This window comes from Photorhabdus sp. S10-54 (genome assembly GCF_963878145.1).
GTDB lineage: Bacteria > Pseudomonadota > Gammaproteobacteria > Enterobacterales > Enterobacteriaceae > Photorhabdus > Photorhabdus kayaii.
Map to the genome: position 1 here is coordinate 1 of NZ_CAWNXG010000030.1, position 57,671 is coordinate 57,671.

Genomic DNA, 57,671 nt, shown 5'->3' on the forward strand with positions numbered 1-57,671 from the left:
ATCGACGCAGCAGTAAAGTTCTTCTAAATTAAACATGCCTGAGGATCTCCACGATTTTGTTTTCTTTGACAAAAACTTTGATCGTGCCTCAGGCACTTAGTTCCCTTCTTAAGCAAACCTCAGGTTATCTATGCTCCCGGGGATTCATTCCCTTGCCGCCGCGATGCATCTTGAAATCCATAGGGTATAGAGTGATTAATTTGATGAAGCTTGGACAAATCAGAGTCATTAAGACAACGAATCAAACCAATGCCCCATAAATCGTCAGTAAAGCAACGACAACAATGATAGAAAAAGTCACCTTTTTCGCCAATATCACCGCTGCAACAGGCGTTTGAATTGAATCAAGATGAGGCCCGCGACTTAATGAAAACTGAGCAAGCTGACAAAGCACTTTATATTGTGAAGTTCTTAAATCACTAAGAGAAGCAACCCACGCCGGTAAAGCCCGTTCACCATGCCCTAATAAAGCATAGGCAACGCCAGCCAGACGAGCAGGAACCCAATCCAACCAATGCAACAAGCTGTCAACACCAGATTGCGCTCGCTGAACCGAAGTACCATATAGCGCTAACCATCCCTGATAAGCTCTCAAAAAGCCATATCCCATCAAAATAACCGGACCTAATTTACCCGCTATAATCAACCAAAAAATCGGCGCCAGATAATAGCGAAAATTTATCCATAGCAACGCATTTTGTATCTCTCGCAACATATTCTCTTTGCTAGCATCAGAGGGTAAACCATGAATAATTGCGAGACGCGTAAGATATTCCCTTTGTTGTTCCCTATCATCCTGATGAACAGTACGAAAATATTCACGATAATCATGCCGTAAGCGCCCCGCTCCGATGCACAGCAAACAAATAAACACCCATAACACCAGTTCAAAAATGCCGAACATAAAATCATTTAATATTTCAATCAATACCCATGTAATTAGCATGACTACTAACGTCATTAAAAGGCTTTTCCATAACGAAAAGGATTTCATACCGGTAAATAATGGCTCAAGACGGTGCTCCAATTGCCAATGGTCACCCATTTTAAAAACTCGTTCCCACGCCAACACTAACAACAGTATAAAGAGAGTCATTCTTTCTGCTCCTGTAACAATTGCTGGTAATGTATCCAATCGAAATAAAGTCCCAGATCAATTTTTCTTCCCAGAACAACATTATTATAGCTAGTGATATGCTCTTTTATATCCAGCCCTTCCTATATACCCGTTATCTTTCAAGTTGCCTCTTTGTTGGCTGCACTCACTCACCCCAGTCACATAGTTCCCGGGGATTCGCTCCCTTGCCGTCGCGATGCATCTTGAAATCCATAGGGTATAAATCATTATGTCAGTACAACAAAATTTTCCTGGAGATAAACTATTTTCCTGGAGACAAACTAATACGATGAATAACCAATAAAACGGTTGCTCACCCTGTGGGCACAAATCGTGTGAAAGAAATTTTCTAACTCAATTCATCATGCAACCACATTTTTTCCTTTCCTTAATCTAGATGATAAAACCAAGATAGTAGTTGTTCACTACACAACAGGATAGCATGTTAAGATCATTAATATTGTTATCACCTCTGGAGCTTTTTAATGACAAAACAAAATTACAATGTAGATCAGCGCCGTGCAGTTCTTATGGAACACTTGCAGAATGACATTCCTGCCAGTGTAACCCTCGCACTAAAAGAAGATCTGGGCGGAAATACAAATTTCACCTCTGATATTACCGGCCAATTAATTCCCGCAGATAAACAAGCCACCGCTGTCATTATCACTCGGGAAGATGGCATTTTCTGTGGACAACAATGGTTGAATGAAGTTTTTACTCAATTAGGCGACCAAATCTCCATTGAATGGTTAGTCAAAGATAGTGATACGATTACAGCTAATCAAAAACTTTGCATATTACGAGGCCCAGCACAGATATTACTGACCGGTGAACGCACCGCCCTTAACTTTATTCAAACTCTCTCTGGCGTTGCAACGGAAGTCAGTCATTATGTTCACCGTCTTACCGGTTTAAAAACTCAATTACTTGATACACGCAAAACGCTACCAGGACTACGCACAGCCTTAAAATATGCCGTACTTTGCGGAGGTGGTAATAATCACCGCCTCGGATTATTCGATGCTTTCCTTATTAAAGAAAACCATATTATTGCCAATGGCTCTATTAAACAGGCAGTAGATAAAGCTCGTTATTCTCACCCTGATGTCCCTGTTGAAGTCGAAGTAGAAACGCTAGATGAACTCATTCTGGCACTCAAGGCTAATGTTGATATTATTATGCTAGATAATTTTACTATCCCAATGATGAAAGAAGCCGTCGCTATCACATCAGGAAAAGTCGCTTTAGAAGTATCCGGTAATATCACCCTGGATACTCTGCACAGCTATGCTGAAACAGGTATCGATTTTATCTCTGTTGGAGCACTCACCAAACATATTAGAGCATTAGATCTCTCAATGCGCTTTCAGTAATTATACCCGTTATCTTTCAAGTTGCCTCTTTGTTGGCTGCACTCACTCACCCCGGTCACATCGTTATCTATGCTCCCGGGGATTCGCTCCCTTGCCGTCGCGATCCATCTTGAAATCCATTGGGTATAGCAATAATGATATTGATGGTGGTGCAAATCAGCAATTAGTTACTCACAAATTTGCGAACACCACCGTAAATATTTTTGCAAACCTTGCAATTCAGAAATTCTTTTTCGAGTCAATTCTATAACCTTTATACATCCTGTTTCATTTTTTCCTCTTTCCTTCATTCTCTATATCGCAATACCACAACACGGAGAAAGAATATGAAACAACAAGGATTTACTTTAATGGAGATCATGGTTGCTATTGCTATCATTTCCATCTTAAGTGCCATTGGTATTCCTAGTTATCAGGGATATATTCAGAAAGCCGCTTTAACAGATATGCTACAAACTATTGTGCCTTACAAATCAGGTATAGAGCTTTGCAGTTTTGAAGCTGAAGATTTCATAGGTTGCAATACAGGAATACCATCAATTCCCAAAGGTCATAACAGCAGATATATCGGGAGTATTTCAGTTAAAAATGGAGAAGTGATCATTAACGGGCAACAGAGTCTTAAAAATCTCAGCGTTACATTAAAGCCGATACAAAATACACAAACAGGTACAATTAAATGGAATAATAAATGTGAATCAACAAATAGTTCATTAAAGAGCCGTTGTCAGGAAATATTTGAATTTTAATTCATTACCCTTATCAATACATATTTACACAGGAAGCAATCAATAATGAACTCACTTTCAACGGCAGAAAACACATTGATGGAAAGAGAAATTCATGATATTTGTCAACGCCACCAATCTGTTGTAATAAAAAAAGATGATAATACGATAACAATTGCCAGCAGCGAATTACCCAATGATGATTTATTATCAGCATTACGTTTTATTTCCGGATGTATTGTTAATGTAGAAATTTGGCCACTGGCAAGGATCGAATCAGTATTACATCAAAATATTTCACTGAATCATGTACCAGAGGAAAAATCCTCTCTATTACCACTTAAAGCTGATATCAATACAGATGAAAATGATGCCCCCGTCATTCAACTTATTAATCAAACTTTATTAACTGCAATTCAGCGGCGTGCATCCGATATTCATTTTGAACCCTTCCAACAGGGTTATCGTATCCGTATCCGGGTTGATGGCGCATTACACCTCTTGTCTTCGCCATCTCATCAAATGAATGCAAGCATTGCCGCACGCCTTAAAATAATGGCGAAATTGAATATTGCTGAAAAACGGTTACCTCAAGATGGACAATTTGATTGGTCTGACACCCGACACAACTATGCTATCCGTATGGCGACTTTGCCAACCATACACGGAGAAAAAGTTGTGCTTAGAATATTAAATACAATGCAGCAATTATCGTTAGATCAATTAGGTATTCCTGACCCATTATTGAATCAGCTCCGACAAAAACTCGCATTACCACAAGGAATGATTTTAGTGACTGGTCCAACGGGTAGTGGAAAAACCGTAACTTTATATAGCTGCTTACAATATCTGGATCAGAATAAAAAGAATATTTGTAGTGTAGAAGATCCCGTCGAGATCCCACTGAATGGCATTAATCAGACACAAACTAATAGCAAAATCGAGCTCAATTTTGCCAAAGTATTACGGGCACTATTACGCCAAGATCCTGATGTCATTATGGTAGGAGAAATACGTGATGGCGAAACAGCCGAAATTTCAGTAAAAGCGGCACAAACAGGTCATTTGGTTCTTTCTACATTACATACTAATTCAACCATAGATACATTATCGCGCCTACAAAATCTGGGTATTTCAGGTTATATGGCTGCTTCTTGTATCAAATTAATTATCGCCCAACGACTTGTCAGAAAATTATGTCTTCATTGCCGCAAGCAACAAACAGAAGAAACCATTATTAATATTGAAAATAATTCTCTATTTATTAAGCAATGGTTAGCAGTTGGTTGTGAGCATTGTTTCTCCGGTTATTATGGCCGAACGGCTATTTATGAATTCTTAGAAATAACTTATGATATTCAACAAATATTATCAGAACAGAATCCTAAAAATGTGCAAAAAACCATTATGGCTCAAAGAAAAGACACTTTACTTTCATCAGGTGTTTTATTAGTGGAACAAGGTATCACGACATTAGAAGAAATTTATCAAGTCACAGGTCAGGAATAATAATGAAAATTCATTATCTTTATAATTGGCAAGCAGTGAACAACAAAGGCGAAATATCAAAAGGGAAATCACTATGTGATAACAGGAAAGTTTTATATCATCAGCTTATTCATTCTGGATTGCAACCTTATAATATAAAATGTGAAAAATTGATATTTTATCATCAACAACAAATTGCCTACCGTTTGAATTTCATTCGTCAATTGGCAACACTATTATCATCAGGAATGCCATTACTGAATTGCCTCAACATTCTTATTCGAGAATGTGCTCATCCATTATGGCACTGTGTATTATTAGATATTAGCAAGAAAATTACCCGTGGAGAATCATTTTCATCCTCATTAAAAAATTATCCATTTCTATTCCCACCTTTATTTTGTCAACTTATTTCTGTTGGTGAATTAACCGGGCAATTAGAAGTCTGCTGTCAATTATTGGTTAAACAACAGGAGCAACAAGATAAGTTACAGAAGAAAATAGCAAAAGCACTACGTTATCCTCTGATTATTACCATTGTTGCCAGCATCATTATTTTATTGATGCTTATTTTTGTTTTACCTGAATTTGAACATATTTATCATTCATTTGATGCACAACTTCCTCTGCTCACCCGCAGTTTATTAATCACTTCCAACTGGCTGATTCAATACGGTGGCTATGGTGTTACTGGATTAATTATACTGTTCCTATTTTATCTACAATTACGTCAACGCCATACAATATGGATTACTCGTGAAAAAAATCTAATGTTACGTTTACCCGTTATTGCAAAATTAATTAGTTGTCAGCAATTAGGACAACTTTTCCATATTCTGTTTATGACACAAAAAGCCGGCCTAACACTCACCGCAGGGTTAGACAGTGCTATTGCATCAATAAATCATCCGGTATTTCTGCAAGCGACTAAATTCTTACGATCTCAAATTAATCAAGGGGTACCAATGAGCGAAACACTGAAACAACAATCTTGTTTTCCTGCTCTGTGTCAGCAGTTTGTCAGTGTTGGTGAAGAATCTGGCAATCTGGAGCTATTATTAGGCAATCTCGCTAATTGGTACCAACAACAAGCATTGGAGATTTCTGATAATATGACCCAGTTACTAGAACCAATACTTATAGTCATAATAGCAATTATTGTCGGTACGCTATTGCTCGCAATGTATTTACCCATTTTTCAACTGGGTACAATACTCACCTAAAGCAAAAATGATTCTGTCGCTTTGTCTCTAGGTCATCTGCCCCCTTTCGGTTACAATCCCGAAATAGTATCAAGTAATATTAAGGGATAGGATGACTTATATTATTGCACTCACAGGTGGGATTGGCAGCGGTAAAACCACCATCGCCAATGCTTTTGCAGCGCTTGGTGTTCCTCTTGTTGACGCAGATATTATTGCCAGAGAAGTCGTTGCTCCTGGAACGCCTGCCTTACAAACCATTTCAGAACACTTTGGTCATGACATATTGACACCCGATGGTAACCTTAACAGAGCACTGTTACGCCAGAAAATATTCACAAACAATCAAGAAAAACAGTGGGTTAATCAACTTCTTCACCCTCTAATACATCAAGAAACCCGACGGCAATTAGAACAGATAACGGCACCTTATGTTATTTGGGTTATTCCATTATTAGTCGAAAATAATTTAAGGCATTTGGCAGATCGGATTTTAGTCGTTGACGTTTCACCTGAATTACAAATCAGCCGGGTAGCCACTCGTGATGGTATTAGCAACCAACAGGTTGAAAATATTTTGGCTGCCCAGGCATCCCGTAGCGAGAGGCTGGCTTATGCCGATGACATTATCTCAAATCATGATAACGTACAGGCAATTGCTCCTCGTGTTGCCGAACTACATCAACAATATTTAAAGTTAGCTGGATCAGCCAGGCAGGATAATCATGATGAGTGACACAACTTCTACAATCATTTTTGAACACCCACTGAATGAAAAAATGCGGGCATGGTTGAGAATTGAATCTTCTCTGCAACAACTCACCAGTCAACGCCATCTAGACTCACTAGCAAGCAGCCTCGCCTTCTTCCGCACTGTGACTGAGCTACTTGAAGTGCTAGAACGAGGGGAAGTACGTTCTGAATTGCTAAAAGAGTTAGAACGCCAACAGGCAAAATTAAAACAATGGGCTGAAATACCCGATGTTGATATTAATATCGTCAATAGTTTCAGATTAAAATTGAAAGAGCGAGCTATCGCATTAAGTAAAGCTCCACGGCTGGGGCAATTCCTCAAAGAAGATAAAATTATCAGCCTGGTGCGCCAGCGTCTCAGTATTCCCAGTGGCTGTTGTGGTTTTGATCTACCCACCTTACATCTATGGCTTCACTTACCACAATCACAAAGAGATAAAATGGTCGCATTCTGGATTGATAGTTTGCTACCTCTCCAACAAGCCCTGGAAAGTATTTTAGAACTCATCCGCCAATCTGCTATTTTTCGTTCAGAAATCAGTAAAAACGGTTTCCATCAGAATACAGCAGAAGGCGCAGATTTACTAAGATTACGTTTGCCATTAACACCTTTATTGTTTCCCCAAATTTCCGGTCATAAGACCCGCTTTGCTATTCGTTTTTTACCATTAGATAGTGAAAAAGGCTCCGTGCCAGCTCATTTACCATTTGAATTGGCATGCTGTTAATATTACGAACTAATTATCAGGAAAATTATTATGTCTGAATTACTCACGATTGAATGTCCAACATGCGGTAAGACTGTGGTTTGGGGAGAAATAAGCCCATATCGCCCATTTTGCAGTAAACGCTGTCAATTAATTGACTTAGGCCAGTGGGCAAATGAAGAGAAACGGATACCAAGCCAAAGTGAAAACTCCGATAGTGATGATTGGAGTGGACAACCTGAGCAATAATAAATAGCCGCGTTATTAATAATGCGGCTATTGACAACTCAAGCAGTAAGTAATGCAACAATGCTGCGATTAGCAGGCGGGAATTCATCAGCAATTAAATCTTTCTGTAATACCCACCGAGAAAGTTGCTCTTCTTTACCGAAAGGTTCATTTTCCCATTCATCCACCAAGAAGAAATACAGAGTAATCAACCTGTCAGGAAAATCATGTTCAACCGTTTTTACCAGCTCATAATGAGTAACTGTAATACCAATTTCTTCCTGTAACTCACGTATTAAAGCCTGTTCAGGCGTTTCTTCTTTCTCAACTTTCCCACCAGGGAATTCCCAGAAACCACCCATATGGGCATCAGCATGACGCTGAGTAATAAAAATTTCATGTTGCGTATTTCTGATAATCCCAGCGGCTATATGCAGGCGTTTCTTTTCCATATTACCCTTACTTCTTCATCTATTTTTTTGATTGCTCAACAACTAAATGCTATATCCAACGTTGCTCACTTAAAACTAACAGTAAAAAGGCGGTTTCCCGCCTTTTCATTGTTACTGCAAGCGCCCGTGGCAATGTTTATATTTTCTACCCGATCCACAAGGACAAGGATCATTACGGCCTACTTTACGAGCTCCACTGGCAATCTGAGCTTCTGTTGTAGACATCAATGCGCCTTTTTCAACCTCATGGCTTAATTGCTGTTGCCTTGCCAAGCGTTCAGCTTCCGCCCGGCGCTGTTGCTCCAATGCCTCTACTTCCTCCGGCAATCTCACTTGAACTTTGCTCAATGTACTAATCACTTCATATTTCAGCGATTCCAGCATGTTTGCAAACATAGCGAAAGATTCACGTTTATATTCCTGTTTTGGATCTTTCTGAGCATAACCACGGAGATGGATCCCCTGACGTAGGTAATCCATTGCTGCCAGATGCTCTTTCCACAACATATCCAGAGTCTGCAACATGATACCTTTTTCGAAATTACGCATCATTTCAATGCCAACAATCTCTTCTTTACGTTTATAGACTTCAACAGCCTGTTCAAGGATACGCTCACGCAACGTCTCTTCGTGTAACTCAGGCTCTTTATCCAACCACTCTTTGATCGGCAACTCTAAATCGAAATCAGTCACTAAACGTTGCTGCAAACCTTCCACATCCCACATCTCTTCCAGAGATTGAGGGGGAATATAAGCATCGATGGTTGCTTTAAATACATCTTCACGAATGCTACCAATGGTTTCACTAACATCACTCACATCCAGCAAGTCGTTACGCTGAGCATAAATAGCACGGCGCTGATCGTTAGCAACATCATCGTATTCTAACAATTGTTTACGTATATCGAAGTTACGGCTCTCCACTTTACGTTGAGCATTAGCAATGGCTTTGGTTACCCACGGATGTTCAATCGCCTCACCCGGTTTCATACCCAGTTTACGCATCATGCCAGTGACACGATCAGAGGCAAAAATACGCATCAGTGAGTCTTCCATTGATAAATAGAAACGGGATGATCCCGCATCCCCTTGACGCCCGGAACGCCCGCGTAACTGATTATCAATACGACGAGACTCATGACGCTCCGTACCGATAATATGCAAACCACCCGCAGCCAGAACCATGTCATGACGCTCCTGCCATGCGGTTTTAATCTCTTCAATCTGAGCTTCTGTGGGCTCTGTCAATTTAGCAATTTCTGCCTGCCAACTGCCACCCAGCACAATATCTGTACCACGACCAGCCATGTTAGTCGCAATAGTTACCGCACTCGCCTGACCCGCCTGAGCAATAATATCCGCTTCCATTGCATGAAATTTGGCGTTAAGTACGTTGTGCTCGATACCCGCGTTAGTCAGTTCACGGGAAACCAGTTCAGATTTTTCAATAGAAATAGTTCCCACCAATACAGGTTGCCCCTTGCTGGTACGTTCTCGGATATCTTCAATGATAGCTTCAATTTTTTCAGCTTCGGTCATATAAACCAGATCTGGCAAATCATTACGGATCATTGGACGGTTTGTCGGAACCACAATGGTATCAAGCTTATAAATAGAGCTAAACTCAAACGCTTCTGTATCTGCCGTACCGGTCATACCCGCCAGTTTTTTATACAACCGGAAGTAGTTTTGGAAGGTAATTGAAGCTAACGTTTGGTTTTCATTCTGAATTTCTACACCCTCTTTAGCTTCAACAGCCTGATGCAATCCATCAGACCAGCGACGCCCCTGCATAGTACGGCCCGTATGCTCATCAACAATAATGACTTCACCCTCTTTCACGATATAGTCAACATCACGGGTAAACAGCGCATGGGCACGTAGTGCGGCTGTAACATGGTGCATTAACATGATGTTAGTGGGTGAATACAGAGATTCACCTTCTTCCATCAATTTCACTTCCACTAACAATTGCTCAACCAGAACCAGACCGCGTTCTGTCAAGTTAACCTGACGGGATTTCTCATCAACAGAAAAGTGGCCTTCTCCCTGGAAAGTCTCTGAATCTTCTTTTTCCTGGCGAATCAGTTTAGGGATCAGCTTATTGACCTTGATATAAAGTTCAGAGCTGTCTTCCGCCGGGCCGGAAATAATCAATGGGGTACGCGCTTCGTCAATCAGAATGGAGTCAACCTCATCCACCAGCGCATAATGCAATTTACGCTGAACACGCTCTTCCGGACTAAATGCCATGTTGTCACGAAGATAGTCAAAGCCATATTCGTTGTTAGTACCATAGGTAATATCCGCCGCATATGCCTGGCGTTTAACGGGTGCCGGCATACCTGGCAGGTTAATACCAACACTCAATCCCAGAAATTCAAACAATGGGCGGTTATTTTCGGCATCACGCTGCGCCAGATAATCATTCACAGTGACTACGTGAACACCATGCCCAGTTAATGCATTCAAATAAGCAGGCAAAGTCGCTGTCAGTGTTTTACCTTCACCAGTGCGCATCTCCGCAATACAACGTTCATTCAGAACCATACCACCCAGTAACTGAACGTCGAAATGACGCATAGCAAACACGCGCTTACTTGCTTCACGTACTGTTGCAAACGCTTCAGGTAACAGATTTTCCAGCGATTCGCCTTTTTCCAAACGGGAACGGAATTCGGCTGTTTTACCCTTCAATTCATCATCAGACAATTTTTCAAACTCTGGCTCCATGCGGTTGATGACATCAACAACTTTACGCATACGGCGCAGTGTACGGTCATTACGACTACCAAAAACCTTTGTTAATAATTTAATCAGCATAGTTAATTACATCTCAGATAAGGCCGTTATCTCGCAGCCAGCAAATAGTTATTTATTTCGAAAATTTGTAAAAAAACGAAGATTCAGAGGTAAGCAGTAGGACCTGCACGGATACCTTGGGCTTTAGCAATCCAAAACGTCGGAGTATAAGAAGATTGTGATGCAACATTCAGGAACAGTATATCTAAGACTGGTTCAGGTGGCTTAGGTTCCCGAACTAATAGTGTATTCAGGGTTTCCAGAACAAGCTGCTGAATACTGCAAGAACTTAACCGGATACTTTGTTTTGCTGTTTCATCGCTCATAGGTTGCGAAACAGAAAAAGCAAAAGAAAGCTGTCTTATCACGTTACGTACAGCATGTTGTTGCCAGTAATTAACGCCATTGGCTGGCTGGTGTTGAACATTCTGCAATGAGAATAGATTATCAAAAGCCGATAAAGCCTGATTTTGCCAACTCTGGCTAGGCGAGGTATTAGCTTGTGAAATATTATCGGTAACACCCGCTAAAATGGTAGGAACGCCAATACTTGCCGCAACCACCCCTAATAACAGATGTGACCAGAAATAACGTCTGCCAAATTGTCGCCAAAGATTTAGAATACCCATTAATCCTTCATCATACCGGAGCTACTTTCATTATGCGCGATAGCCGCCCACAATCATTAGATGTTCTTTTTGAAGACGCCGCCGCCGTTGAGAAAAGCCCGCTTCATGTTATCCAGCAACGTGCCGTCGCTTTGTTAAAACTTAACCGTGCCGTTGTCAGCTTGCTTCCCGCACAATTACATCCGTGGTGCCGGGTCGCTAATTATCGCAAACAAATTCTGGTACTGGAAGCAGGAAACGCCAGTTGGATGACCAGATTACGTTACGAGCTGCCAACGCTGCTTTCTACACTAAGAAGCGAAATTCTACCATCATTGTCATCTATCGACATCAGGATTAACCCATCACTCATGATTAAGCATGGCAATAGTGCGCAGAGCTTCGCAAAAACGATGAGCGATGATCATAAAACTTTACCGACACGTCAGTTAAGTCAAGAGAGTGCGAAAGAATTAATAATGCTAGCGAACCGTAGTCCAAAAAAGCTGAAGGAAAGATTAGAACGACTAGCTGCACTGGCCGGAGAGAGTGCCAGTACAGCTAAAACGACTAAGCGATAACGCTAAATAAATTTAAGTGCTAACGCTGATAAGTGCTAACGCTGAATAGTGTTAACGCCGAGTAAAAAACATCAGCGAGAACAAAATCACTGATAACATAACCCACTGATATATCATTGAATTATTATCAGCATACTAGAGAGTTATGCCATTGCAGTTGATGGAGCACGAAAAGCCAATGGCATTTCAGCTTCATCTTCGAAAGTAATCAGCTCCCATGCACTTTCTTGCGCCAGAACTGCCTGCAATAGTTTATTGTTCAACGCATGACCAGATTTGAACGCAGTAAATGCGCCAATGATGTTATAGCCACACATAAACAGATCACCAATTGCATCCAGCATTTTATGGCGGACAAATTCGTCTTCAAAACGCAAGCCATCTTCATTAAGCACACGATAGTCATCAACAACAATCGCACAATCAAAGCTGCCACCTAAACACAACCCTTTAGATTGTAAGTACTCAATATCACGCATAAAGCCAAATGTACGTGCACGACTGATTTGACGAACAAACGCTTCTGCCGAGAAATCCAGACAGTAACGTTGAGTGCTTGAATCAATCGCAGGGTGATTGAAATCAATAGTGAAATCCAGGCTGAAACCATTATAAGGTGCCATCTCTGCCCACTTATCCCCCTCCTCCACACGCACGGTTTCCTTAATACGCAGGAATTTTTTAGATGTGTTCAGCTCTTCAATACCCGCATCCAACAGCAGGAAAACAAACGGGCTGGCACTACCATCCATAATGGGAATTTCTGGCGCATCAACTTCGATAATAATATTATCGATACCTAACCCCGCAAGCGCTGCATTCAGGTGCTCAACCGTTGAGATTCGCACGTCATGCTCATTTACCAAGCAAGTACAGAGCATAGTATCACGCACGGATTTTGCATCTGCCGGAAAATCAACCGGTGGATTCAAGTCAGTGCGGCGATAGATGACCCCGGTGTTAGCCGGTGCTGGGCGCATTGTTAGCGTGACTTTTTTGCCGGTATGTAGACCGACACCAGTCGCCTGAACAATACGTTTAAGTGTCCTTTGTTTGATCATCGTTTTATCTCGCAATGTTATCCATCCTGCCAACCACTATACACTATGATTGGCGGGCAAGTTTAGCACAAAAAGCGGAGAATCCAATTTTTTAGCTATTAATCGGCCTGTTTACGCAAAAATGCAGGAATATCCAAATAATCGGGCTCCTTGCTAGTTTGTACGCTTTGGTCATTCACCACTTTTGCTGCTGGTTTATTTTCTTCAGACAATGAAGACATACCGCCAGGCATTTGCTGATGACGGTGTTCCATTACACTTGACTGAGAAGACTTATTGGTAACCAACGTAATTTCAGGACGTTTATCCATACCAATACCCGTGGCAACCACAGTCACACGCAACTCATCATTCATGTCTGGATCCAGAGAGGTACCGATCACGACAGTTGCATTATCAGATGCAAATGCTCGGATCGTGTTACCCACTGTTTCGAACTCATCCAAACGCAGATCAAAGCCAGCAGTAATGTTAACCAGAACACCACGAGCGCCTGACAAGTCGATATCTTCCAGCAATGGGCTGGATATCGCCATCTCAGCAGCTTCTTCCGCACGATCTTCACCCTGCGCAATACCGGAACCCATCATAGCGTAGCCCATTTCGGACATCACGGTACGCACATCAGCAAAGTCAACATTCATTAGACCTGGACGCGTGATCAGTTCAGCGATACCCTGAACCGCACCTTTCAAAACATCATTAGCTGCGCCGAAAGCATCCAGGAGTGAAATGCCGCGGCCAAGTACTTTTAACAGTTTGTCGTTAGGGATAGTAATCAATGAATCTACATGCTTGGACAATTCAGTGATCCCTTGTTCGGCAAATGCCATACGTTTCTTACCTTCGAAATTGAAAGGCTTAGTCACCACAGCAACTGTCAAAATTCCCAGCTCTTTTGCAATCTCAGCCACCACAGGCGCGGCGCCAGTACCGGTACCACCGCCCATACCGGCAGCGATAAATACCATATCCGCACCATCAAGCGCAGTACGCAATGCATCCCGATCTTCTTGAGCAGCAGTACGACCAACTTCCGGGTTTGCACCCGCCCCCAAACCTTTAGTAATACCATTACCAATCTGGATAGTCTGGCCGACAGCAGTTTTACGCAATGCCTGAGCATCCGTATTTACTGCAAAGAATTCAACACCTTCGATGCGTTCACGCACCATGTGCTCAACAGCGTTACCGCCGCCGCCGCCGACGCCGATGACCTTAATCACCGCGTCATTGGTTAATTCTATTGGTTCAAACATAGTTTCTCTCCGCTTTATGCCTTTATATCGAGACTAAAAATAGATGTAGTCTCTGTATAAAATTAAAACTCTTTTTTCAGCCAGCTACTGACTCTCTTAAACCAACGGCTCACTGAAACATGTTTTTCAATATCCGCATCACCATTAAGATGAGAGGCTTTTCCGTAATGCAGCAACCCTACCGCTGTTGAATAATAGGGTTGCTGCGCATAGTCCGTCAGACCAGTAATATTAAGAGGTTGACCGATACGCACCTGAGCATGAAACACACGCTGAGCGCATTCAGCCAAACCATCAATCTGAGCACCACCGCCAGTCAAGACAATACCCGCCGCCAGATGGTGTTTAACCCCCTGCTGGCGTAACTGTTCCTGCAATCGCAAGATTTCATCATTCACTAAATTCAGTAATTCGATGTAACGCGGCTCAATGACTTCAGCCAACGTCTGACGCTGTAAGCTACGTGGTGGGCGTCCACCGACACTAGGTACCTCCACACTTTCATCTTTGCTGACCAACGAACCTAGTGCACAACCGTGGCGTACTTTTATCGTTTCTGCATCGCTTGGTGGCGTACCAAAGGCATAAGCAATATCACTGGTGACAACGTTACCGGCATAAGGAATAACTTTGGTATGACGCAGCGCTCCGCCGGTATACACCGCAATATCCATCGTCCCTCCGCCAATATCTACCACGCAAACGCCCAATTCACGCTCGTCTTCGGTCAAAACAGCATAGCTGGCAGCCAACCCGGAAAAAATAAGCTGATCGACTTTCAAGCCACAGCGTTCAACGGCTTTTGCAATATTCTTCGCCATATCATTATGACAGGTAATCAAGTGAACTTTCGCCTGCATACGTACACCGGAAAGCCCCACCGGATTTTTAATGCCTTCCTGATAATCGATAGCATATTCTTGCGGAATAACATGCAGTATTCGGTATTCATCACGTACACGAACTGATTTGGCAGTATGAACAACATTGTCCACATCTTCCTGAGTAACTTCCTCTTCGGAAATAGGAACCATCCCGATTTCATTCTGACAACTGATATGTTTTCCAGATAACGCCAGATAAACAGAGGAAATTTGACAATCTGCCATCAATTCAGCCTGATCGATAGCCCGCTGTACACATTTAACAACCGACTCTAGGTCGTTTACACCGCCTTTATCCATACCGCGGGATGGACAGCTTCCCACCCCGATAATATTAACCATACCATCGGGCAGAATTTCACCAACAAGGGCAGATACCTTTGCTGTGCCAATCTCTAGGCCAACTACTAATTTTCTGTCCGTCGATTTGATCATCGTTGTTCTGCCTGCCTCATATAATTATTGCCAGTAATTGTTTATTGCCCTTTGACCGGAGCATTAGGATCACCAATTGGTAAAGATGCCCAACCTACCGCGGCACCACTGTCATAACGCAAATCCACATAATCTACCCTTTTCTCTGTGTTCTGCTGTAACAGCGGATAAAGCTCGATAAAACGTTTAATACGGCCTGTTGTATCCATTCTTCCCAGCTTTAGCTGGATACCATTATCCAGAGTCAGTTGCCAGGAACGACGCGCAGTCATTGCCGTCGCTTTTAATTTCAGTTTATTGGCAGCGAGAAGTTTAGCCATGGCTCGGTAACCATCAAGTACTTCTTTTTCACTGCTTTGTGGGCCATAAAGCATCGGGAAATACCCTTTAGTTCCCCATTCAGCCGGAATGCTGAATACCTGACCTTCGGTATCCAGCATCTGTGTGTCATTCCAGCGCACATAAGGGATATATTCTACCAGATGAATTCTCAGTTCATCAGGCCACTGTTTACGGACAGTGACTTGCCTTATCCACGGCATCCGTTCAATTTGTTGCTGAATGATATTCACATCCTGCGTCATGAAAGTTCCCGGTTGCCCTAGTGACAAAATTGCCTGCCGGATATCATCGTTGGTAGTGTAGTGACGCTCACCCGTTACCACCAGTTTTGAAATAGGCAATCTGTTAGCATCTTTCATCCAGTTAAGGACGGCCAAACCTCCCCAAATAATGGTCCCAAGTACCATCAGGAAGAAGATAAGCCCTGCCAGGTAAGAGCCGTTACTAGGACGGGAACTGCTATTTTCATTATCCCGTCCCCTCACTTTCAGGGCCGCTTGAGACATATCAATCAGCCAACTCCAAAATCTTTACCACCAACTGTGAAAAACTTAATCCCGCCTGACGCGCAGCCATCGGCACCAAGCTGTGACTGGTCATCCCCGGAGAGGTATTCACTTCCAACAGATAGAAATCACCATCAGTATCCATCATGACATCAACTCGCCCCCAACCACTGCACCCAACTGACTGATAAGCTTTAAGCGCCAGTTCTGTCAATTGCTGCTCTTTTTCATCACTTAAGCCACTTGGACAAAAATATTGTGTTTCTTCAGACCAATATTTTGCATCATAGTCATAAAAAACAGCAGCGGGTTGAATACGAATAGAAGGCAAAGCCGTATCACCAAGGATGGCTACTGTGTATTCCGGGCCGTTCAACCATTTTTCTACCAGCAAGTCAACGTCATAACGAAACGCTGCCTCTAATGCGCCACGCAACTCTGAAATCTCATCAACCTTAGTCATACCAACACTGGAACCTTCCAGACTTGGCTTAACAATTAATGGCAAACCTAAACCTGCTACATATTCTTGGAGTTGAGAATCAGTCAATCGTTCAAATTGCTGAGAATTAATTGAAACATATGGCGAAACAGTCAACCCAATTCCCTGCCATAACTGTTTTGTCCGCAATTTATCCATTGACAGTGCAGAGGCCATCACGCCACTACCGGTATAGGGTAACTGCAAAAATTCCAATACACCTTGCAAAGTACCGTCTTCCCCACCACGCCCATGAAGCGCGATAAAGACTTTCTCAAATCCAGCTTCTTTAAGTTGAGTCACAGGAAAATCTTTTGTATCAACTGGATGTGCATCAATACCCGCTTCTCTCAATCCAGCCAACACGGCTTGTCCCGATAACAGCGAAACTTCACGCTCAGCGGAAGTTCCTCCCAACAGTACCGCGACTTTCTCAGCCATTGTGTTTTTCCTCATTCAAAGATGGCTGTAATTTCGTTTCAGCCAGATTACGCGCTATTTTGCCTATATTGCCGGCCCCTTGAACCAGAATTAAATCATTACCATCCAGCACCTGTGCCAATGCAGCGGTCACCTTTGCCGGATCAGAGACCAAAATCGGATCTAACTTACCGCGGCTACGGATAGTACGGCACAACGAACGACTATCTGCCCCCGGAATAACCACTTCACCCGCAGAGTAAACATCCAACATCAGCAATACATCTACCTGATTCAATACATTGGCAAAGTCATCGTACAAATCACGAGTTCGGGTATAACGATGAGGTTGAAATATCATCACAATCCGTTTATCCGGCCAGCCAGCACGAGCGGCTTTAATGGTTGCATCCACTTCCGTTGGATGATGACCATAATCATCAACCAACATCGCACTGCCACCTTTGCCGTTAACATGTTCCAGAGGAAAATTCCCCAAAAAATCAAAACGGCGCCCGGTTCCCTGAAAACCTGCCAACGCAGCCAAAATATCACTGCCAGAAATCCCCTCCTCAGTCGCAACAGCCACTGCCGCCGCCGCATTCAGCGCATTATGGCGACCCGGTGCATTCAATACGACTTTCAGATCCGCCATATCTTGACGACTAACAGTAAAATATCCCTGAGCACCTTTTTGCTGATAATGGGTGATACGTACGTCCGCTTCTTCACTAAAACCATACGTCGTGATATAGCGCCCAACACGAGGAATTAACTCTTTGGCAACCGGATCATCAATGCACATGACTGCACGTCCGTAAAAAGGTAGGTTGTGCAAGAAGTTGATAAACGTCTGTTTCAAGTTTTCGAAGTCACCATGATAGGTATCCATATGGTCTGCTTCGATATTCGTAATGACCGCCACCATCGGCTGCAAATGCAAGAAAGAAGCATCACTTTCGTCAGCTTCCGCAATTAAATAACGGCTACTGCCAAGACGAGCATGCGTTCCTGCTGCTTTAACTAAACCACCATTAACAAAAGTGGGATCTAAACCAGCCTGTGCATAGATGCTAGAAATCATCGCTGTTGTTGTCGTTTTACCGTGAGTCCCGGCAATAGCAATACCATGACGGTAGCGCATCAGTTCTGCCAACATCTCTGCTCTGCGAATAACCGGAATTCGGGCCTCACGAGCAGCAACAATTTCCGGGTTATCCGCCAAGATTGCGCTTGAAGCCACAACAACACTGGCATCCAGTATATTTTCAGGACGATGATTAAAATAAATCTGAGCGCCCAACTTAGTCAGTTGCCGAGTTACCGGGTTTGGGGCCAAATCAGATCCACTGATCTGATAACCTTCATTAGCCAACACTTCGGCGATCCCCCCCATGCCAGCACCACCAATGCCAACAAAGTGGATGTGCCTGACTTTTCTCATCTCAGGCACGAAAACTCTTAATTTCGCCAGTTGTTGTGTATTCACGTTTTCTTCTTCACTATATATGTTTGCTTCACCGCCCCTTTTAAGGCGGTCTAAATCATTTTTTTGCCGCATCGATTAATGCCGCCGATACTCGCTCAGTTGCATCAATAATTGCTGCTGAACGGGCTTTTTCCGCCATTTCCAGCAATTGCGGCCGTTGCCACTGAGTTAATAATTCGATTACTGCATCAACCGTAAATTGGGGTTGCTCCAATATTTTTGCTGCGCCAACCTTTTCTAGAGGTAACGCATTCCAGTATTGCTGACGATCTTTATGCTGAAATGGCACAAAAATCCCAGGTAATCCCGCCGCTGACACTTCACTAACCGTCAACGCGCCAGAACGACAAATCACCACATCAGCCCAAGCATAAGCTTGTGCCATATCGTCAATAAATTCAGTAATCTTATGTTCGCATTTAACTAAATTGTCATAGGCATTCTGAACACTTTCTTTAGCCCCTTTGCCTGTCTGATGCCAAAGAGTAATTTTATCACCCATACGGGCAGCAATTTCAGGCATTGCCTGGTTAAGAATTCTCGCCCCCTGACTGCCACCAACAACCAGAACTCGAATCGGACCTTCACGCCCTGTCAAACGTTGTTCAGGTATAGGCAGTGTCAACACATCTTCGCGAACAGGATTGCCAACAACGGGCGCTTTTGGAAATGCGCCGGGAAATGCTTGTAAAACAGTCGTAGCGATTTTAGCCAGCCACCGGTTTGTCAGCCCGGCAATACCATTCTGTTCATGCAATACAACCGGAACACCGCACATCCACGCAGCAATGCCGCCGGGACCAGAAACATATCCCCCCATGCCAAGCACGACATCTGGCTGATAGCGACGCATAATCGCCTTTGCCTGACGAATTGCTTTGAAAATCCGGACCGGGGCAGCCAACAATGCTTTGATCCCTTTACCTCGCAGACCAGAAATCTGAATAAATTCAATATCAATGCCATGTTTTGGCACTAAATCGGCTTCCATACGATCCGCTGTTCCCAACCAGAGAACGTCCCAGCCCTGGTCTTTTAAATGATGAGCTACAGCCAGACCAGGGAAGACATGTCCTCCAGTTCCACCTGCCATCACCATCAAACGCCGGGTTTTGCCACTCATCGGGGGCTCCTTACAAACGCTTGAGCTTTTGCCAAGCGTGTTTCAAAATCAATTCTTAATAGCAATACGATAGCTGTCGACATAATCAGCAAACTTGAACCACCGTAACTAATCAAAGGTAAAGTCAAACCTTTAGTCGGTAACATACCTGCGGCGGCCCCAACGTTAACCAGAGCTTGGAAACTAAACCAAATACCCACCGAACAAGCCAGAAAACCCGAAAAACGCTGATCCATCTGTAATGCGCGACGACCTATCGTCATTGCGCGAAAAGCGACGAAGAATATCATTAACAACACCAAAACCACACCTACGTAACCTAATTCTTCTGCCAAAACAGAGAAAATAAAGTCAGTATGTGCTTCCGGCAGGTATTCCAGTTTCTGTACTGAATTTCCTAGTCCTTGCCCTAAAAATTCCCCTCGACCAAAAGCCATCAAAGATTGCGTTAATTGATAACCTTTGCCGTATGGATCTTCCCAAGGATCCAGAAAGGAAGTTACACGGCGTATACGGTAAGGTTCAGCAATGATTAACAAAACCACCGCGAATACCCCTGAACCAATAATTGCTAGAAACTGCCATAATTTTGCCCCGGCCAGAAATAGCATTGCCAACGTTGTTACAAACAGTACAACCACTGTTCCCAAGTCAGGTTGAGCCAGAAGTAACACCGCTAACACGACCATCACGCCCATTGGCTTACAGAATCCCCAAAAGTTATTCCGCACTTCTTCTACTTTGCGCACCAAATAACTGGCGAGATAGCAAAATAGAGAAAGTTTCGATAACTCAGCAGGTTGAATTCTCAAAGGCCCAATGGCAATCCAACGCGATGCACCATTTACTGAATTTCCCACCACCAGGACAACCAGCAACAAAATAACGGAAATAAGCAGCATCAGATTGCTATAGCGTTGCCAGAAATCCATTGAGATACGCAATGTAATCAATGACAACCCGAAAGCCAGCAAGAGATAAATCGCATCACGCTTAGCAAACAGAAACGGATCTTCTGCAAGACGCTGCCCAACCGGCATCGATGCTGATGTCACCATAACAAAGCCGATAATTCCTAATCCGAGTGTCAGCCAAACCAGTGTGCGATCATACAACACCATATTGGCGGCATCAGTTTCACGGCCACCAATAACCCAGTCTTTTAATCTACTGAATCCCGGAATAGACATCAGCCCAACTCCTCTGCCAAGCGGGTAAACTCATGACCACGCTGTTCAAAATTACGGAACTGATCAAGGCTTGCACAAGCAGGAGATAACAGCACCATGTCACCAGCCACCAGACGCGGAGCAATATCACGTATCGCCTGTTCCATAGTTTCAGTCAATGTCGCTATTTCCGGGCGTAGTTGAGCCAACTGTTTTCCATCCCGACCAAAGCAGTAAAGCTGAACTTTATTCCCGCTCAGGAAAGGTTTAAGCGGAGAAAAATCTGCCGACTTGCCATCACCACCTAACAGCAAATAAAGCGAACCCTCCAGGTTCAGACCATCAAGCGCCGCCACTGTACTACCAACATTGGTCGCCTTAGAATCGTTAATCCAACGCACCCCGTTGTTCAGGCGAACAAGCTGGAAACGGTGGTCAAGTCCCGGATAAACCGTCAATGTTGCCAAACTGGCTTCACGAGGAATACCAACCGCATCAGCTAAAGCCAATGCAACCAACCCATTGACGTAGTTATGTCGTCCAGTCAGCTTAATTTCATTTGTCGCCAGCAGTGATTGGTTGTGAGCTTTCAAAAAAGCATTTTCACTATCAAGCTGGTAGTCACCACAATCGACACCAAAGCTGACACAACGGCTATCCATACCCGTTTCAGGCAGTGTCAAGGGATCTTGAGCATTCACAATGCATCTTTTCGCCTGACGATAAATCCTCAGTTTAGCTGCCCGGTACTGAGATACCCCCTGAGGATAACGATCCATATGGTCCTCAGTCACATTAAGCACAGTGGCGGCTGTTGCGTTCAGACTATATGTAGTTTCCAACTGGAAACTGGAGAGCTCTAAGACATAAAGCTGACAAGATTTCTTCAACAATTCTAATGCAGGTAGGCCAATATTACCGCCAACACCCACCTGCCAATTAGCCGCTTTCGCCATTTCACCGACAAGACTGGTAACGGTACTTTTACCATTAGAGCCGGTAATGGCGACTATCGGGGCTGTTGTTTCACGGCAAAACAACTCGATATCACCAACAATTTCAATACCTGCATTAGCCGCAGCCTGCAATTCCGCCGTTGCCAAGGCAACGCCTGGGCTTACAACAATCAAGTCAGCATCCATCAACCAGCCAACATTCAGGCTTCCACTGTGACACTCAACACCATCGGGCAGTTTATCCTTGCCGGGTGGTACCGCACGAGTATCTATCACATGAGGGATCACACCTCGTGCCATAAAAAAGTCAACACAGGAGAGACCCGTTAGCCCCAACCCGATAATGACGACTTTTTTACCCAAATAATCTGCCATGATTAACGTACCTTCAATGTTGCCAAGCCAATCAGCACTAGCATCAGAGAAATAATCCAAAAACGCACAATAACACGCGGTTCTGGCCAGCCTTTCAATTCATAATGATGGTGAATAGGCGCCATACGGAAAATACGCTGCCCGCGCAGTTTAAAAGAACCCACCTGTAAAATAACTGACAGGGTTTCCACCACAAATACACCGCCCATAATCACCAGTAGAAACTCTTGGCGTAGCAACACAGCAATCGTCCCCAGTGCACCACCTAATGCCAAAGAGCCCACATCCCCCATGAAAACCTGAGCCGGATAAGTGTTGAACCACAAGAAACCTAGTCCTGCGCCAACAATCGCAGTACAGACGATAACCAGCTCGCCAGCATGGCTCAGATAAGGGATATGCAGATAGTTAGCAAAATTGACATTACCTGTCGCCCATGCCACCAAAGCAAAACCCGCGGCAACAAAAACGGTTGGCATAATTGCCAAACCATCCAATCCGTCAGTCAAATTCACTGCATTACTGGTTCCGACAATCACAAAGTAAGTCAACAGAATATAAAGCACACCCAGTTGCGGCATCACATCTTTAAAGAATGGCACGACCAATTGTGTTGCCGGAGTATCTTTACCGAAACTGTACATTGCAAACGCCACCCCCAACGCCAGGACGGACTGCCAGAAATACTTCCAACGGGCAATCAACCCTTTAGTATCTTTGCGCACAACTTTACGGTAATCATCCACGAAACCAACAATGCCGTAACCAATCAGCACAATCAGCACGCACCAAACATAGGGGTTATTCAAGCGCACCCACAACAGTGTAGAAATCGTAATTGAAAGTAAAATCAGCAAACCACCCATCGTCGGCGTACCACGTTTGCTAAAGTGAGATTCCGGCCCATCATTGCGAACAACCTGCCCAATTTGTAATTTTTGCAGAAAGGCGATCATACGCGGCCCCATCCACAATGCGATAGCCAAAGCAGTCAGCAGGCTGACGATAGCCCTAAACGTCAAGTAAGAAAAGACGTTAAAGCCGGAGTGATATTTGACCAAATATTCGGCCAGCCAAACTAACATGTAAAGCTCTCCTGTAATGCGTGGACAACATCTTCCATTGTGGTATTACGCGAACCTTTAACTAACACTGAAAAGACTTTGTGTTGTTGTAATAGTGGAACCAATGTTGCGATCAATGCAGCTTTATCCGCAAAATGCTGACCACAACCGCTCGCTTCACTAACATGAATACTTAATTCGCCCACACTGAACACACTATCGATACCGCGAGAAGCTGCGGTTTCACCAATCTGACGATGGTAATCTGCTGACTGTTCACCCAATGCCCCTATATCGCCAACAACCAGCACTCGGTAACCCGGCATCTGTGATAACACCTGAACTGCAACGGTCATTGAACCGACATTGGCGTTATAAGTATCATCAAGCAGCAATTTTCCTTCTGCCAGATTGATTGGAAACAACCGCCCTGGTACCGCTTTCAGCTCAGACAAGCCCAAACGGATATCTCGCAGGGTTGCGCCAACAGAAATTGCTAACGCACTGGCCGCTAACGCATTGGCGATATTGTGTTTTCCAGGCAACGGCAAATTGATTTCTGTGCTACCAATAGGCGTATGCAGACAAAAATCCGTAGTCAGTTGTTTAACCTGAACATCTGTAGCGTAAAAATCAGCACCTGATGCTTGTTGCATGGAAAAACGCTGTACTGTTTTGTCGCCAATAACCTGCTGCCAGTGAGTCCAATCATTGCTTTCCATATTGATAATGGCCGTACCTTTCTCTGAAAGACCGGTAAAAATCTCGCCCTTAGCTTTTGCAATACTCGCCAGAGAGCCAAAATCCGCTAAGTGCGCAGCAAACAGGTTATTGACTAATGCCGTTTCCGGCCGAACCATTTCTACGGTATAGGCAATTTCACCAACATGGCTTGCACCTAATTCAACCACAGCAAACTCATGTTGTTCTGTCAGCCTGAACAATGTCAGCGGCACACCGATATCATTATTCAGGTTACCTGCGGTATAGAGCGTATTGCCACATTGGCGCAAAATCGCTGCGGTCATCTCTTTTACCGATGTTTTGCCGGACGACCCCGTCAACGCAACAACACGGGCATTACTCTGCTGGCGAACCCAACTCGCTAATTTACCCATTGCTAAACGAGTATCTTTAACCACGACCTGTGGAAAGTTAATATCCAATACGCGGCTGACGAGCAAAGCACTGGCACCGGCTTTTACAGCATCAGCAAAAAAGTCATGAGCATCAAAACGCTCACCTTTCAAAGCAATAAACAGACTGCCATTTCCAACCTGACGGCTGTTTGTAGTCACATCACTGATACAAATATTTGCAGCCTGCTGTTCAGTCACCTGATTTAATACGCCATCCGTTACTTGCGCCAGTTGTTGCAAAGTGAGGGAAATCATGCAATCACCCCCAATAACCGAGCAACAGTCAACCGGTCTGAGTAATCTAAGCGGCGATGGCCAACCAATTGATAATCTTCATGGCCTTTACCCGCTATTAATACAACATCATCTGCTTTTGCCTGCATAATAGCGCTGGTTACCGCTTCAACACGGCCATGAATCGCTATCGCACTCCCCGGATCAAGAAAACCCGTCAAAATATCAGCAACAATTACCTGTGGTTCTTCATTACGCGGATTATCATCAGTAACAATCACATAATCGGCCCACTGCTCTGCAACGCCCCCCATCAATGGGCGTTTACCTTTATCACGATCACCACCACAACCAAAAACACACCAAAGCTTACCTTGACAATGCAAACGTGCAGCCATCAAAGCTTTTTCCAGCGCATCAGGTGTGTGAGCATAATCAACAACGACAACTGGTTTGCCCGGTGCAGTGAATACTTCCATTCGTCCACAGACAGGTTCCAGGCAGGAAGCTGTTGCAAGCAGTTTTTCCAGCGGATAATCCAAAGCTAATAAGGTGGAAAGCGCCAACAACAGGTTGCTGACATTAAATGCTCCCATCAGGGCGCTATCAATTGTACCGCCTCCCCAACTGGACTCGAAGGTAATGGATACCCCTTTATCGTGATACTTTATTTCATGCGCCGCTAACCAACGCCCCTGCCAATTTTCCGGCAGACAGTTTTCCATCGTCACAGCAACCGCTTGCGGTAAACGGGACAACCATTTCAATCCAGTCTCATCATCAGCATTAATGATTTGTTGCTTCACATTATGAGTAGAAAATAACAGCCATTTAGCGGCTTCGTAGTGTTCCATATCACCGTGATAATCGAGATGATCACGGCTCAAATTAGTAAACACTGCCGCTTCAAACGGCAACGCAGCTACACGCCCCTGAACCAGTCCATGAGAAGAGACTTCCATTGCCGCAAAAGTCGCCCCTTGCCGAACAAGTTGTTGCAAATCCAGTTGAATATCAACAGCCGAGCCTGTGGTATTTTCAGTTGGCGCCACATGCCCCAGTAAACCATTACCGACAGTTCCCATCACGGCACTGGTTTCCCCCAATCCGTGACTCCACTGAGCAAGTAATTGGGTAGTGGTTGTTTTACCATTGGTTCCAGTTACACCAATCAAGTGCAATTTATCACCAGGGTGACAATAAAACTCACCAGTTAACTGTGACAACTTATTATTCAAATCGTTCACATAAACAACCGGAACACCGTGCATAATCTGTACGGTTCCGCTATTGGCCTCGCCCCGGGCTTCTGCAATAACCGCCGCAACCCCTTGTGCGATGGCTTGAGGAATGTAGTCTCGACCATCTGCCTGGTGCCCTTTAATGGCAACAAACAGATCTCCGGCAGCCGATTTACGGCTGTCCAATGTCATTTCGCGTAACGCACGCACTGGGGCGTCAATACCCAATGGCGCAAGTAAATCGCGTAGATTACGATCTGCCACCTGTATCCTCTTTCTTATTAATCACAAATTCGTTTTTATCACCTGCCGCCAAAGCATCTGGCTCCACATTCATGATGCGTAGAACACCCCCCATGATGGTGCCAAATACCGGCGCAGAAACCGCACCACCGTAATACTTACCTGCCTGTGGCTCATTAATAATCACAACCAGTGCAAATCTTGGATTACTTGCAGGGGCAACACCTGCGGCGTAAGAGATATATCGACTAGCATATTTGCCATCCGGCCCAACTTTCTTAGCTGTACCCGTCTTGATTGCAATCCGATAACCTTTTATCGCAGCTCGCACTCCGCCGCCGCCGGGCAGAGCCACACTTTCCATCATATGAACGACTGTGCGCATAATTGGTTCAGGAAATACTCTTGTGCCTGGCACAGGTGGATCAACTTTGGTAATTGACAGAGGACGATAAATACCCAAACTACCAATCGTTGCATAGACCCGCGCTAACTGTAATGGTGTTACCATCAGCCCATAACCGTAAGAAAAGGTCGCTCTATCAAGATCTGACCACCGTTGTTTTCCTGTTGGATATAAGCCACTGCTTTCTCCAACCAACCCCAGATTGGTCGCCTTTCCTAACCCAAAACGTGAATAAACATCCACCAATTCTGTCGCGGGCATCGCCAACGCTAGCTTAGAAACACCGACGTTACTCGATTTTTGTAAAATACCAGTGATAGATAATTCCGGATAACGGGATACGTCTCTGATTTCCTTACCGCTTATCCTATAAGGTACTGTATTAATAACGGTATTTTCTTTGATGATACCATCATTCAGCGCAGCCATTACCACCATCGGCTTAACAGTGGAACCTGGCTCGAAAATATCGGTGATAGCCCGGTTACGCATTACTTCTTTTGGCGTATTGATGCGATTATTTGGGTTATAAGATGGGCTGTTTGCCATTGCCAGCACTTCTCCGGTATTAACATCCACCAACACCGCTGTACCGGATTCTGCTTTATTAAAGGCCACCGCATTGGTTAATTCGCGATAAACCAGCGCCTGTAAACGTTCATCAATACTCAATACCAGATTGTGTGCCGCCAGACTATCCACAGATGAAATATCTTCGATAACACGGCCAAAGCGATCTTTGCGTACAGTCCGCTCACCCGGTTGCCCCGTCAACCAACGATCAAAACTTTTTTCTACGCCTTCAATACCCTGACCATCAACGTTGGTCACGCCAATAATATGTGCCGTTACCTGACCTGACGGATAATAACGCCGGGATTCCTGACGCAAATAAATTCCCGGTAATTTCAGTTTATGAATATAATCGCCAACTGATGGGTTAACCTGACGCGCTAAATAAACAAAACGGCCTTTTGGATTAACGCTAACTTTGTCAATAAGCTGCTCAAGAGGCAAATTAATGGCATCAGATAAAGCTTTCCAGCGGGTATCACCCGTAATTCCCCCTTGTTCAAATACCTCTTTCGGATCTGCCCAAACAGCATTGACTGGAACGCTAACAGCCAGAGGTCGGCCCATTCGGTCACTGATCATACCGCGAGCGGTAGGGACTGATTGCACGCGCAGGGAACGTAAATCACCTTCTTTAACCAGTTGATCAGGATTGATGACCTGCAAATAAGTCACTCTCAACAATAAGGCAATTAAAGCTACAGCAATCCCCCCGCATAACAAAGCAAAACGCCAGCTAACAAAACTGGCTTTTTTATCTTCTTGCCTTTTTAACTTCACGGGGCGTGCTGCTTTCATCTCTTACCTTTTTAATAATTAAATTAACTCACCGTGAAACAACAATGTTTTCCTGAGCAGGGTTAACATGCTGCATATGCATTTTTTCAACAGCTATCCGCTCAACCCGGCTGTGATCACCCAAAGCATTTTCTTCGAGGATCAAATTGCGCCACTCGATATCTAATGCATCACGTTCCACCACCAGATGCTCTCTTTCAGCCGTCAACAAACGGGTTTCATGTGCAGTAGTTACAACAACTATGGCCGAAACCAGTACAACGACTAGAAGAATTAACGGTATCTTGGCATTCTTGAGCAAATCGCTGCCGATAATACCGGTTAATCCGTGACGTTCACCTGCCATTATTCACTAACTTTTTCAGCAAAACGCAAAACAGAACTACGAGCCCGTGGGTTATTAGCCACTTCTTCCTCTGGAGGTTTCATCTTGCCAATCGATTTCAAGCTACGCCCACCTTGTGCTTTCAGTTGCTCTTCTGTGAGTGGCAATCCTGCCGGTACTTGTGGCCCTCGACTATTCTGACGAATAAATCGTTTAACAATCCGATCTTCCAGCGAATGGAAACTAATCACTGAAAGTCTCCCCTGCGGTGCAAGCACTTGTAATGCTCCCTCCAGCGCCTGCTCAATCTCTTCCAGCTCACTGTTGATATAGATCCTAATAGCCTGGAAGCTCCTGGTTGCTGGATGCTTATGTTTTTCTTTTACCGGGCTGGCCTGAGCAATCAAATCGGCTAGCGCTTTTGTTCGGATAATTGGCTCTTCCTGATTGCGTGCCACAATTGCTCTGGCAATGCGTTTGGCGAAACGCTCTTCACCAAATGTTTTCAATACCCAGGCAATATCATCTGCTGTTGCGTTCATCAGCCATTCTGCTGCTGACTGCCCGCGAGTCGGGTCCATCCGCATATCTAGCGGCCCATCACGCATAAAAGAAAAACCGCGTTCCGGATCATCCAACTGAGGCGAAGAAACACCTAAATCCAGTAATACACCATCAATTTTGCCGATTAGCCCGGCTTTTTCTGTATAGTGAGCCAATTTAGAAAATGGCCCATGTACAATTGAAAAACGTGGATCTGTAATTGCTTTCGCCACTTCAATCGCCTGAGGATCTCGATCAATGGCAATTAAGCGACCTGCCGTCCCCAATTGCGACAAAATCAGACGTGAATGCCCTCCACGGCCAAATGTGCCATCAATATAGATGCCATTTTCACGAATATTCAGCCCGTTGACTGCTTCATCCAACAATACGCTGGTATGTTTAAAATGACTATTTGCCATATTTATAGTGATAATTCCTGTAGCCGTACTGATAAAGGTTCCTGTGTGGATTGCTCAGCCGCAATATCATCTTTAACCTGTTGATACCAAGCCTGTTCATCCCACAGTTCAAATTTGTTGAACTGACCAACCAGCATGACCTCTTTGACTAGCCCTGCATGCTGACGCAATGTATTAGCTAATAAAAGACGTCCTGCACTATCCATCTGGCATTCACTGGCATGACCTAAAAGTAAACGTTGCACCCGACGCTCCGCCGGATTCATGCTGGATAAGCGAGAAAGTTTTTCTTCAATAATTTCCCATTCAGATAATGTATAAAGCAACAAGCACGGTTGATGAAGGTCAATGGTACAAACCATTTGCCCTTGTGATTCCTCATTTAGCATAGCCCGGTATCGGGTAGGTACGGTGAGCCGCCCCTTGCTATCGAGATTTATCTGCGTTGCTCCACGAAACATCCTCAGGTCGCCCCTGGTGATCAAAAATTACCACTTTATCCCACTAATCCCCACAATAAGGAGTTTACGGATGGGACGAAAACCTTGTCAAGCCAGAGCCGATGCGCTTTAGCTATATTTGATGGCAGGATTTTGGCTGTTGGGAGGCATAATTATTAAATTTAGCAATATCAATAATAATTAACACCATGATAATTCTGAATAATTTTACAAGCACAGGGAGAATAAATGTTTACGGCAAAATAATGAAAAAATAGTTGTGTGATTAATTTATTTACATAATTTACATTTCATTACTATTTAACCACCGTGCAGCAATGTTTATCATTCTATTTGATGCATTCAACACTCAAACTAACTAGCAGCAAAAAACCACAAAATAAATATTATTAAAATCAATTTAATATATAAAAGACGGTAAAAAAACGGGGATAAATAGACAAATCCCAAACTCAAATAAGCGCTGTTCCATGCGCTTCTTTCTACTGAATAATTTATGTATGAACGAAATTGCTATTTGCTCGCGCTGAAACACTTCTTTTAAGACAGATCTGACAACCAAAACCCCCCATCAGAAAATTAATGAGGGGTTTTTATTATATTTTCCGACTCAGGCTTCCTCGACGACATAAGTCACGATGTATCCGTGTGATACCTGGCCCTGGCTTCTGCTTTTCATCCAGACTTGTTAACACCAGTTCCAATACCCGTTCAGCAATTTCACGATGACGCTGCGCTACAGAAAGCACTGGACATTCAAGGAAATCCAATAATTCATGATCACCAAAAGTCGCAATAACCAATTGATTTGGTAAACGACCGCTGTGTTTTAGCGTAACATCCATGACTCCCTGTAACAGGGCAAAAGAGGTGGTGAACAACGCTTGTGGCATTGGATGAGTTTCTAACCATGTGGTGAACACTTCAGCAGCCGCATCACGCTCATAGCTGTTTGAGTAAAGATACATCACTTTACGAGGGTCATCTTTCCATGCTTCACGGAACCCCTGTTCACGCAGAAAACTGACTGATAATTCAGGTAATGCACCGAGATAAAGCACAGATTCAGCAGGGAATTGGCGAAATTCTTGTGCCAACATCTTTGCATCTTCAAAATCATCACCCACTACGCTGATAAAGTGTTCATTTTCGAGTGCCCGATCGAGAGCAATAATAGGCAAAGAACGATTTGCCCAGCGTTGATAAAAAGGATGCTCCGGCGGTAATGCGGTAGAAACAATAATTGCATCCACCTGGCGTTGTAGCAGGTGTTCAACACAGCGCATTTCATTATCAGGTTGGTCTTCCGAACAGGCTATCAATAACTGATAGCCACGCTGACGAGCCTGACGTTCCAAATAATTAGCAATACGGGTATAGCTGGTATTTTCTAAATCTGGAATAACCAAACCAATAGAACGGGTACGTCCTGCACGGAGACCGGCTGCCACAGCATTAGGATGGTAATTATGCTCTCTGACCACTGCCATCACTTTTTCTACCGTTTTATCACTGACACGGTATTGCTTGGCTTTACCATTAATTACATAACTGGCCGTTGTGCGTGAAACACCTGCAAGGCGGGCGATTTCATCCAGTTTCACATTAACTCCTTCATAGACCCCAAAAAGGCCCTACTTTATCGCAGAGCCTGATAAATGTATGCACATAGCCCCGCAGTTTGCGATTTTTCATCGCATAATTTTATCCCCACGAGAGACACCGACAATACCCGAACGAGCAACTTCAACAATTTCAGCAACATCCCGAACAGCATCGAGAAAGGCATCCAATTTATCGCTGGTTCCCACCAACTGTACGGTATATAAGGTCGAAGTCACATCAACGATCTGCCCACGGAAGATGTCAGTACTGCGTTTGATCTCTTCACGTCCATATCCACTGGCCTGCAATTTGACTAGCATAATCTCACGCTCTACATGAGAACCCGGCGCCAACTCGCTGACTCGTAACACATCTACCAACTTGTGCAACTGTTTTTCAATCTGTTCAAGTACCCTTGCATCGCCCTTAGTCTGAATTGTCATCCTCGATAATGTCGGATCATCAGTTGGAGCAACAGTTAAACTTTCAATGTTGTAGCCACGTTGGGAAAACAGACCAACAACCCGGGACAAAGCCCCTGATTCGTTTTCAAGTAATACAGATAAAATCCGGCGCATAATCAGGTTCTCTCCGTTTTGCTTAACCACATCTCATCCATTGCTCCTCCACGGATCTGCATAGGATATACATGTTCAGTTTCATCCACAGTGATATCAACAAATACCAGCCGCTGATTTTCAATCACCTCTTTCAAGGCTTCGGCCAATTTACTTTCCAATTCATCATAACGTTGAATAGAAATACCAACATGACCGTAAGCTTCAGCCAATTTGACAAAATCAGGCAAGGATTCCATATAAGATTGAGAGTGACGACCGGCATAAATCATATCTTGCCATTGTCTTATCATCCCCAAGAAACGATTATTCAAGTTCAGAACCAGTACCGGCAACCCATATTGCAACGCGGTAGACAACTCCTGAATATTCATCTGAATACTACCATCCCCCGTAACACAGACTACCGTCGCTTCCGGTTTCACCAGTTTAACGCCCAAAGCAGCCGGTAAACCAAATCCCATCGTTCCCAAACCACCGGAACTGATCCAACGCCTTGGTTTATCAAATGGGTAATGCAATGCAACAAACATCTGATGCTGCCCAACATCTGAAGTGACATAAGCTTCCCCTTTCGTCAGACGATAGAGAACCTCGATAGCCGCTTGTGGTTTAATTTTTTCACCGCTGCGATCAAAACTGAGACATTTACGGCTACGCCATTGCTGAATAGATAACCACCAATCTTTTAGCGCATCTGGATCTTGCGTGTCTTCCATTGTCTCCAGCAACGCCAGCATCTGTCCAAGCACCTGTTTAGCATCACCAACAATAGGTACATCTGCGGAAACCGTTTTCGAAATTGATGTTGGATCAATATCAATATGTAATACCGTTGCTTCCGGGCAATATTTTTCCAGATTATTGGTGGTGCGATCATCAAAACGTACACCGACAGCAAAAATCACATCTGAATTATGGATTGCTTTGTTAGCTTCGAATGTACCATGCATACCGAGCATGCCCAGGCTTTGCGGATGAGTTGCAGGGAAACTGCCTAATCCCATCAGGGAGCTCACAACAGGGATATTGAACTTTTCTGCCAATACCAGTAATTCTGCTGAACAATCTGCGTTAATCACCCCCCCGCCTACATATATGACTGGTTTTTTCGCATTCAATAGTTTTCTTAATGCCCGCTTAATCTGCCCTTTGTGTCCTTGAATCGTTGGATTATAAGAACGCATACTTATCTGATCAGGATAAATATAGGGTAATTTTACTGCCGGATTTACCGTGTCTTTCGGTAAATCAATAACGACGGGTCCCGGACGACCACTGGAAGCTAGATAGAAGGCTTTTTTCAGTACCTTCGGAATATCCTCTGCTTTTTTCACTAAAAAACTGTGTTTTACGATCGGGCGGGATATCCCTACCATGTCACATTCCTGGAATGCATCATTACCAATCAACGAACTGGCGACTTGACCGGACAATACAACCATTGGAATTGAATCCATATAAGCTGTGGCAATACCGGTAATGGCATTAGTTGCTCCTGGACCGGAGGTGATCAATACCACACCAACCTTCCCGGTAGAACGAGCATAACCATCAGCCATATGAACTGCCCCCTGCTCATGACGTACCAGGATATGCTCAATGCCCCCAACCGTATGCAGGGCATCATAAATATCCAGTACTGCCCCCCCCGGATAACCGAATATATGCTTAACGCCCTGATCAATTAATGATCGGACGACCATTTCAGCTCCTGATAACATCTCCATAGGTTTTCCTCCAGGCTCTGTTTGCAAGTTAATAAATCAGAAGTTACTTCCACTTTTATTTTAGTAAGACGAATGGCCTCTCAGCGATATATTGATGCTGAGTCAATTAACATAACGCTAGAAACGGGTGTTAGCAATGTGAGTACAAGGAAGAATAACCACTTTCTGAAAATTCAAGATGTCTCTTGCAAGCGTTATCTTGCTATCAAGAAGCTAAGGACAAGCAGAATATGAGTGGCTATACCTAAAAAGAATGACAACGTATAGGTATTATCCAATATATATACCCGTCATCTTTCAAGTTGCCTCTTTGTTGGCTGCACTCGCTCACCCCGGTCACATAGTTTGCTATACTCCCGGGGATTCACTCCCTTGCCATCGCGATGCATCTTGAAATCCATTGGGTATAGTTCAATTTTAACTTCTAATGTTTGATGAAGTCTGGTTTGGCGCTTGCAGGATTAGATAAAACCCTATGGTTACTTGCTGCTAATAAATTGGGTTTAAAGACAAAAAGTATCAAAAAAGATTTTTTCCGCCTGCCTTATGTAGAGCTGTCTGGAATGCAGATAGACAACATTTCATTTCGTGCCAAGAAAACCAAGTTGTGTCCCTCAATTCAATAATCGTCCTAAGAAATATAAATAGATACAACCTAATTTATTCGATTATCATTCAGTTAGATAAAAATTATCTGACTGTTAATGGTGAACAAATGATACTAGTTGCCAATATGAACATAATGGTAGAAATAAAAACTGACCGACGGAAAATGATTGACTATGTGCTCAATCTGTTAAAAACCAAAACCGAAGAAAGCTTTTTGGAACGACAATTACTTCTCAATTCATCTTTTAAAACAAAAAGAACCAATTCAGTAACACTTTATCTGGAAGATAAGAATTATTTTTTAAATCAATGAGGAAGAAACCACATATGCCTGATGAAGCACTACAACAACCTAAACATAAAACAGTAGGAATATTTGAAAACTATCAAGAAATCATACCTGACGATAAACTTTCATACTTTGAAAACGCACCTTCTATAACCTTGCATGTAGCTCCCCAAGGTGCTCCGATGAACCGATGGAAACAAATATTCCTAGAACTGTATTTGATGGAATTAAATATACAGGTATGGTTAAGGAACTTCCACTGAAAGTACCGAGAACAGTTGAAGAGTTTCGGGAACTAGAAAAACAAGCTCAGAATGGTAGCGCTGATGCCTATTTTTTATTAGGCAAACTTTATACTGACAATTCATTAAAGGAATCAGAAAGGGATTACCAAAAAGCCATAGCGTATTATGGCAAGGCCTTAGAGTTAGATAAAAACCATGCGGAATCTTTATATAATCTCGGTATAATTTATAGTTTTGGTTATGGAGTACAAGAAGATCAAATAAAAGCCAATGATCTACTTAAGAGATCCGGAGATTCTGGAATAATAAATGGATATCAGATAATAGGGGTAAATTATTTATATGGTTCAGGGAATAGCCCGCAAGATTTAGAAAAGACATATCATTATATTAAAATAAATGCTGAAAAGGGTACTGTGGAAAAAGGAATATCTCAAGAAATAATAAATCATTGGGATGAATTCTTAATTCTCATGGGATATAAACCCATCCCATTAGTAGAAAAAAGTAACTAAAAATATAATTATAATCCCGCTCTGTATTCAGAGCGGGTTATTTTACAGTAGGTAAATGATATTTTGACAACTTATTTAAAACACACAAACCCTATCATAATTACATAAAACATGAAAAAACCGGTCACATTCATTATATAAGGAAACTCTGATTCACAACATTGAATTATCTTTTAATACCTTTTCTAGCTTAGGAAAAACAGTAAAACCGTCGCGATCTAAAAAGTGCCCGCCATCAGGGAAACCATATAATTCAGCCTGGAGCTGCTGACTTAAATTTAATGTAAACTGTGGCGATACAATCTCATCATTAAGCGATAATATCGCTATTCGTTGTTTTATTTTCTGTATGAGGGGACGAAAATTCAAGTTCTCCTCAGTAAATATATTTAATTCAGGTAAAGTTGATAACTTTTCATAAAATCCCGCGATTAATACAACTCCCCCTATATTTATATTATCAGGTAAAGATGCGATGTAACGGAGTGTAGTAATGCAGCCTAGACTATGCCCGATAAAAAGTGTTCTTTCATTAGGATTAGGTATACTCTCCTGCAATTTTTCTTGCCATAAATGGGGGGAAGGAACATGAGATTCAGGCATTTCCGGCACGATCACATTAACATTTAACTTTTCATACTGAGCTTTAAGCCAAGGAAACCAATGATGATCAGGAGTCGCCATAAGACCATGAACAATAACTACATTATCAAAATTCATCAATTCACCTAATTATACAAATTATATTTTATTTACCATATAAACTTTACCATTATCTTATTCATATATTTAATACAGGAATAGCACAATACTGTCAACCAATATATTCTCTATGATTCACCAAGAAAGTAATGCTAATCTCATAAAATCATGCTCATTCGATCTGTAATATTTAACAATTACAGAATAATCTTAGATAGTATAATTTATCTGTGATTTTAAGGCGGGATAAAAGTTTATTAGTCCAATATTGAATTCTTTAAAGCCGGGCATTCATGGGATAAACCCAAAGCGGGATATTACTACAATATCCCTCATACTTTCCCTGAATAACCGGTAACACTAACTCTTTGTAGAAAATCCCGAAAATCAATCCTGATACATAGATTCAATTTCTTCATGGTAACGCTGCATAATAATTTTCCTCCTCAATTTCAGTGTTGGAGTTAATTCACCTGTTTCCATTGAAAATGGTTTTGGCAGTAATATGAAACGCTTTACCTGATCGAAGTGAGCAAAGTTTTTCTGCACCTCTTTCAAGCGTTGCTCAAACATATCGATAATCTGACTATGACGCAGTAATTCAACCCGGTCATGATATTTGAGATTAATTGACCTTGCATACTCTTCCAATGCTTCATAACAAGGCACGATAAGAGCGGATACAAATTTACGGGCATCAGCAATAACAGCAACATGCTCAATAAAACGATCTTGCCCTAACGTGCTTTCAATCATTTGAGGAGCAATATATTTACCATTCGATGTTTTCATCAAATCTTTCAGACGTTCAGTAATGAACAAATTACCATTTTCATCCAACTTACCAGCATCACCTGTACGCAACCAACCGTCTTGAGTAAATGCCTTGGTGGTTTCTTGCTGATTATTGAAATAGCCTTTCATCACAATTGGGCCACGCACTTGTATCTCATCTTCTCCACCGATACGGACGTCAATGCCAGGCAAGGGTTTACCAATAGAACCAAATATATAACCTTGCTCTTCCCAACAGGAAACCGTGGCACAAGTCTCTGTCATACCATAGCCATATTTGATATTTATCCCAACAGCGAGAAAAAACAGGATAATCGTTTCGTCCAGACGTGCGCCAGCAGCAGGTAAAAACCGAACTCTGCCCCCCAACACATTTCGCAATTTACTCAACACCAATTTATCAGCCAGTCGATGCATTGCTGTTGACCAAGGGCAGCTTTTTTTACTTTGCAAATTACGTAAAAACTGACGCTCACCACATTTAATCGCCCAATTAAAAAGTTTTCTTCGATGCCAAGGAGCCTTAGAAACCTTTTCAAAAACCGCACTATAAATTTTTTCGTAAAATCTCGGCACTGCACACATCACTGTCGGGCGGACATCCGCCATCGCTTGACGAACAAAATTAGTGTCGGTCAGATAAACATTTTGTGCTCCTACATGCATGACATAGAAACTCCATGCGCGTTCAAAGACATGGGATAACGGCAGAAAACTCAAAGAAATGTCCTGATCAGTTAATGTCAAGATATGATCATGTGAATACAACTGATAGGCTAAATTGCGGTAATCAAGCATGACGCCTTTAGGCTCTCCCGTGGTACCAGACGTATAAATAAGTGTAAAAAGATCATCCAGATTGTGGTTAGCAATACGGGTTTCCAACGCAGATTGATGTTGTAATTTATTATCGGCCATGAAATCAGATAAATGCTGAGCTAATGAACAACCCCGCAAATCGACTGATTCATCTAAGACAATAATGTGACTTAACTGAGGGCAACGTTCTGTCAAAGAAATAGCAACATCATACTGCGGCTGTCCACCAACAAACAAAATACGCACACCAGCATCATTAAGTATGAAACCAGCCTGTTCTTGACTACTGGTTGCATACAGAGGGACAGTGACCGCCCGAAGTTGTAATACAGCGATATCTGCCAATGACCACGCCATGCTGTTATGTGCAAATAGGCCAATTTTTTCTTGCACATCAATGCCAATCTCCAACAACGCCCGGCTAATAGCATTGGTCTTTTTACCAATATCATTCCAGTTTAGTTCGAGTTGTTCAGCCGGAGACCATTGGCGAAAAGCAATTTTCTCTGGGTGTTGTTTGATTTGTTGTTGCAACCGGTTTATCAAGTGATAAGGATGTAAATTTTTAGTTATCACAATTTTTTTCCTGTTCGAAAAACTTTTTTCTTATCGGAGAAAAAACAGTAATTTTATTCTCTGATAATACCTTTTCGCATCACTTATTCGCTTTTCAGCTTACAGGTGTTAGCTATTTCCTTGCAGTCTACCGATTCCTGAACAACAGGAAAAGCCTATTTCTCAAAAGTTGAAAAATTTGTGATAAAATAAAAAAACTCACCACCCTTATCCAGTAGTGAGTTTTCAAGTTAATTATCTGCTACTAAGTTGACTCAACAACGATTTCATCCATTGATGCCCTTTATCTTTCGTTGTAGATTCATGCCAAACCAAATAACACGGACGACTTACTTTATCCCACGGTAATGAAACCGCTTTTATTGCTAATTGTTCGTTATAGTGCTCAACTAACCATTTTGGCGCAATCGCAACCAAATAGGTTTGAGAGACAATATGCAACACACTATTCAAATCGGTCCCCTGATAAACCACCGAACGCAAACGTTCACCTCCATCATAATAGGGAACGCTGAATGAACATATATTATCCAATGATACAACGGCATGATGTTCCTCATACAATTGCTGCTCACTAATACTATTTTCAATTCTTGGATGATGATTAGAAACAGCCAAAACCAACTCATCATTGAATAACGGGTAATGATGAAAATCCATACGTTCTAGCTGCGTATAGCTAATGACAAACTCAGTTTCCTGATACCTGAGCTGATGTTCAATATTATCATGTAGATATGATCTAATCGTCACCCCCAGATTGGGTGTATTTTGTTTCACCTGTTCAACTATTTTTGCAGCCAGTCTAATATCTAGAGGGCTACAAATTGAAAGACTAAAAATCCTATCACTATTATCAGGTTCAAAACCAACCCCAGGTAACTCGTTATATACCAGTTGTAATGCCTGACGGACTGGACCAAATAATTGATGAGCTCTTGCCGTCGGTTGTATTCCACGCCCATAACGCACAAATAATTCATCATTGAACATTAGCTTCAAACGAGAAACCGCATTACTGACAGCCGGTTGTGACATTCCTAATATCTGTGCCGCACGTGTTACATTCTGCATTTGCATAACTGCATCAAAAACAGTCAACAGATTGAGATCCACATTACGTAAATGAATTTCATTTGGATCTTTTTTGGTTGCAGTTACTGAGGTGTATTCAGCCATTGTTTAACTCCACTAAACTGATGCAGATGATCCCGGCTAATAACAAAACATCGGAAATACCTTCATTTATTACTCAGATATTACGATGACTCTAACTATTAACGAGATCAATTGTCTTAATCATTTCGATAACAAATAATTAAGACTCGTCCTTGTACAAATCTGAATACGCATAGCTAACCAGCGCATCCCCTTATTAATGTTAAAAATATATAATTTCAATTAGTAGACAATGTAGTGCTCATTATTCATTCACAAAAAAGTACAATTACGTTAACAATTTATTCACCCTGATATTTTGTATATGATGATAAATCAAAGAATTACACAATTCACAATAAAATTACTGACTTATTATTATTAAACAATTTTATCAGAGTTATTATATTATAGAATTATTTTTTCAAAGATATATAACATAACTTCCTATTTGTATCTATTTTTCCAATGACAAATGATGTTTTTCGGAAAAATACAAATCGACTTCCAGCTCATCACACAAAAAATACTTAATTTTAATTAATCAGTATAATGCGCTATTTTTTATATAAATCAGAGCTTATCATTAAAGTCAAACCAGAACAAAAAAGGATAAAATAAAAGCTTTTTAAATATAAACAGATCAACACTTCAATTTACCACCATGAGAAAAGTAAAACCAAGAATCATATGCCTAAATGAATTCTTGACATCACTTTTAAGATAACGTATCAATAAAAGCATATGAATCACAAATACTCATTAATACTACTGAAAGGTTGGATCGATATGATTCACTCAATTTGTCTACTAAACCTATTACTCATCGTATCTGATATGCGCGGTATGCTGGTGGACAGAAAACAGAGTTGATTCAAAACAGAGTTGGTCCAAACCAGACATTAACAAGAACCCGCGCCAAGCGCGGTTTTTTTTTACCTGCTGGGCGCAAAAAACAACCATGAGAGGAACGTACATATGAACCAGCAAGTTATTATCTTCGACACCACGTTACGTGATGGAGAACAAGCATTACAAGCCAGCTTATGTGTGAACGAAAAACTCCAGATTGCCTTGGCCTTGGAGAGAATGGGTGTTGATATCATGGAAGTCGGTTTTCCAGTTTCCTCTCCTGGTGATTTTGAATCTGTACAGACGATCGCTAAGCAGATAAAAAATAGCCGTGTTTGCGCCTTAGCCCGTTGTGTAGAAAAAGACATTGACGTGGCCGCAGAAGCATTAAAAGTTGCAGACGCTTTTCGGATCCACGTTTTTTTAGCCACTTCCGATTTACATATTGAATCCAAGCTGAAAAAAACATTCGAAAATGTCATGGAAATGGCAACTCAATCAATCAAACGGGCACGTCGTTACACTGATGATGTCGAATTCTCCTGTGAAGATGCGGGCCGTACACCTATTGATAATCTGTGTCGGATCGTTGAAAACGCTATCAAAGCAGGCGCAACAACGATCAATATCCCAGATACTGTCGGTTACACCACTCCATATCAATTTGGCGGCATCATCACTAACTTGATCGAACGCGTTCCTAATATTAATAAAGCGATAATATCCGTCCATTGCCACGATGATTTGGGGATGTCTGTCGCCAACTCTATCACAGCAGTACAATCCGGAGCCCGTCAGATAGAAGGGACGATAAACGGTCTGGGTGAACGTGCCGGTAACTGTTCACTGGAAGAAGTCATTATGGCGATTAAAGTCCGTCAGCAAATGTTAGGCGTTTATACTAATATCAACCATCAGGAAATTTACCGCACCAGTCAGTTGGTCAGTCAATTATGCAATATGCCAATCCCCGCGAATAAAGCAATTGTTGGTAGCAATGCATTTTCCCACTCATCCGGGATTCATCAAGACGGGGTACTGAAAAATCGTGAAACTTACGAAATTATGACACCAGAGTCCATCGGCCTGAAAGAAATTCAATTGAACCTGACTTCCCGTTCTGGCCGCGCCGCAGTGAAACACCGTATGGAAGAGATGGGATATCAGGATAAAGATTACGATCTGGATAGCTTATACGAAGCCTTTTTACGTCTGGCAGATAAAAAAGGCCAGGTATTTGACTATGATTTGGAAGCCTTAGCGTTCATCAATTTGCAACAACAAGAACCCGAATTTTTCCATCTGGACAACTTTAATATCCAATCTGGCTCCAATGTGATGACAACAGCCGCTGTACGTTTAGTGTGTGGTAAAGAGGTGAAATCAGAAGCTGCCACAGGTAATGGACCGGTAGATGCTGTCTATCAGGCAATCAGTCGAATAACTGAATACCCAGTTGAACTGGTTTCTTATCAGTTATCAGGTAAAGGCCAAGGAAAAAATGCACTGGGTCAGGTAAATATCGTTGTCGAATGCTTTGGGCGTCGCTTCCACGGCATGGGATTGGAAACAGATATTGTTGAATCTTCTGCCAAAGCAATGATTCATGCTCTGAACTGCGTTTGGCGTACAGAGCAAGTTAAGAAAGAGAAACAACGTATACAGCAAAATACAAAGGAAATGGTGTAAACATGTCGAACAATTATCATATTGCAGTTTTACCCGGTGATGGTATTGGCCCTGAAGTTATGGCACAAGCCTATAAGATATTGGACGCAATCCGTAAGCGTTTCAATATCCGTATCACCACCAGCGAATATGATGTGGGTGGGATTGCTATCGATCGCCACGGCTGTTCACTACCGGCAAAAACCGTAGCAGGTTGCGAACAGGCTGATGCCATATTGTTCGGCTCCGTGGGAGGGCCTAAGTGGGAACATTTACCACCAGCAGAACAACCTGAGCGTGGCGCACTGTTGCCATTACGCAAACATTTCAAACTATTCAGCAACTTACGTCCTGCCCGCTTATATGCTGGATTAGAGGTATTTTGTCCTTTACGCCATGATATTGCCGCCAAAGGCTTTGATATTTTATGTGTCCGTGAATTAACCGGCGGTATCTATTTTGGTCAACCCAAAGGACGTGAAGGCCAAGGTAAATATGAACGAGCATTTGATACTGAGGTTTATCACCGTTTTGAAATCGAGCGTATTGCCCGCATCGCCTTCGAATCCGCTCGCAAACGCGGTAATAAAGTCACATCTATTGATAAAGCAAATGTGTTGCAGAGTTCCGTATTGTGGCGAGAAGTTGTTACTGAGATTGCAAAAGCGTATCCAGATGTAGAAATCAATCACATGTATATTGATAACGCCACCATGCAGTTAATTAAAGATCCATCCCAGTTTGATGTGATGCTGTGCTCTAATATTTTCGGCGATATCTTATCTGATGAGTGCGCCATGATTACCGGTTCAATGGGCATGTTACCTTCTGCCAGCCTGAATGAAAAAGGTTTTGGCCTGTATGAACCCGCTGGTGGTTCTGCACCAGATATTGCCGGAAAAGGTATTGCTAACCCGATAGCCCAGATCCTGTCTGCCGCTTTACTGTTGCGCTATAGCTTAGGTCACAATGACGCCGCTAATGCGATTGAACAAGCGGTTAACTACGCTCTGGAACAGGGCTATCGCACAACAGATTTAGCCGGAAACGGTAAAGCAATTAGCACTGATGAAATGGGCAGCACTATCGCCCGTTATATAGCCGAGGGTGTTTAACATGGCTAAGACTTTATATCAAAAATTATATGACGCTCATATTGTCCGGGAAGTACCTAATGAAACCCCGTTACTCTATATTGATCGTCATCTGGTTCATGAAGTAACCTCCCCGCAAGCTTTTGATGGTTTGCGTACTAAAGGCCGCCCAGTGCACCAACCAGGTAAAACGTTCGCAACAATGGATCATAATGTATCCACGCAAACAAAAGATATTAACGCTTGTGGTGACATGGCACGTATTCAAATGCAGGAGTTGATGAAAAACTGTGCCGAATTCGGTATCACATTATATGACCTCAATCATCCCTATCAGGGGATTGTTCATGTCATCGGCCCTGAACAGGGGATAACCCTACCAGGCATGACGATTGTTTGTGGTGATTCCCACACTGCCACGCACGGAGCATTCGGTTCGTTGGCCTTCGGTATTGGCACTTCTGAAGTTGAACATGTACTCGCTACCCAAACTCTGAAACAAGCCCGTGCCAAGACTATGAAAATCGAAGTGATGGGGGATGTCGGTGATGCTATTACCGCCAAAGATATCGTTCTGGCGATCATCGGCAAAACAGGCAGTGCAGGTGGTACAGGGTATGTGGTGGAATTCTGTGGTAAGGCGATTGAAGCACTTAGCATGGAAGGCCGTATGACTTTATGTAACATGGCAATTGAAATGGGTGCTAAAGCGGGTTTGGTTGCACCGGATGAAACCACTTTTACTTATATGAAAGGCCGCCAGTTCTCACCGAAGGGAGAGCTATGGAAGCAAGCTGTTGCTTACTGGAAGACATTGAAATCCGATCCTGATGCACAATATGACACCATTATTACAATTAATGCAGAAGAGATCTCTCCACAGGTCACATGGGGAACAAACCCTGGACAAGTGATCGCCATTGATCAAACAATTCCAGCGCCGGAATCTTTTAGTGATCCTGTTGAACGAGCATCTGCTGAAAAAGCACTGGCGTATATGGATTTGAAACCCGGTATTAAGCTAACAGATGTGAAGATCGATAAAGTCTTTATCGGCTCTTGCACCAACTCCCGAATTGAAGATTTACGGGCTGCCGCAACCATCGCACAAGGCCATAAAGTTGCACCTGGTGTTCAGGCGATCGTTGTTCCCGGATCAGGCCCCGTTCAAGCACAAGCAGAAGCAGAAGGTTTAGATAAAATTTTCATAGAAGCCGGTTTTGAATGGCGTTTACCCGGATGTTCCATGTGTCTGGCAATGAATAATGACCGCCTGCAACCCGGTGAACGCTGTGCTTCTACCAGTAACCGCAACTTTGAAGGGCGCCAGGGACGTGGTGGACGCACCCATTTGGTAAGTCCAGCGATGGCAGCAGCAGCAGCGATTAATGGTCATTTTATCGATATACGCCATCCAGCACAGAAGTCATAAAGGAGAGAATGATGGAAAAGTTTATTCAACATACCGGCTTAGTTGCTCCTTTAGATGCGGCAAACGTCGATACTGATGCCATTATTCCCAAACAATTCTTGCAAAAAGTCACTCGCACAGGCTTTGGTCAGCATCTGTTTCATGACTGGCGTTTTCTTGATGACGCAGGACAGAAACCTAATCCTGAATTCGTGTTAAATCAGCCTTGTTATCAGGGTGCCAGTATCCTTCTGGCTCGTGAAAACTTTGGTTGCGGTTCCTCCCGTGAACATGCACCTTGGGCACTAACGGATTATGGTTTTAAAGTTGTTATCGCCCCAAGTTTTGCGGATATTTTCTACGGTAATGCTTTCAACAACCAATTACTGCCAGTAAAACTGAACGATGACGATGTCAATGAGCTATTTGAGTTGGTTCAGCAAAACAAAGCTTGCCGTTTTACTGTCGATCTAGAACAACAGAAAGTCCATGCTGGCGATAAAGACTATGATTTTGAAATCGATAGTTTCCGGCGCCACTGTATGATGAATGGTCTGGATAGTATTGGCCTAACATTACAACATCTGGATGCCATAATAACCTACGAGCAAGAACAACCGATTTTCCTACGTTAATTTTTCCGTTATTGATTTATCCCGTAGTTTTCTACTACGGGATTTTTCTATCTGTGTCAAAGGCAAAAACAGTACCACCACGTCTATACTCATGCAGACAGTCACATTTTCAGCTATATAAAGGGCTTTAACTAATACTCTACCATTCCCCATCACATTTAAAATAAATTTACAGATAGAAATAGCGATAGTAGCTGGACAAAACGCCTCCAATACCAGATTATTACTCGCTTTAAACTGATATGTAAAAGAAGTAGAGAGTACACAATGTACAATAAGAAAAAAAGCCAGTAAGCTTTCTTACTGGCTGGCAAATCACCATTACTCAAGAAAATTGGGGGAGAAGCCAGATTTCGTCTGGCCTATTGAGCTACTTTCAATATGGATAATTATCGTCGCAATATAAGAAAATAAAAATTGATGAATAATACTCTGGAGTTCCTCTTTTATGCCCAGTTCACGCTTACAACAACAATTCATTCGATTATGGCAACACCATCAAGGAAAAGAGGCTGAAACAACGTTACAAGAACTGGCAAATGTACTGCATTGTTCAAAACGCCATATCCGTTCACTGCTCAACAATATGCAGAAAGCTGGTTGGTTACAGTGGCAGGCTGAGTCTGGGAGAGGGAAACGTTCTCAACTGAATTTTTTACGTGATGGATGGGAATTTCAACAACAACGAGCTGAAGAGTTGCTTGAGCAACATAACGTTGAGAAGTTGGTCCAACTGGTTGGTGATAAAGATACAGTCCGTCATATGGTACTATCCCAGATTGAGCGCCGTTTCCGTCAGGGAAAAAACTTACTGCGGATACTCTATTATCGCCCTTTCCCTAATCTTCTACCCGGTTCACCTTTACGCCGCTCTGAAATTCATCTGGTCAGACAGATATTTAATAGCCTAACCCGCATAAATGAGGAAAATGGGGAACCAGAAGCTGACTTAGCTCATCATTGGCAACAATTATCCTCAAATCACTGGCGCTTCTATCTACGGCCGGCCATCCATTTTCACCACGGCAGAGAATTACAGATGGCGGATGTCATCGCTTCGCTACAAAGATTACGCAACCTGCCCCTTTTTTCTCATATTGAAAAAGTCACAACGCCCACACCCTATGTGATTGATATTTTTCTTTCAGAACCTGATCTCTGGCTCCCTTTATTAATCGGCAGCCCACATGCCATGATCTTGCCTCAAGAGTGGCAAAAGTTACCGAACTTCTCTCGTATGCCAGTGGGAACTGGCCCTTACCAGGTCATAAAAAACAGCGCTCAGAAACTACAAATTCGTGCCTTTGATAATTACTTTGGCTTTCGGGCACTGATTGATCAGGTGAATATATGGTTTCTACCAGAATTAGCGGAGAAACTGGTTTGTACAACTCTGCATCTGGAAAGTGACAGCACGGATAATAACTCGCTAGATAGCAGGATAGAAGAAGGCTGTTATTTCCTACTACACGACCATCGTTCAACTAAATGTAAGAGAGAAGACGTTCGCCAATGGCTATGCAGTCTGCTAACACCGATCAATCTGCTAGCGCATTGTGACCCCTTTTATCAACGCCACTGGTCACCCGCTTATGGTTTATTACTACGCTGGCATCACAGTAAGCTCATATCCGAATTGAACAAACCAGAGGATATTACCCATCTGACCGTCACGCTTTGTCATCAACATCACGAATACCACACAATCAGCCAGATCCTTCAAGCCATACTGACCAAGTGCGGCGTCGAATTGAAAATCAACATCGTGGATTATGACACATGGTTCAATGGTAACACCGAAAGTGACCTCTGGCTTGCTACTGCCAACTTTTATAATCCTCTGGAATTTTCGCTGTTCGCTACGCTGTACGAGATGCCATTATTGAAAAAGTGCCTTGGTAATGACTTAAGTAAAGAAGTATCACAATGGCGACGACAAGAGTTATCGCTTGAAGAGTGGTGCGAAAAAATAGTTGATGAACATTGGTTGCATCCACTGTTCCACCACTGGCTTGAGTTACAGGGACAGAGAAGTATGCGGGGAGTCAAAATGAACACCTTTGGTTGGTTTGATTTCAAATCTGCCTGGTTCAACCCATATGAAGGGTAATTCACAGAAAAAGCCAGAGTTATGAACATACACAGGTGTGCAAACTTGCTTTTATTCACTTTTTCTGTGGATATCTATGTGAAAAAGGCAGGGGTAATTCAGGTATAGCTTTATATTATGAATTATCAATCTATAGACAAAAAATGAAATAGTATTTATTTTTCATTGAAATAGCAGCTATTTATCTCGCTATTTCTAGCGTCAATCACAACTATAATGGACAACGTTAGTTGATGAGAACAAAAAACAATCAAACATTATGTTATCCACAGGTTATGCTTTTTAGTTAAGCAAAAAACAGTGGTTTTTGTAGAAAAAAGTGTTAGTCAAACCTGTAAATCAAACCAGTGATCTCATTTTTGTCTACTTATCCCATAAAACTGTGGATAACATGGTGTAAGATCCTGTTCATTATTACCAGCAATAGGTGAACAAGAACGGCAGTCAATTTTACAATATTTGAAACAGCAATAAAAAATGTTTGTATATCATGCTATTATCACTTTTTAGCTATTGTATGAACCTCAGATTTATTATTCACAGAAACTAAGGCTGTTTTTTGACCTAAAAAACGGATATCTCAAATGAACATACTGTTTTCCCCCCCACCTCCACCAGACAACGAGCAACAGTTGCTTGAATGCGCCCAACTTCTGGCTGGCTTATCAATGGGAGAACTCGCGGCAAAAGCAAATTTACCTATCCCACCCAATCTGAAACGAGATAAAGGCTGGGTAGGCATGTTGCTAGAATATTATCTGGGTGCAAGTGCCGGCAGCAAACCAGAGCAAGATTTCGAACATATCGGTATTGAGCTTAAAACCATCCCAGTAGACAGAAGAGGTTATCCATTAGAAACAACATTTGTCTGCGTTGCACCATTAACAGGGAACAGTGGTATTACCTGGGGAAGCTGTCATGTTAGACGCAAATTATCGCGAGTGCTGTGGATACCTGTTGAAGGTGAACGGGAAATCCCTCTAGCCAAACGCAGGGTTGGCTCTCCTTTATTGTGGAGTCCCAATCAAGAAGAAGAAGAGTTACTACGTCGCGACTGGGAAGAATTGATGGATTTCATCGTGCTTGGCAAAGTAGAGAGCGTTACCGCCCGTCATGGCGAAGTATTACAGTTGCGCCCAAAAGCGGCTAACAGCAAAGCATTAACCGAAGCAATCGGCGTACACGGCCAGCCTATTATGACTCTGCCTCGCGGGTTCTATCTAAGGAAAAATTTCACTGCTCCTCTACTGGCCCGTCATTTTTTGATTTAACGTTGAGTTCTGACTGATTTTTACATCGACATACTTACCTTACATCTAATCAGGCGTATAATTAGATTTTTACCTTAAGGTTTTAATAAGCAATGTTAGAATGGATTGTTGATCCCCACGCCTGGATGGCACTTGCCACCCTGACAATTCTAGAAATCGTTTTAGGGATTGATAACATTATCTTTTTGTCACTTGTTGTGGCAAAACTCCCTAACCATCAACAAAATAAAGCACGTAAGATCGGACTAATGGGAGCAATGCTAATGCGCTTAGCGCTGTTAGCCTCTATTGCCTGGGTTATTCGACTAACCTACCCGATATTGACAGTTTTTGAACATGACATTTCTGCCCGTGACTTAATCCTATTCTTTGGCGGTCTATTCCTGATCTGGAAAGCCAGCAAAGAAATCCACGAAGCGATCGAAGGTGACAATGAAGGGGAGCTAAAACGTCCTGTTCACTCCTTCCTGGGGGCCATTATCCAGATTATGTTGCTGGACATTATTTTCAGCCTGGATTCAGTCATCACCGCTGTTGGCCTGTCCGATCACCTATTCATTATGATGGCAGCCGTTATCATAGCCGTCTGTGTCATGATGCTCGCCGCTCGTCCTATCGGTGAATTCGTTGACCGTCACCCTTCCGTCAAAATGCTGGCGCTGTCGTTCTTAATCCTTGTAGGCTTTACCCTTATTCTGGAAAGCGTACAAGTGCATATACCTAAAGGTTACATCTATTTTGCCATGTTCTTCTCAATGGCAGTGGAAACACTGAATCTCATGCGTGGGAAAAAGAAAAGAAATTAGAAATAGCGCTAAATAACGCTAAAAAATATTCTTCTTTGATTTAAAAAGTATGCCATAGATGCCCAGTTCAGTACTGCGGCATCTCAATTCTATGCAGCAAAAAATTGCCGGTTATTTCGGCATTTTTTATACTTAGCTAACCTCATTTGTTTTCTTATCTTCGCTACGACTGACAATCTTGGCGCTCACTCGCTGACGATAAGTAAAATTGTGGCCCTCACCGCACGTGATCTCTGTTGCCGCCTGAATATCGCCGATATTTTCCAGCACAATACAATTCGTAAACTGGCTGAATATATTGAGAACAAAGCCGTCGCGACAGAACACGCCATTGCAATTGCAGAGGAACGACGCACATCGCTGAGTCCGCAACAGAACCTGCTGTGGTACCTGAGTGCGCTTAACCCCGATGATTGTAGCTACACCCTCCCGCTCGCCGTGGAAATTCGCGGCCATTTAGCACCGACCAACGTTTAAATACTCAGGCGCGTTCGTTTTCACCTTCTGGCAAGGCGGGTTGCCGTTCGCTACGAACGATACTCCCTGCCAGCATCAGTGCACAAATGCTGCTGATTGTCAGTACCACGCCAAGGCGTTGCGCTAACCCTGCCAGAACCAGGCCGCCCCCTAACATCAGGTAATACATCAAACCAAGGATCGCCCCCGCCGTTCCCATGCAATCTTTATAGTGCCGCAGGGCACGCGCCAGAATATTGGGAATGGCAATACCATATGCCATCACAACCAGCATCATTGGCAAGACAAACCATACCGTTTCTTCCAGCAAGAACACCAAGATACCGCCAGAAAGCAGTAGAACACACGCCAGTGTCAGCAACGCGGTAAATAACCAGTGCTTGGCGATCAGAAGCTTGTTAATGGCTGCTCCAAGGCCCACACCTGCTGCCAACACCAGCCCGGTATAGCCAAACCATTGCGCAGGAAGACCCAGTGTTTCAAAACGGAACGGTGCTAATTGGTAAAAACTGAACATGCAGATATTGAATAGAGCGACCAACAGCGCACTGTGCCAGATGTCACCATCTTTAGTCATACGCCCCAGAGTACCGAAGAAGGAGCTTTTCACGACCTCTTGCGGGCGAGTTTCTGGCAGTTGCCATGCAGCATAAGCCAGCAACGCCGCCGCTAATATTGCCAGACCGCTAAAGACACCCTGATAGCCCCAATAATGGGTCAGTAACGCACCGCTCAGCACGCCGATCGCCGGGCTAACCGCCATAGCTATCCCCATCACCGAAAACACCTGCGCCAATTCGTAGCCGCTGAACTGATCACGAATGACGGTCTGGGTGCCCACCGATCCCACCGCCGCACCAAAGGCTGCCAACACCCTCGCCACCAATAATATGGTAAAACTATCGCAGAAGACCGCTAAGATCGATGCCAACATATATAACGCGAGTCCGACAAGGATCGTAGGACGCCGTCCAATCACATCACACATCCGCCCCCACACCACAACACCGAAGGCAAAAGCAAAGAAGTAACAAGACAAAGTTTGCGCGGCCATTTCCGCGCTGACATGAAACCCTTCAGCAATATGAGTAAGCACTGGGCTGTAGATCGTTTCCACCACTTGGGGAAACATCATCATAGATGTTGCCAGTGTGAGGGTAAGTTTGCGTTGCATAGCAAGTCCTGTGACTGAAGGTAAAATAAGGACACCAAGGTATCATCCTCGCTCTGTTGTCTGCTACAATATAAAAGACAAAAAATTTACATAATCGGACAGAATATGACATGGCTTAACGCTCAGGATACCTTTGATCCAGATTCGTTCGACAATAGCGTATTGGGCATCGCAGCCGAATTGGCTCAGCATGACTCTGGCCCACACTGGCATAGGATGGGGCAACTACTGTTTAGTCAGCAAGGCTGCATGCGCATTATGCTCAACGAGAGCATCTGCATGCTCCCGCCGGGTCGTATCGCTTGGATTCCACCGCGGGTAGAGCATCGGGTGCAAGTCAGCGGTGTGGTAGGTTATCGCTCAGTGTATCTCGATCGTTCCCATTACCCTAGTCTGCCTGAATGCTTAGAAGTCCTGACGGCTTCACCTTTGCTACGCGAAGTGCTGGAGCGCATTGCCATCGCTGAGTTCGACACCAACTGGCAGCACGGTGCTACCGCTAATATTCTAGCGGTATGCCTGGATGAGATACAACTGGCACCACGCGAATTAACCCTGCTGCCCCTACCCAGTGACCGCCGCCTGAGAAATTTAGCCGATATGGTCACAGTACCGCCGCTGTACGAGCTGGCTAGTTATATCGGCGCATCGGAAAAAACCATTAGCCGCATCTTCCGGCGTGAAACTGGGCTGAACTATCAACAGTGGCGGCAACAATGGCGGCTAATCAAAGCAATTGAGCTACTAGCAGAGGGATACGGCCAATCTGACGTCGCCAGTCAACTGGCTTTTTCCAGCGATAGCGCTTTCGCCACCTTTTTTAAAAATATGGTAGGCAGCCCTCCACGGGCATATATGGCAATGCGCAGCTAATTGTTTAATCTCAGATGGAAGGACTGACACTGATTTCAGCCAATAGTATTTTCTCTCAATATGACATCCGGTTAATTGATGCTCACATGTAAAAAATGACAAAGAGCCTCCAGAAAAGCATATAAAGGTTACATCAATCCAAATAACAGCCGAGTTTCAAGGGATAGCGCCACAACTCAGTACGAGCTTATTTCACTATCCCCTAAGACTATACTAAGACTACGTGCTCTTTAGCGCTTCTTAGATGCCTGTAAATAAAGCATCTCCAGTGCAATAGTCGCACCTGCCAGAGCCGTAATTTCAGACTGATCATAAGCTGGAGCAACTTCTACCACATCCATACCGACAATATTTAGCGGTTGCAAACCACGCAGCAATTTCAGTGCACGATCGGTTGTCAGGCCACCAATGACTGGCGTACCCGTACCCGGCGCAAAAGCTGGATCAAGACAATCGATATCGAAAGTCAGGTAAACCGGCATATCACCAACCGTCTCTTTTATCTGAGCAAGCAAATCATCCACACTACGGTCATTAACCTGATCAGCATCCAGCACCGTAAAACCATCGTCCCGTCCATGTTCAGTACGAATACCAATTTGTACTGAATGATGCGGATCGATCAACCCTTCATTTGGTGCGTGATAGAACATGGTACCGTGATCAAATTGGCTACCGTTTGGATAGGTGTCAGCATGAGCATCAAAATGAACCAGAGCCATTTTACCGAAATGTTTGGCATGAGCGCGCAACAAAGGCAAAGTAATAAAGTGGTCACCACCAAAAGAGAGCATACGCTTACCGGAAGCCAGCACTTTTTCAGCATGAGCTTGTAATTTATCACTCATATCCTGAGCATCACCAAAGTTGAAGACCACATCACCGCAATCTACAACTTTAAGACAATTGCGTAGCTTAAAATCCCACGGCCAACGGCGGCTTTCCCATGCCAAGTTAGTAGAAGCCTGACGAATGGCCGCAGGCCCGTGGCGACTACCTGCACGACCTGATGTTGCTATGTCAAATGGTACGCCAGTAATTACCCACTCTGCATCGCTGGAATATGGCTGGAAATTCAGCGGAAAGCGCAGGAAACCGAAGGCATTAGAAACCAGAGAGTCATCTTGTTGGTTGCCCAAGGTACTTATTGTCATGAGATATATCCTCAAAAGTTTCCCGACAGAACAAAGCTATTTAATTCCAGGATGCCCATGCCATGACGAAATGGGATATTTCTGAGATAACCCTATTTCTCTGCATCTCCGCATCTGGTTTATATTAAATAACGTTATCTGTATACAGGAGGCTTAATTAACACCAGAAGATTATTCATCTTCCAGATATGTGTAGCCATAAAGACCACTTTCAAATTCCAGTAAAAATTGCTCTTGCAAGCCTGTATCCAAATCCGTGCCTTTTACTTGATCACGGAAGCGAGCCATCAGTACATTAGGGTCCAGTTTCACATATTGCAGCATATCCGCGACTGAATCCCCCTCTTCACTTTGGTTATAGGTCACTTCGCCATTATCGAATACATAAACATCAATAGCCGCTGTATCGCCAAACAGGTTATGCATATTGCCAAGAATTTCCTGATATGCTCCCACCATAAAGAAACCAATCATTGGCGGGCAATCAGGATCATAAGCGGGCATCGGCATGGTCGCGGCTACACCATCACCATCCACATAATGATCAACAATACCATCGGAGTCACAGGTGATATCTAACAATACCGCACGGCGATCCAACGGCTTATCCAGTCCCTCAATGGGTAACACAGGAAATAACTGATCGATACCCCATGCATCAGGCAGAGACTGGAACAGTGAGAAATTCACATAGAATTTGTCTGCCATACGCTCTTGCAACTCATCAATAATTGGCCGGTGAGCACGGTTGCTTGGATCAAGATCCTGTTGAATACGGCGACAGATATTCAGATATAACTCTTCCGCCCACGCCCGTTCTGTCAAATCCAGCATGCCATGAGCATATTGTGTATGAACATCATGCAGATCGAGCTGACCATCATGCAGCGATTCACGTAAAGAGCGTCTATTTCCTTCTGAATGCATCTCCTGCCATGTTTCCCACAAACTGGTGAGCGGGCGGGAAGCATCTTCTGCCGGTGGTGTCGTCTGCGTAAATTCATTACGCTCAACCCCGATAACATTAGAGACCAAGACAGTATGGTGAGCGGTCAGGGCACGACCGGATTCCGTGATAACCGTAGGATGGGGTAAACCATGTTCATCACAAGCATCACCAATACCCCAGATGACATTGTTGGCATATTCATTCAACCCATAGTTCACAGAACAATCAGATTGAGAACGGGTCCCTTCATAATCGACCCCCAGTCCACCACCAACATCAAAACATTGAATATTTACCCCGAGTTTATGTAACTCGACATAAAAACGCGCTGACTCACGGACACCTGTTGCAATATCACGGATATTCGCCAACTGTGAGCCAAGGTGAAAATGCAACAATTGCAGACTATCAAGTCGATCCACTGCGCGCAAAATCTCAACCAATTGCAATACCTGAGTTGCCGCTAGCCCAAACTTCGATTTTTCACCGCCACTGGCTTGCCATTTACCTGAACCCTGAGATGCTAAACGTGCACGGACTCCCAAACGCGGGATCACATTCAATCGTTCAGCTTCTTCCAATACCTGGGCAATCTCAGACATCTTTTCGATCACCAAATAAACCTTGTGACCTAACTTCTCACCTATTAGCGCCAGACGAATGTATTCACGATCTTTATATCCATTACACACGATGACGGTACGAGTCATACCCGCATGGGCCAGCACTGCCATTAATTCCGCTTTAGAGCCAGCCTCAAGCCCTAAAGGTTCACCGGAACTGGCCAGTGATTCAATAACGCGGCGTTGTTGGTTAACTTTAATGGGATAAACTAAAAAGTAATCGCCTTTATAACCATATAACTCTCTGGCACGTTTAAATGCAGCATTGATTGAACGCAAACGATGTTGCAGGATTTGAGGGAAACAAAATAGCGCCGGCAAACGCAAATGTTTCTGCTCCTGCTGAACTTTTTTCACCAATTCCGCAAGATCAATTTTTGCCCCCGGCAAATCAGGATTTGGACACACACTAACATTGCCAAGATCATTGACGTAGTAGTAACTCCCTCCCCAATATGCAATATTGTAAGTCTGTTGCATTTTACGAGCGATATTATCATTCATGGCAGTCTCCTTAAGGGAGTTAGAGTTTTTCGCCTTCGCCTGTAATTAATAAATAACCCAAAACACCATAATCTCGCGTGTTGAGAAATATCAGGGAACAGCATGCTCTCAGGTTGTAAAAAGCGTTTAGTTACTACTAAACAACGACAAAATTACCGAGTGACAATACGACTGTCCGACATATCCGGCCTGTTTGCTGACAACAGATAACATCGAATTAAAGACATATTGAAAAGAAAGGAAAAAGACGCGGATACATCCGACGACAAGTGTGGCTGTTGGCCATTAGCAATCAGCAGATAATGGTTCATTACCCCATTCACCCCCACACATGACTCATATCTAAGGAGCCATTTTCTCGATTGAGAAACAGAAGCTAGTTAGCTTTCTGCGAGTCTGTAGCAAAAATAGTTCAACTACGGCCGCAGTTTATACTCGCAATCACATAAAATTGCAAAATGAAATTGAACAAAACTGACATACAAACCAAGAAATTATTCATTCACCCAATGAAAATTACTCCCTGAACTAAAAAAATCTAGCACATGGATAAGAATTACCCTAAAATAGCCATCTAGATGTTAATCCATCCATTTCCAAACTGAAATTATATTTTAAGGTAACGTTATATAATGACCACATACCTTTTCACTTCCGAATCTGTTTCCGAAGGGCATCCTGATAAAATTGCAGACCAAATATCTGATGCCGTTCTTGATGCTATTCTAGAACAAGATCCAAAAGCACGAGTTGCCTGCGAAACCTATGTTAAAACCGGCATGGTCATGGTTGGTGGTGAAATTACTACCAGCGCTTGGGTTGATATTGAAGAAATTACGCGACAAACAGTTCGAGAGATTGGTTATGTTAATTCTGAAATGGGTTTTGATGCAAACTCATGTGCAGTATTAAGTGCCATTGGTAAACAATCACCGGATATTAACCAAGGTGTTGACCGTGAAGATCCCCTGCAACAAGGTGCTGGTGACCAAGGGCTAATGTTTGGTTATGCAACCAACGAAACTGATGTACTCATGCCTGCGCCTATCACCTATGCACACCGTCTGGTTCAGCGTCAAGCTGAAGTTCGGAAAAATGGTGTACTGCCGTGGTTACGCCCCGATGCTAAAAGCCAAGTCACTTTCCAATACAATAACGACAAAATTGTCGGCGTTGACGCGGTTGTACTTTCCACACAGCATGCTGAAAATATTAGTCAGAAAGATCTGCAAGAAGCGGTCATGGAAGAGATCATCAAGCCGGTACTGCCTGCTGAATGGTTAAATCCAACAACCAAATATTTCATTAATCCAACCGGTCGTTTTGTCATTGGCGGCCCAATGGGTGACTGTGGTCTGACTGGTCGTAAAATCATCGTAGATACTTACGGTGGCATGGCACGTCATGGTGGCGGAGCATTCTCCGGTAAAGATCCATCCAAAGTCGACCGTTCAGCGGCTTATGCTGCACGCTATGTGGCAAAAAATATTGTCGCGGCGGGTCTGGCTGATCGTTGCGAAATTCAAGTTTCTTACGCTATCGGCGTTGCAGAACCCACTTCCATCATGGTGGAAACATTCGGCACTGAAAAAGTTTCAACAGCAACTTTGACTCTACTGGTACGTGAATTCTTTGATTTACGTCCTCATGGTTTGATTCAGATGCTGGATCTATTGCACCCAATCTATCGTGATACTGCCGCTTATGGTCATTTTGGTCGTCCACAGTTCCCGTGGGAAGCCACTGATAAAGCAGAAGCACTGCGTGATGCTGCGGGTCTAAAGCTATCAGCGATGAATATGTAAAAATATATACCCTATGGATTTCAAGATGGATCGCGACGGCAAGGGAGTGAATCCCCGGGAGCATAGGTAACTATGTGACCGGGGTGAGCGAATGCAGCCAACAAAGAGGCAACTTGAAAGATGACGGGTATAAAAACAAAAAGCCCGGTTTAGATAACTGAACTCGGCTTTTTTAGCATTAGCTGACAATTGAAGAATCCCTAACAATATTATTATCAGCTTGTTTCAGGATTTCTAATAAAATTCACTGATCCTTGCCTATTTACTTTCAATACATGAAATTAGTTAACGTTCCAATTTCTCTACAACAAGCCATTATGAATATTTTGCAGCAAAAACTGCAACAAGCAAACTTATATCTCAACCGTGATTTTCCTGAACCTACAATAAACTACCGCCAGAGGGGAACTACTGCGGGCAGTGCCTATATAAAAAATTGGGAAATCCGCCTTAATCCAGTATTATTGATTGAAAATCAACAAACTTTTATTAATGAAGTTGTGCCTCACGAATTAGCTCATCTATTGGTTTATCGCTACTTTGGGAAAGTGCCTCCACATGGAAAACAGTGGCGTTGGATGATGGAAAAAGTACTGAACGTTCCAGCTAGCCGTACACACAAATTTAAAGTCGACTCAGTACGTAGTCAAACT

At 43.2% G+C, this 57,671-nt stretch carries 49 protein-coding genes (1 of these 49 running past the window's edge); 20 read left to right on the forward strand and 29 right to left on the reverse strand.

Going from position 1 to position 57,671, the window contains the following annotated elements; all coding sequences use genetic code 11:
- Positions 1-241 precede the first annotated feature (241 nt).
- The gene (gene ampE, locus AACQ83_RS15725; RefSeq protein WP_112878531.1) at positions 242-1,096 is read right to left on the reverse strand and encodes a beta-lactamase regulator AmpE; all 855 of its coding nucleotides are present in this window, start codon (positions 1,094-1,096) and stop codon (positions 242-244) included.
- Positions 1,097-1,602: 506 nt separating this feature from the next.
- Between ampE and nadC the strand changes: the two genes are divergently transcribed.
- The 7 genes from nadC to yacG all read left to right on the forward strand — a co-directional run bounded on the left by nadC (position 1,603) and on the right by yacG (position 7,620).
- Positions 1,603-2,493 carry a carboxylating nicotinate-nucleotide diphosphorylase gene (gene nadC, locus AACQ83_RS15730; RefSeq protein WP_112878532.1) on the forward strand — a complete coding sequence of 297 codons (891 nt, stop codon included), beginning with the start codon at positions 1,603-1,605 and terminating at the stop codon, positions 2,491-2,493.
- A gap of 326 nt (positions 2,494-2,819) precedes the next feature.
- Positions 2,820-3,242 (forward strand): prepilin peptidase-dependent pilin, encoded by a 423-nt coding sequence (gene ppdD, locus AACQ83_RS15735; protein WP_112878533.1) that lies wholly within the window; start codon positions 2,820-2,822, stop codon positions 3,240-3,242.
- Between the two features lie 45 nt (positions 3,243-3,287).
- Complete coding sequence (gene gspE / locus AACQ83_RS15740; protein ID WP_112878534.1) at positions 3,288-4,730, forward strand: type II secretion system protein GspE; 1,443 nt, start codon at positions 3,288-3,290, stop codon at positions 4,728-4,730.
- Positions 4,731-4,732: 2 nt separating this feature from the next.
- On the forward strand, positions 4,733-5,932 hold the full coding sequence (hofC, locus tag AACQ83_RS15745; protein WP_112878535.1) for a protein transport protein HofC: 1,200 nt from the start codon (positions 4,733-4,735) through the stop codon (positions 5,930-5,932).
- A 91-nt stretch (positions 5,933-6,023) separates the two neighbouring features.
- A complete protein-coding gene (gene coaE / locus AACQ83_RS15750; protein WP_112878536.1) occupies positions 6,024-6,647 on the forward strand; it encodes a dephospho-CoA kinase in 624 nt (207 codons plus the stop codon).
- Positions 6,640-7,392: a cell division protein ZapD gene (gene zapD / locus AACQ83_RS15755; protein WP_112878537.1), complete on the forward strand. Its 753-nt coding sequence runs from the start codon at positions 6,640-6,642 to the stop codon at positions 7,390-7,392. Before coaE ends, zapD begins: the two co-directional genes overlap by 8 nt.
- A gap of 30 nt (positions 7,393-7,422) precedes the next feature.
- The gene (gene yacG, locus AACQ83_RS15760) at positions 7,423-7,620 is read left to right on the forward strand and encodes a DNA gyrase inhibitor YacG (RefSeq protein ID WP_011147806.1); all 198 of its coding nucleotides are present in this window, start codon (positions 7,423-7,425) and stop codon (positions 7,618-7,620) included.
- A gap of 38 nt (positions 7,621-7,658) precedes the next feature.
- Here yacG and mutT read toward each other — a convergent pair whose 3' ends face one another.
- From mutT to secM, 3 genes are all read right to left on the reverse strand, one after another.
- The gene (gene mutT / locus AACQ83_RS15765; RefSeq protein ID WP_112878538.1) at positions 7,659-8,051 is read right to left on the reverse strand and encodes an 8-oxo-dGTP diphosphatase MutT; all 393 of its coding nucleotides are present in this window, start codon (positions 8,049-8,051) and stop codon (positions 7,659-7,661) included.
- A 111-nt stretch (positions 8,052-8,162) separates the two neighbouring features.
- Positions 8,163-10,874, reverse strand: coding sequence for a preprotein translocase subunit SecA (secA, locus tag AACQ83_RS15770; protein WP_112878539.1), 2,712 nt, complete (start codon positions 10,872-10,874; stop codon positions 8,163-8,165).
- Between the two features lie 83 nt (positions 10,875-10,957).
- Positions 10,958-11,482: a secA translation cis-regulator SecM gene (gene secM / locus AACQ83_RS15775; RefSeq protein WP_112878540.1), complete on the reverse strand. Its 525-nt coding sequence runs from the start codon at positions 11,480-11,482 to the stop codon at positions 10,958-10,960.
- Positions 11,483-11,514: 32 nt separating this feature from the next.
- Here secM and AACQ83_RS15780 point away from each other — a divergent pair, with 32 nt between their 5' ends.
- Entirely contained in the window at positions 11,515-12,042 is a 528-nt protein-coding gene (locus AACQ83_RS15780) for a DUF721 domain-containing protein (RefSeq protein ID WP_112878541.1), read from the forward strand.
- A gap of 143 nt (positions 12,043-12,185) precedes the next feature.
- Here the strand turns inward: AACQ83_RS15780 and lpxC are convergent, their stop codons facing one another.
- The 19 genes from lpxC to ilvI form a co-directional block, all read right to left on the reverse strand.
- A complete protein-coding gene (lpxC, locus tag AACQ83_RS15785; RefSeq protein WP_112878542.1) occupies positions 12,186-13,103 on the reverse strand; it encodes a UDP-3-O-acyl-N-acetylglucosamine deacetylase in 918 nt (305 codons plus the stop codon).
- A 98-nt stretch (positions 13,104-13,201) separates the two neighbouring features.
- Positions 13,202-14,362: a cell division protein FtsZ gene (gene ftsZ, locus AACQ83_RS15790; RefSeq protein WP_112878543.1), complete on the reverse strand. Its 1,161-nt coding sequence runs from the start codon at positions 14,360-14,362 to the stop codon at positions 13,202-13,204.
- Between the two features lie 62 nt (positions 14,363-14,424).
- Positions 14,425-15,681, reverse strand: a complete 1,257-nt coding sequence (ftsA, locus tag AACQ83_RS15795) for a cell division protein FtsA (RefSeq protein ID WP_011147813.1) — start codon at positions 15,679-15,681, stop codon at positions 14,425-14,427.
- Between the two features lie 41 nt (positions 15,682-15,722).
- A complete protein-coding gene (gene ftsQ / locus AACQ83_RS15800) occupies positions 15,723-16,529 on the reverse strand; it encodes a cell division protein FtsQ (RefSeq protein ID WP_112878544.1) in 807 nt (268 codons plus the stop codon).
- 1 nt (position 16,530) lies between these two features.
- Entirely contained in the window at positions 16,531-17,451 is a 921-nt protein-coding gene (locus AACQ83_RS15805; RefSeq protein ID WP_112878545.1) for a D-alanine--D-alanine ligase, read from the reverse strand.
- Positions 17,444-18,919 carry a UDP-N-acetylmuramate--L-alanine ligase gene (gene murC, locus AACQ83_RS15810; protein WP_112878577.1) on the reverse strand — a complete coding sequence of 492 codons (1,476 nt, stop codon included), beginning with the start codon at positions 18,917-18,919 and terminating at the stop codon, positions 17,444-17,446. Before murC ends, AACQ83_RS15805 begins: the two co-directional genes overlap by 8 nt.
- A 55-nt stretch (positions 18,920-18,974) precedes the next feature.
- Complete coding sequence (murG, locus tag AACQ83_RS15815; protein ID WP_112878546.1) at positions 18,975-20,042, reverse strand: undecaprenyldiphospho-muramoylpentapeptide beta-N-acetylglucosaminyltransferase; 1,068 nt, start codon at positions 20,040-20,042, stop codon at positions 18,975-18,977.
- Entirely contained in the window at positions 20,039-21,232 is a 1,194-nt protein-coding gene (gene ftsW / locus AACQ83_RS15820) for a cell division protein FtsW (protein WP_112878547.1), read from the reverse strand. The genes murG and ftsW overlap by 4 nt, the downstream gene beginning before the upstream one ends.
- The gene (murD, locus tag AACQ83_RS15825; protein WP_112878548.1) at positions 21,232-22,542 is read right to left on the reverse strand and encodes a UDP-N-acetylmuramoyl-L-alanine--D-glutamate ligase; all 1,311 of its coding nucleotides are present in this window, start codon (positions 22,540-22,542) and stop codon (positions 21,232-21,234) included. The genes ftsW and murD overlap by 1 nt, the downstream gene beginning before the upstream one ends.
- Positions 22,543-22,544: 2 nt before the next feature.
- On the reverse strand, positions 22,545-23,627 hold the full coding sequence (mraY, locus tag AACQ83_RS15830; RefSeq protein ID WP_011147820.1) for a phospho-N-acetylmuramoyl-pentapeptide-transferase: 1,083 nt from the start codon (positions 23,625-23,627) through the stop codon (positions 22,545-22,547).
- Positions 23,621-25,000, reverse strand: coding sequence for a UDP-N-acetylmuramoyl-tripeptide--D-alanyl-D-alanine ligase (gene murF, locus AACQ83_RS15835; protein ID WP_112878549.1), 1,380 nt, complete (start codon positions 24,998-25,000; stop codon positions 23,621-23,623). Before murF ends, mraY begins: the two co-directional genes overlap by 7 nt.
- Positions 24,997-26,484 carry a UDP-N-acetylmuramoyl-L-alanyl-D-glutamate--2,6-diaminopimelate ligase gene (gene murE / locus AACQ83_RS15840; RefSeq protein WP_112878550.1) on the reverse strand — a complete coding sequence of 496 codons (1,488 nt, stop codon included), beginning with the start codon at positions 26,482-26,484 and terminating at the stop codon, positions 24,997-24,999. Before murE ends, murF begins: the two co-directional genes overlap by 4 nt.
- Complete coding sequence (locus tag AACQ83_RS15845) at positions 26,471-28,240, reverse strand: peptidoglycan glycosyltransferase FtsI (protein ID WP_112878551.1); 1,770 nt, start codon at positions 28,238-28,240, stop codon at positions 26,471-26,473. Before AACQ83_RS15845 ends, murE begins: the two co-directional genes overlap by 14 nt.
- A 28-nt stretch (positions 28,241-28,268) precedes the next feature.
- Positions 28,269-28,589: a cell division protein FtsL gene (gene ftsL / locus AACQ83_RS15850; RefSeq protein WP_112878552.1), complete on the reverse strand. Its 321-nt coding sequence runs from the start codon at positions 28,587-28,589 to the stop codon at positions 28,269-28,271.
- Positions 28,586-29,530 (reverse strand): 16S rRNA (cytosine(1402)-N(4))-methyltransferase RsmH, encoded by a 945-nt coding sequence (gene rsmH / locus AACQ83_RS15855; RefSeq protein WP_112878553.1) that lies wholly within the window; start codon positions 29,528-29,530, stop codon positions 28,586-28,588. Before rsmH ends, ftsL begins: the two co-directional genes overlap by 4 nt.
- A gap of 2 nt (positions 29,531-29,532) precedes the next feature.
- Positions 29,533-29,991, reverse strand: coding sequence for a division/cell wall cluster transcriptional repressor MraZ (gene mraZ, locus AACQ83_RS15860; RefSeq protein ID WP_011147826.1), 459 nt, complete (start codon positions 29,989-29,991; stop codon positions 29,533-29,535).
- Between the two features lie 596 nt (positions 29,992-30,587).
- A complete protein-coding gene (cra, locus tag AACQ83_RS15865) occupies positions 30,588-31,595 on the reverse strand; it encodes a catabolite repressor/activator (protein WP_112878554.1) in 1,008 nt (335 codons plus the stop codon).
- 87 nt (positions 31,596-31,682) lie between these two features.
- Positions 31,683-32,174, reverse strand: coding sequence for an acetolactate synthase small subunit (ilvN, locus tag AACQ83_RS15870; RefSeq protein WP_167405300.1), 492 nt, complete (start codon positions 32,172-32,174; stop codon positions 31,683-31,685).
- A gap of 2 nt (positions 32,175-32,176) precedes the next feature.
- Entirely contained in the window at positions 32,177-33,904 is a 1,728-nt protein-coding gene (gene ilvI / locus AACQ83_RS15875; protein ID WP_112878555.1) for an acetolactate synthase 3 large subunit, read from the reverse strand.
- 1,088 nt (positions 33,905-34,992) lie between these two features.
- On the opposite strand from ilvI, the gene AACQ83_RS15880 reads away from it, so the two are divergent.
- Positions 34,993-35,562 (forward strand): tetratricopeptide repeat protein, encoded by a 570-nt coding sequence (locus AACQ83_RS15880; protein ID WP_112878558.1) that lies wholly within the window; start codon positions 34,993-34,995, stop codon positions 35,560-35,562.
- 153 nt (positions 35,563-35,715) lie between these two features.
- Here AACQ83_RS15880 and AACQ83_RS15885 read toward each other — a convergent pair whose 3' ends face one another.
- The 3 genes from AACQ83_RS15885 to leuO form a co-directional block, all read right to left on the reverse strand.
- The gene (locus tag AACQ83_RS15885; RefSeq protein ID WP_112878559.1) at positions 35,716-36,282 is read right to left on the reverse strand and encodes an RBBP9/YdeN family alpha/beta hydrolase; all 567 of its coding nucleotides are present in this window, start codon (positions 36,280-36,282) and stop codon (positions 35,716-35,718) included.
- 369 nt (positions 36,283-36,651) lie between these two features.
- Complete coding sequence (locus AACQ83_RS15890) at positions 36,652-38,451, reverse strand: AMP-dependent synthetase/ligase (protein WP_192881037.1); 1,800 nt, start codon at positions 38,449-38,451, stop codon at positions 36,652-36,654.
- Between the two features lie 237 nt (positions 38,452-38,688).
- A complete protein-coding gene (gene leuO, locus AACQ83_RS15895; RefSeq protein WP_112878561.1) occupies positions 38,689-39,633 on the reverse strand; it encodes a transcriptional regulator LeuO in 945 nt (314 codons plus the stop codon).
- A 957-nt stretch (positions 39,634-40,590) separates the two neighbouring features.
- Here leuO and leuA point away from each other — a divergent pair.
- The 8 genes from leuA to AACQ83_RS15935 all read left to right on the forward strand — a co-directional run bounded on the left by leuA (position 40,591) and on the right by AACQ83_RS15935 (position 49,936).
- Positions 40,591-42,153 carry a 2-isopropylmalate synthase gene (gene leuA, locus AACQ83_RS15900; protein ID WP_112878563.1) on the forward strand — a complete coding sequence of 521 codons (1,563 nt, stop codon included), beginning with the start codon at positions 40,591-40,593 and terminating at the stop codon, positions 42,151-42,153.
- 2 nt (positions 42,154-42,155) lie between these two features.
- Positions 42,156-43,247: a 3-isopropylmalate dehydrogenase gene (gene leuB / locus AACQ83_RS15905; protein ID WP_112878564.1), complete on the forward strand. Its 1,092-nt coding sequence runs from the start codon at positions 42,156-42,158 to the stop codon at positions 43,245-43,247.
- Between the two features lies 1 nt (position 43,248).
- Entirely contained in the window at positions 43,249-44,658 is a 1,410-nt protein-coding gene (leuC, locus tag AACQ83_RS15910; protein WP_112878565.1) for a 3-isopropylmalate dehydratase large subunit, read from the forward strand.
- Positions 44,659-44,666: 8 nt separating this feature from the next.
- Positions 44,667-45,272, forward strand: coding sequence for a 3-isopropylmalate dehydratase small subunit (gene leuD / locus AACQ83_RS15915; RefSeq protein ID WP_112878566.1), 606 nt, complete (start codon positions 44,667-44,669; stop codon positions 45,270-45,272).
- A gap of 448 nt (positions 45,273-45,720) precedes the next feature.
- Positions 45,721-47,382: an HTH-type transcriptional regulator SgrR gene (sgrR, locus tag AACQ83_RS15920; RefSeq protein WP_112878567.1), complete on the forward strand. Its 1,662-nt coding sequence runs from the start codon at positions 45,721-45,723 to the stop codon at positions 47,380-47,382.
- A 584-nt stretch (positions 47,383-47,966) separates the two neighbouring features.
- Positions 47,967-48,653: a DNA mismatch repair endonuclease MutH gene (mutH, locus tag AACQ83_RS15925; RefSeq protein WP_112878568.1), complete on the forward strand. Its 687-nt coding sequence runs from the start codon at positions 47,967-47,969 to the stop codon at positions 48,651-48,653.
- 92 nt (positions 48,654-48,745) lie between these two features.
- Complete coding sequence (locus tag AACQ83_RS15930; RefSeq protein WP_112878569.1) at positions 48,746-49,459, forward strand: TerC family protein; 714 nt, start codon at positions 48,746-48,748, stop codon at positions 49,457-49,459.
- 156 nt (positions 49,460-49,615) lie between these two features.
- Positions 49,616-49,936 carry a phosphopantetheine-binding protein gene (locus AACQ83_RS15935; RefSeq protein WP_255566985.1) on the forward strand — a complete coding sequence of 107 codons (321 nt, stop codon included), beginning with the start codon at positions 49,616-49,618 and terminating at the stop codon, positions 49,934-49,936.
- 4 nt (positions 49,937-49,940) lie between these two features.
- Here the strand turns inward: AACQ83_RS15935 and AACQ83_RS15940 are convergent, their stop codons facing one another.
- Positions 49,941-51,110, reverse strand: coding sequence for an MFS transporter (locus AACQ83_RS15940; protein ID WP_112878571.1), 1,170 nt, complete (start codon positions 51,108-51,110; stop codon positions 49,941-49,943).
- Positions 51,111-51,215: 105 nt separating this feature from the next.
- On the opposite strand from AACQ83_RS15940, the gene AACQ83_RS15945 reads away from it, so the two are divergent.
- Complete coding sequence (locus tag AACQ83_RS15945) at positions 51,216-51,983, forward strand: AraC family transcriptional regulator (RefSeq protein ID WP_112878572.1); 768 nt, start codon at positions 51,216-51,218, stop codon at positions 51,981-51,983.
- Positions 51,984-52,213: 230 nt separating this feature from the next.
- Here AACQ83_RS15945 and speB read toward each other — a convergent pair whose 3' ends face one another.
- Together speB and speA are read right to left on the reverse strand one after the other, a co-directional pair.
- Entirely contained in the window at positions 52,214-53,137 is a 924-nt protein-coding gene (gene speB, locus AACQ83_RS15950; RefSeq protein WP_112878573.1) for an agmatinase, read from the reverse strand.
- 171 nt (positions 53,138-53,308) lie between these two features.
- Entirely contained in the window at positions 53,309-55,213 is a 1,905-nt protein-coding gene (gene speA / locus AACQ83_RS15955; RefSeq protein ID WP_112878574.1) for a biosynthetic arginine decarboxylase, read from the reverse strand.
- A gap of 632 nt (positions 55,214-55,845) precedes the next feature.
- Between speA and metK the strand changes: the two genes are divergently transcribed.
- Together metK and AACQ83_RS15965 are read left to right on the forward strand one after the other, a co-directional pair.
- Entirely contained in the window at positions 55,846-57,018 is a 1,173-nt protein-coding gene (gene metK / locus AACQ83_RS15960) for a methionine adenosyltransferase (protein ID WP_011147846.1), read from the forward strand.
- 275 nt (positions 57,019-57,293) lie between these two features.
- A protein-coding gene (locus AACQ83_RS15965; protein ID WP_112878575.1) for a SprT family zinc-dependent metalloprotease crosses the window boundary here: on the forward strand, positions 57,294-57,671 show its 5' portion. Its footprint extends 147 nt past the window's final position; 378 of the gene's 525 nt are visible here — the first part of the coding sequence; it begins with the start codon at positions 57,294-57,296; the stop codon falls past the right edge of the window.

What these genes read in the sequence shown, in the direction of transcription:
- coaE (WP_112878536.1), top strand. Translation starts at nt 6,024, where the DNA reads ATGACTTATATTATTGCACTCACAGGTGGGATTGGCAGCGGTAAAACC.
- AACQ83_RS15940 (WP_112878571.1), bottom strand. Translation starts at nt 51,110, where the DNA reads ATGCAACGCAAACTTACCCTCACACTGGCAACATCTATGATGATGTTT.
- murD (WP_112878548.1), bottom strand. Translation starts at nt 22,542, where the DNA reads ATGGCAGATTATTTGGGTAAAAAAGTCGTCATTATCGGGTTGGGGCTA.
- speA (WP_112878574.1), bottom strand. Translation starts at nt 55,213, where the DNA reads ATGAATGATAATATCGCTCGTAAAATGCAACAGACTTACAATATTGCA.
- sgrR (WP_112878567.1), top strand. Translation starts at nt 45,721, where the DNA reads ATGCCCAGTTCACGCTTACAACAACAATTCATTCGATTATGGCAACAC.
- hofC (WP_112878535.1), top strand. Translation starts at nt 4,733, where the DNA reads ATGAAAATTCATTATCTTTATAATTGGCAAGCAGTGAACAACAAAGGC.
- ftsZ (WP_112878543.1), bottom strand. Translation starts at nt 14,362, where the DNA reads ATGTTTGAACCAATAGAATTAACCAATGACGCGGTGATTAAGGTCATC.
- murF (WP_112878549.1), bottom strand. Translation starts at nt 25,000, where the DNA reads ATGATTTCCCTCACTTTGCAACAACTGGCGCAAGTAACGGATGGCGTA.
- ftsA (WP_011147813.1), bottom strand. Translation starts at nt 15,681, where the DNA reads ATGATCAAATCGACGGACAGAAAATTAGTAGTTGGCCTAGAGATTGGC.
- AACQ83_RS15945 (WP_112878572.1), top strand. Translation starts at nt 51,216, where the DNA reads ATGACATGGCTTAACGCTCAGGATACCTTTGATCCAGATTCGTTCGAC.
- metK (WP_011147846.1), top strand. Translation starts at nt 55,846, where the DNA reads ATGACCACATACCTTTTCACTTCCGAATCTGTTTCCGAAGGGCATCCT.
- ampE (WP_112878531.1), bottom strand. Translation starts at nt 1,096, where the DNA reads ATGACTCTCTTTATACTGTTGTTAGTGTTGGCGTGGGAACGAGTTTTT.
- AACQ83_RS15805 (WP_112878545.1), bottom strand. Translation starts at nt 17,451, where the DNA reads ATGGCTGAGAAAGTCGCGGTACTGTTGGGAGGAACTTCCGCTGAGCGT.
- ftsQ (WP_112878544.1), bottom strand. Translation starts at nt 16,529, where the DNA reads ATGTCTCAAGCGGCCCTGAAAGTGAGGGGACGGGATAATGAAAATAGC.
- nadC (WP_112878532.1), top strand. Translation starts at nt 1,603, where the DNA reads ATGACAAAACAAAATTACAATGTAGATCAGCGCCGTGCAGTTCTTATG.
- speB (WP_112878573.1), bottom strand. Translation starts at nt 53,137, where the DNA reads ATGACAATAAGTACCTTGGGCAACCAACAAGATGACTCTCTGGTTTCT.
- AACQ83_RS15780 (WP_112878541.1), top strand. Translation starts at nt 11,515, where the DNA reads ATGCGCGATAGCCGCCCACAATCATTAGATGTTCTTTTTGAAGACGCC.
- AACQ83_RS15885 (WP_112878559.1), bottom strand. Translation starts at nt 36,282, where the DNA reads ATGAATTTTGATAATGTAGTTATTGTTCATGGTCTTATGGCGACTCCT.
- zapD (WP_112878537.1), top strand. Translation starts at nt 6,640, where the DNA reads ATGAGTGACACAACTTCTACAATCATTTTTGAACACCCACTGAATGAA.
- rsmH (WP_112878553.1), bottom strand. Translation starts at nt 29,530, where the DNA reads ATGGCAAATAGTCATTTTAAACATACCAGCGTATTGTTGGATGAAGCA.
- leuA (WP_112878563.1), top strand. Translation starts at nt 40,591, where the DNA reads ATGAACCAGCAAGTTATTATCTTCGACACCACGTTACGTGATGGAGAA.
- AACQ83_RS15845 (WP_112878551.1), bottom strand. Translation starts at nt 28,240, where the DNA reads ATGAAAGCAGCACGCCCCGTGAAGTTAAAAAGGCAAGAAGATAAAAAA.
- gspE (WP_112878534.1), top strand. Translation starts at nt 3,288, where the DNA reads ATGAACTCACTTTCAACGGCAGAAAACACATTGATGGAAAGAGAAATT.
- leuC (WP_112878565.1), top strand. Translation starts at nt 43,249, where the DNA reads ATGGCTAAGACTTTATATCAAAAATTATATGACGCTCATATTGTCCGG.
- yacG (WP_011147806.1), top strand. Translation starts at nt 7,423, where the DNA reads ATGTCTGAATTACTCACGATTGAATGTCCAACATGCGGTAAGACTGTG.
- lpxC (WP_112878542.1), bottom strand. Translation starts at nt 13,103, where the DNA reads ATGATCAAACAAAGGACACTTAAACGTATTGTTCAGGCGACTGGTGTC.
- leuO (WP_112878561.1), bottom strand. Translation starts at nt 39,633, where the DNA reads ATGGCTGAATACACCTCAGTAACTGCAACCAAAAAAGATCCAAATGAA.
- ftsW (WP_112878547.1), bottom strand. Translation starts at nt 21,232, where the DNA reads ATGTCTATTCCGGGATTCAGTAGATTAAAAGACTGGGTTATTGGTGGC.
- mutH (WP_112878568.1), top strand. Translation starts at nt 47,967, where the DNA reads ATGAACATACTGTTTTCCCCCCCACCTCCACCAGACAACGAGCAACAG.
- secM (WP_112878540.1), bottom strand. Translation starts at nt 11,482, where the DNA reads ATGGGTATTCTAAATCTTTGGCGACAATTTGGCAGACGTTATTTCTGG.
- mraZ (WP_011147826.1), bottom strand. Translation starts at nt 29,991, where the DNA reads ATGTTTCGTGGAGCAACGCAGATAAATCTCGATAGCAAGGGGCGGCTC.
- AACQ83_RS15880 (WP_112878558.1), top strand. Translation starts at nt 34,993, where the DNA reads ATGGAAACAAATATTCCTAGAACTGTATTTGATGGAATTAAATATACA.
- mraY (WP_011147820.1), bottom strand. Translation starts at nt 23,627, where the DNA reads ATGTTAGTTTGGCTGGCCGAATATTTGGTCAAATATCACTCCGGCTTT.
- secA (WP_112878539.1), bottom strand. Translation starts at nt 10,874, where the DNA reads ATGCTGATTAAATTATTAACAAAGGTTTTTGGTAGTCGTAATGACCGT.
- leuB (WP_112878564.1), top strand. Translation starts at nt 42,156, where the DNA reads ATGTCGAACAATTATCATATTGCAGTTTTACCCGGTGATGGTATTGGC.
- ilvN (WP_167405300.1), bottom strand. Translation starts at nt 32,174, where the DNA reads ATGCGCCGGATTTTATCTGTATTACTTGAAAACGAATCAGGGGCTTTG.
- AACQ83_RS15930 (WP_112878569.1), top strand. Translation starts at nt 48,746, where the DNA reads ATGTTAGAATGGATTGTTGATCCCCACGCCTGGATGGCACTTGCCACC.
- mutT (WP_112878538.1), bottom strand. Translation starts at nt 8,051, where the DNA reads ATGGAAAAGAAACGCCTGCATATAGCCGCTGGGATTATCAGAAATACG.
- leuD (WP_112878566.1), top strand. Translation starts at nt 44,667, where the DNA reads ATGATGGAAAAGTTTATTCAACATACCGGCTTAGTTGCTCCTTTAGAT.
- ppdD (WP_112878533.1), top strand. Translation starts at nt 2,820, where the DNA reads ATGAAACAACAAGGATTTACTTTAATGGAGATCATGGTTGCTATTGCT.
- ilvI (WP_112878555.1), bottom strand. Translation starts at nt 33,904, where the DNA reads ATGGAGATGTTATCAGGAGCTGAAATGGTCGTCCGATCATTAATTGAT.
- murG (WP_112878546.1), bottom strand. Translation starts at nt 20,042, where the DNA reads ATGAGTGGCAAAACCCGGCGTTTGATGGTGATGGCAGGTGGAACTGGA.